The following is a 56841-nucleotide window of genomic DNA, read 5'->3' as shown; positions in this document are numbered from 1 at the left end:
GCGCGCGGCGCGCTCGGCGGCGGCCTTGCGGGCGGCCTCCTCGGCCTTCCTCTTCTCCTCGGCGGCCTTCTTCTTGGCCTCGGCGAGGTCCGCCTTGGCCTCCTTGGCGGCCTCGGCGGCGGCCGCGTCACGCTCGGCCTGCAGCTCGTAGTTCGCGGCGGCCAGCTCCGTGGCGGTCGCGGACTCGGCGACCTGAGCGGCCAGGTCGGCCGTCAGGGTGGGCAGTTCCAGGGTCTGCGTCACCGGTTCGGCGGCGTTGGCCGCCCCCGACGCACCCGCCACTGCCAGGGTGCTGAGGACGCCACCGGCAACTCCGGCGCGCATCGCGATCTTCGACGCGCTGCGGCGGGGCTTCCGGTGGCTGCGTATGTGAGCGGTGTGGGACATGGGAACAACCGGTACCAGGGGCTCCTTCATATCTTCAAGAAACGTGTGCTGCGCCACAGTTGTTCAATCGGCACCCCGAATCCCGGGCGTGTCGTTCTTTATTGACGCCGTAACGGACAATTTGGACGTGGCGTAACCCCCCTGTGATCACGGACTTTCATCATTACGCCCGAATTGCCCCGCGCTTACCACTTGTTGGGGCAGTTGGCCAACCCCCCTTCTCGGGCGCCTCTCATCGATGTGGCGGAGGTCACGGAACGGCCGCCGCTGCCGCCGCGTCCCCGGCGCGGATCACGGCGGGGTCGCGGAGGGCGCGAAGATCGTGAAAGCGCGCACGCGTCCACATTCCGCCCCGGGGTCCGTCCGGGGTGTGAACGCGGCCCACTATCAAGAGATCCGTCTCAGCGCGAATTTGCATGCGCGGGAACTCTCTTGATAGTGAGGCGGCCCTTCCGACCTGCTGCGACGAGCCGAAATGTCACCTGTCGTGATCAGTCGGACGCTTCGCGTGTGAAGATCACCGCTCATACGACTTCATGATCCTTCGTCAGGTGGTGGAGATCACAAAGATCGTGGAATACCCCGTGTCGCAGATCACAGAGCGACAGGCATAAGATGCACGCGGTTGGGCTTGTGACCTGCTTCACATGTTCCCGATCTTCGCCGGGGCGTGCGGGGTTCGCGGGACTGATGGGGCGGCTGTGAGTCCAACGCCAACCGCCAGCAGTCAGTGCCGACTGAGAGGAGCGAGGAGCGGTGAACGCGTATGCGCCCATCCTCGTACTGGGAGCCCTCGGGGCAGGCTTTGCGATCTTCTCCGTGGTCATGGCCACGCTGATCGGTCCGAAGCGGTACAACCGCGCCAAGCTCGAGGCCTACGAGTGCGGTATCGAGCCGACCCCCACGCCGGCCGGCGGCGGGCGCTTCCCCATCAAGTACTACCTGACGGCGATGCTCTTCATCGTCTTCGACATCGAGATCGTCTTCCTCTACCCCTGGGCCGTCACCTTCGACGCCCTGGGGCTTTTCGGGCTCGTGGAGATGCTGCTCTTCGTGCTCACCGTCTTCGTCGCCTACGCGTACGTCTGGCGGCGCGGCGGCCTGGAATGGGACTGAGGGGCCTTTAGTCATGGGACTCGAAGAAAAGCTGCCGAGCGGCTTCCTGCTGACCACCGTCGAGCAGGCCGCGGGCTGGGTGCGCAAGGCGTCGGTCTTCCCCGCCACCTTCGGCCTCGCCTGCTGCGCCATCGAGATGATGACCACCGGCGCCGGCCGCTACGACCTGGCGCGCTTCGGCATGGAGGTCTTCCGCGGCTCGCCGCGCCAGGCGGACCTGATGATCGTGGCCGGCCGGGTGAGCCAGAAGATGGCGCCGGTGCTGCGGCAGGTCTACGACCAGATGCCGAACCCCAAGTGGGTGATCTCCATGGGGGTCTGCGCCTCCTCCGGCGGCATGTTCAACAACTACGCCATCGTCCAGGGCGTCGACCACATCGTGCCGGTCGACATCTACCTCCCCGGCTGCCCGCCGCGGCCCGAGATGCTGATGGACGCCATCCTCAAGCTCCACCACAAGATCCAGAACTCCAAGCTCGGCGTGAACGCCGAGGAGGCGGCCCGCGAGGCGGAGGAGGCGGCGCTCAAGGCCCTGCCCACCATCGAGATGAAGGGGCTGCTGCGGTGAGCGACGCGAACGGCAACGGGACCAACCCCGAGAAGGACCTCAGCGCGTCCAACCTCCCGGGCCAGCGCGGCCAGGGCGGCGAGGAGATCCGCGTCCAGCGCGGCATGTTCGGCGCGAACAACGGCGGCGACACCTCCGGCTACGGCGGCCTGGTCCGCTCGGTCCGGCTCCCGGGACCGGCGAGCCGCCCCTACGGCGGCTGGTTCGACGAGGTCGCCGACGAACTGGAAGGCGCGCTGGAGGAACAGGGCCTGCTGCCCGGGAACGCCATCGAGAAGACGGTCGTCGACCGCGGCGAGCTCACCTTCCACATCGAGCGCGAGCACCTGGTCCGCGTCGCCCGCACCCTGCGCGACGACCCGGCGCTGCGCTTCGAGCTGTGCACCGGCGTCAGCGGCGTCCACTACCCCGGCGACAAGGGCCGCGAGCTGCACGCCGTCTACCACCTGCGCTCGATCACCCACAACCGGCTGATCCGCCTGGAGGTCAGCTGCCCCGACGGCGACCCGCACATCCCGTCGCTGGTCTCCGTCTACCCGACCAACGACTGGCACGAGCGCGAGGCGTACGACTTCTTCGGCATCGTCTTCGACGGTCACCCGGCCCTGACGCGGATCATGATGCCGGACGACTGGCAGGGCCACCCGCAGCGCAAGGACTACCCCCTCGGCGGCATCCCCGTCGAGTACAAGGGCGCCCAGATCCCGGCTCCGGACCAGCGGAGGTCGTACTCATGAGCACGCAGTCCCCCTCGTCCGCCTCCGCCCGCGAGACCACCGAAGGCACCGTCTACACCGTCACCGGCGGCGACTGGGACGAGGTCGTCCAGTCCGCGGCCCGCGCCGACGACGAGCGCATCGTCGTCAACATGGGGCCGCAGCACCCGTCCACGCACGGCGTGCTCCGCCTGATCCTGGAGATCGAGGGCGAGACGGTCACCGAGGCCCGCTGCGGCATCGGCTACCTGCACACCGGCATCGAGAAGAACCTCGAGTACCGCACGTGGACGCAGGGCACCACGTTCGTGACGCGCATGGACTACCTGACGCCGTTCTTCAACGAGACGGCGTACTGCCTCGGCGTCGAGAAGCTCCTCGGCATCGAGGACGACATCCCGGACCGCGCCTCGATCATCCGCGTGCTCCTGATGGAGCTCAACCGGCTCTCCTCCCACCTGGTGTGCATCGCCACCGGCGGCATGGAGCTCGGCGCCACCACGATCATGATCTACGGCTTCCGTGATCGTGAACTCATTCTCGACATCTACGAGCTGATCACCGGCCTGCGGATGAACCACGCGTACATCCGCCCCGGCGGACTCGCCCAGGACCTGCCGCCCGGCGCGGTGGACCAGATCCGCGAGTTCGTGAAGAAGATGAAGAAGAACCTCCCGGAGTACGACAAGCTCGCCACCGGGAACCCCATCTTCAAGGCCCGTATGCAGGACATCGGCTACCTCGACCTGGCCGGCTGCATGGCCCTCGGCGCCACCGGCCCGATCCTGCGCTCCACGGGCCTGCCGCACGACCTGCGCAAGGCCCAGCCCTACTGCGGCTACGAGACCTACGACTTCGACGTCCCGACCGCCGACACCTGCGACGCCTACGGCCGCTTCCTCATCCGCCTGGAGGAGATGCGCCAGTCGCTGCGGATCGTCGAGCAGTGCCTGGACCGGCTCCAGCCCGGCCCGGTCATGGTCGCCGACAAGAAGATCGCCTGGCCCGCCCAGCTCGCCCTGGGACCGGACGGGCTCGGCAACTCCCTCGACCACATCAAGAAGATCATGGGCACCTCCATGGAGGCCCTGATCCACCACTTCAAGCTGGTCACCGAGGGCTTCCGCGTCCCGCCGGGACAGGCGTACGCGGCGGTCGAGTCGCCCAAGGGCGAACTCGGGGTGCACGTCGTGTCCGACGGCGGCACCCGCCCCTTCCGGGTCCACTTCCGCGACCCGTCCTTCACCAACCTGCAGGCCATGGCGGCGATGTGCGAAGGCGGCCAGGTCGCCGACGTCATCGTCGCCGTCGCGTCCATCGACCCCGTGATGGGAGGCGTCGACCGGTGACCACCTCTTCCGAGCGGGGCGTCAGCCTGGGCATGCCCGAACTGCCCGCCCCCGCCTACCCGGACGACGTCCGCGCCCGTCTGGAGACGGACGCGCGCGAGATCATCGCCCGCTACCCGGACTCCCGGTCCGCCCTGCTGCCGCTGCTGCACCTCGTGCAGTCCGAGGAGGGGCACGTCACGCGCACCGGGATGCGGTTCTGCGCGGACGTGCTCGGCCTGACCACGGCCGAGGTCACCGCCGTCGCCACCTTCTACACGATGTACCGGCGCAAGCCCTCCGGCGACTACCAGGTGGGCGTCTGCACCAACACGCTGTGCGCCGTCATGGGCGGCGACGCGATCTTCGAGGAGCTCCAGGAGCACCTGGGCGTCGGCAACGGCGAGACCACCGGCGACGGCAAGGTCACCCTGGAGCACATCGAGTGCAACGCGGCCTGCGACTACGCCCCGGTCGTGATGGTGAACTGGGAGTTCTTCGACAACCAGACCCCGGCGAGCGCCAAGCGCCTCGTCGACGACCTGCGCGCGGGACGGCCGGTGAGCCCCACGCGCGGCGCGCCGCTGTGCACCTTCAAGGAGACCGCCCGGATCCTGGCGGGCTTCCCCGACGCGCGCGACGGGGCCGTCGAGGCGGGGGGAAGCGCGGGACACGCCTCCCTGGTGGGCCTCAAGCTCGCCAAGGGGGAGACCGCCCCCGCGCGCGTGGTCCACCCGCGCGGCGCGGCACCCGAGGACGAGGCGCCGCACGACCCGTCCCCGACGGAACACCTGAGCTCGCACGACGCGCCGCGGGACACGTCGGCCTCCGACCCCGCCAACCCGGCCGGGCCCGTCGCGAAGGAGGGGGAGTGATGACCTTGGCAGCCGAACTCAAGGACATGAGCCCGGAGAAGCTGCTCGCACCGGTGCTGTCGGCCTTCTGGGACGAGGACAGGTCCTGGACGCTGGACGTGTACCGCAGGCACGACGGGTACGAGGGGCTCCGCAAGGCGCTGGCCATGTCACCGGACGACGTCATCGCGTACGTCAAGGACTCCGGTCTGCGCGGCCGCGGCGGCGCCGGGTTCCCCACGGGGATGAAGTGGCAGTTCATCCCCCAGGGAGACGGCAAGCCCCACTACCTCGTCGTCAACGCCGACGAGTCGGAGCCCGGGACGTGCAAGGACATCCCGCTCCTCTTCGCGAACCCGCACAGCCTCATCGAGGGCATCGTCATCGCGTGCTACGCCATCAGGTCGTCGCACGCCTTCGTCTACCTGCGGGGAGAGGTCGTCCCCGTGCTGCGGCGGCTGCACGAGGCCGTCCGCGAGGCCTACGCGGCCGGCTTCCTCGGCAAGGACATCCTGGGCAGCGGTCTCGACCTGGAACTCACCGTGCACGCGGGCGCGGGCGCGTACATCTGCGGCGAGGAGACCGCGCTGCTGGACTCCCTCGAAGGCCGCCGCGGCCAGCCGCGGCTGCGTCCCCCCTTCCCCGCCGTCGCGGGCCTCTACGCGTGCCCCACCGTGGTGAACAACGTCGAGTCGATCGCGTCGGTTCCCGCGATCATGCACCGGGGCAAGGAGTGGTTCCGGTCGATGGGGAGCGAGAAGTCCCCGGGCTTCACGCTCTACTCCCTGTCCGGCCACGTCGCCAGCCCCGGCCAGTACGAGGCACCGCTCGGGATCACCCTGCGCCAGCTCCTCGACATGAGCGGCGGGATGCGCCCCGGACACCGCCTCAAGTTCTGGACGCCGGGCGGCTCCTCGACCCCGATGTTCACCGACGAGCACCTCGACGTCCCCCTGGACTACGAAGGAGTGGGGGCCGCGGGTTCCATGCTCGGCACGAAAGCCCTCCAGTGCTTCGACGAGACGACCTGCGTCGTGCGTGCCGTCACCCGCTGGACCGAGTTCTACGCCCACGAGTCCTGCGGCAAGTGCACGCCCTGCCGCGAGGGCACGTACTGGCTGGTGCAGCTGCTGCGCGACATCGAGGCCGGCAAGGGCAAGGCCTTCGACCTCGACAAGCTCGCCGACATCGCCGACAACATCAACGGCAAGTCCTTCTGCGCCCTCGGCGACGGCGCCGCCTCGCCGATCTTCTCCTCGCTCAAGTACTTCCGCGAGGAGTACGAGCAGCACATCACGGGCCGGGGCTGCCCCTTCGACCCGGCCAAGTCGACGGCCTGGGCCGACCGCACGGAGGTGAACGCATGACCGTGACCACCAGCGCTCCCTCCGGCGGGGGAGAGGCGGCGGTTCCGCCGGAGGATCTCGTCACGCTGACGATCGACGGCATCGAGATCAGCGTGCCCAAGGGCACCCTGGTCATCCGGGCCGCCGAACAGCTCGGCATCGAGATCCCCCGGTTCTGCGACCACCCCCTCCTCGACCCGGCCGGCGCCTGCCGGCAGTGCATCGTCGAGGTCGAGGGCCAGCGCAAGCCCATGGCGTCGTGCACCATCACCTGCACCGACGGGATGGTGGTGAAGACCCACCTGACCTCGCCGGTCGCGGAGAAGGCCCAGAAGGGCGTGATGGAGCTCCTGCTCATCAACCACCCGCTGGACTGCCCGGTCTGCGACAAGGGCGGCGAGTGCCCGCTGCAGAACCAGGCGATGTCGCACGGCAACGCCGACTCCCGCTTCGAGGGCAAGAAGCGCACGTACGCCAAGCCCGTGCCGATCTCCACGCAGGTGCTGCTGGACCGGGAGCGGTGCGTGCTGTGCGCCCGCTGCACCCGGTTCTCCAACCAGGTCGCGGGCGACCCGATGATCGAGCTGGTGGAGCGGGGCGCGCTCCAGCAGGTCGGCACCGGCGAGGGCGACCCCTTCGAGTCGTACTTCTCCGGCAACACCATCCAGATCTGCCCCGTCGGCGCGCTGACCTCGGCGGCGTACCGGTTCCGCTCCCGGCCCTTCGACCTGGTCTCCTCGCCGTCCGTGTGCGAGCACTGCTCCGGCGGCTGCGCCACGCGCACCGACCACCGGCGCGGCAAGGTCATGCGGCGCCTCGCGGCCCTCGACCCCGAGGTCAACGAGGAGTGGATCTGCGACAAGGGACGGTTCGCGTTCCGGTATGCGCAGCAGCGCGACCGGCTGCAGACGCCCCTGGTGCGCAACGCCGAGGGCGAACTGGAGCCGGCCTCCTGGCCGGAGGCCCTGCAGATCGCCGCCCAGGGGCTGCTCGCCTCCCGGGGCCGCACCGGTGTCCTGACCGGCGGCCGCCTCACCGTCGAGGACGCCTACGCGTACAGCAAGTTCGCGCGCGTGGCGCTCGACACCAACGACATCGACTTCCGCGCGCGCGTGCACAGCGGCGAGGAGGCCGACTTCCTGGCCGCCCGGGTCGCGGGCCGGGGACGCGACCTCGACGGCACGGGCGTCACGTACGCCTCCCTGGAGAAGGCGCCCGCCGTCCTGCTGGTCGGGTTCGAGGCCGAGGAGGAGGCGCCCGGCGTCTTCCTGCGGCTGCGCAAGGCCTGGCGCCGGCACGGGCAGAGGGTGTTCGCCCTGGCCACGCACGCCACGCGCGGACTGGACAAGGCCGGTGGCACGCTGCTGCCGGCCGCGCCCGGCACCGAGACCGAGTGGCTGGACGCGCTCGCGAGCGGCGTCGGCCTGGCGGGCGACGGGGCGGCGGCCGCCGAGGCGCTGCGCACCGAGGGAGCGGTGATCGTCGTCGGCGAGCGGCTGGCCGGGGTGGCCGGCGGTCTCACCGCCGCCGTGCGGACCGCCTCCGCGACCGGTGCCCGGCTGGCGTGGATCCCGCGCCGGGCCGGGGAACGCGGAGCGATCGAGGCGGGCGCGCTGCCGTCGCTGCTGCCGGGCGGCCGTCCGGCGACCGACCCGCGGGCGCGGGACGAGGTCGCCGCCGTCTGGGGCGTCGCCGGCCTCCCGCACCGCTACGGCCGCGACACGAGCCAGATCGTCGAGGCCGCCGCGACCGGCGAACTCCAGGCGCTGCTGGTGGCGGGCGTGGAGATCGCCGACCTGCCCGACCCGGCACGCGCGCGTGCGGCGCTCGACGAGGTGGGCTTCCTGGTGGCGCTGGAGCTGCGGCCCAGCGAGATCACCGAGAAGGCCGACGTGGTCCTGCCGGTCGCGGCGGTCGCCGAGAAGGCCGGCACCTTCCTCAACTGGGAGGGCCGGGTCCGCTTCTTCGAGGCCGCGCTCAAGCCCGACCAGATGACCCGCCGGGTCGCGCCCACCGACGGGCGCGTGCTGCAGATGCTGGCGGACGCCATGGACGTCCACCTGGGCCTGCCGGATCTGCGCACCACGCGCGCGGAGCTGGACCGGCTCGGCGCCTGGGACGGCCCGCGGGCCACCGAACCCCTGGAGACGGCGGGCGCGCTGCCGCGGCCCGCCGCCGGGGAGGCCGTGCTCGCCGGGCACCGGCTGCTGCTCGACCAGGGCCTCCTCCAGGAGGGCGACGAGGCGCTCGCCGGCACCCGGCACGCGGCCCACGCGCGCCTGTCGGCCGCCACGGCCGCCGAGGCGGGCGTCGAGGAAGGCGACCTGCTCGCCGTGACCGGGCCCGCCGGAGTCGTCGCCCTTCCGCTCCAGGTCACCGAGATGCCCGACCGGGTGGTCTGGCTCCCGCTGAACTCCGCCGGCCGGGGCGTCGCCTCCGACGCCGGGGTGCTGCCCGGCTCCCTCGTCCGCATCGGCCCGGCGACGCCCGCCGGCGGCGCCCCCCAGGAGGTGGAGGCATGAGCCCGTACCTCGCCGCTGAAGACCTCTCGATGTTCGGCCGCGACCCCTGGTGGCTGGTCGTCGTCAAGGCGGTGTTCTGCTTCGCCTTCCTGATGGTGACCGTGCTGATCTCCATCGTCATGGAGCGCAAGGTCGTCGCCTGGATGCAGCTGCGCGTCGGCCCCAACCGGCACGGCCCCTGGGGCATGCTCCAGTCGCTCGCCGACGGCATCAAGCTGATGCTGAAGGAGGACATCGTCGTCAAGCGCGCGGACAAGGCGGTGTACGTCCTCGCGCCGATCGTCGCGGCCGTCCCGGCCTTCATGGCGATCGCGGTGATCCCCTTCGGCCCGGCCGGCAACGAGATCTCGATCTTCGGCCAGCGCACCACGATGCAGCTCACCGACCTGCCGATCGCGATGCTCTACATCCTCGCGGTCGCCTCGGTCGGCATCTACGGCATCGTGCTCGCGGGCTGGAGCTCCGGCTCGACCTATCCGCTGCTGGGCGGCCTGCGGTCCTGCGCGCAGATGATCTCGTACGAGATCGCCATGGGCGCCGCCTTCGCCTCGGTGTTCCTCTACTCGGGGTCGATGTCGACGTCGACGATCGTCGAGCAGCAGACGGACCGCTGGTACATCCTGCTGCTGCCGGTCTCCTTCATCCTCTACATCGTCACCATGGTCGGCGAGACCAACCGCGCCCCCTTCGACATGCCGGAGTCCGAGGGCGACCTGGTGGGCGGCTTCAACACCGAGTACTCGTCGATCAAGTTCGCGATGTTCATGCTCGCCGAGTACGTCAACATGGTCACCGTCTCGGCCGTCGCCACCACGCTGTTCCTGGGCGGCTGGCGGGCCCCGTGGCCGATCAGCACCTTCTGGGAGGGCGCGAACCACGGCTGGTGGCCGCTGCTCTGGTTCACCGTCAAGGTCCAGCTGCTGCTGTTCTTCTTCGTCTGGCTGCGCGGCACGCTCCCGCGGGTCCGCTACGACCAGCTGATGAAGCTCGGCTGGAAGGTCCTCATCCCGGTCTCGCTGGTGTGGCTGATGCTCGTCGCCTCCGTGCGCGCGCTGCGCAACGAGAACTACGACTTCGCCGACATCGCCCTCTACATCGGCGGCGGCGTCCTCGCCCTGCTGCTGCTCTCCTTCGTCGCCGACCTGTTCCGCGACAAGGCCAAGGAGGCCGAGCCGCCCGCCGGGAAGCCGGCCGCGTTCGACCCGATGGCGGGCGGGTTCCCCGTACCGCCGCTGCCCGGGCAGGAGGCGCCCGCGGTGCCGCGGCGCCGTCCGCGCCGCGAGCGCGAGCTGATTGTCAGTGGTGGGCCCGATACTCAGAGTGACGGACCTCTGGGCGGATCTACGGAGGGAAAGGAGGCGTCCGATGGCTGAGGAGCCCAAGGAGACCAAGCCCGGTTTCCAGAACCCGGTGGCCGGCTTCGGCGTGACGTTCAAGGCCATGTTCAAGAAGCGGCTCACCGAGCAGTACCCGGAGCAGCAGAAGACCACGGCTCCGCGCTTCCACGGACGGCACCAGCTCAACCGCCATCCGGACGGCCTGGAGAAGTGCGTCGGCTGCGAACTGTGCGCCTGGGCGTGCCCCGCCGACGCGATCTACGTGGAGGGCGCGGACAACACCGACGAGGAGCGCTACTCGCCGGGCGAGCGGTACGGCCGCGTCTACCAGATCAACTACGCCCGCTGCATCCTGTGCGGCCTGTGCATCGAGGCGTGCCCCACGCGCGCGCTGACGATGACCAACGAGTTCGAGCTGGCCGACTCCAGCCGCGCGAACCTCATCTACACCAAGGAGCAGCTGCTCGCCGGCCTGGACGAGGGCATGGTCGAGGCGCCGCACGCGATGTACCCGGGGACGGACGAACAGGACTACTACCGGGGTCTGGTGACCGAGGCCGCGCCCGGCACCACGCGGCAGACCGCCCACTCCGAGGGCCAGGTCGTCCAGGAGGCCGACTCGACGTCCGGCGGGACCGAACCGGCGTCGGAGGAGGTGATCGGCCGATGAGCGCCCAGCTCGCCGCCTACACCACCTCCACCGGAGAGGCCGTCCAGTTCTGGATCCTCGGCACGGTCGCCGTGGTCGGCGCCCTGTGCACCGTCTTCATGAAGAGGGCCGTGCACAGCGCGCTCTGCCTGGCCGGGACCATGATCGTCCTGGCGGTGTTCTACCTCGCCAACGGCGCCTACTTCCTGGGCGTCGTCCAGATCGTCGTCTACACCGGCGCGATCATGATGCTGTTCCTGTTCGTGGTGATGCTCGTCGGCGTCACCGCGGCGGACTCCCTGAAGGAGACCATCAAGGGCCAGCGCTGGCTGGCCCTGCTGTGCGGGCTGGGCTTCGGCGTCCTGCTGGTCGCGGGCATCGGCCACGCCTCCCTGCGGGAGTTCGACGGCGTCGGCCAGGCCAACGCGGGCGGCAACGTGGAGGGCATCGCGTCCCTCATCTTCACCCAGTACGTCTTCGCGTTCGAGATCACCGGCGCCCTGCTCATCACGGCCGCGGTCGGCGCCATGGTGCTCACCCACCGGGAGCGCACCGAGCGCGCCAGGACCCAGCGCGAGCTGGCCGAACAGCGCGTCCGGGAGGGCCGGCACCTCCCGCCGCTGCCCGCGCCCGGGGTGTACGCCCGGCACAACGCCGTGGACATCGCGGGCCTGCTGCCCGACGGCACCGCCTCCGACCTCACCGTCAGCAAGACGCTGCGCGAGCGCGGCCAGGTCCGTGACGTGTCGCAGGAGGCGCTCAACGACCTGCGGGCGCTGGAGCAGCGCGCCGAGGAGCGCCTGGAGCGCCGGGCCGTCGAACCGGCGACGTTCAAGCGGCCCGAGGAGGCGTCGAAGTGAGCCCCGTCAACTACCTCTATCTCGCGGCCCTGCTCTTCACGATCGGCGCCACCGGCGTGCTGATCCGGCGCAACGCGATCGTGGTCTTCATGTGCGTCGAGCTCATGCTCAACGCCTGCAACCTCGCGTTCGTCGCCTTCTCCCGGATGCACGGCAATCTCGACGGCCAGATCATCGCGTTCTTCACGATGGTCGTCGCCGCCGCGGAGGTCGTGGTCGGGCTCGCGATCATCGTGTCCCTGTTCCGTACCCGCCACTCGGCCTCGGTCGACGACGCCAGCCTGATGAAGCTGTGAGGGGTCGCTGAATCGTGGAGAACCTGATTGCGCTGCTGGTGGCGGCGCCTCTGCTCGGAGCGGTGGTCCTGCTGTGCGGCGGCCGCCGGCTGGACGCCGTCGGCCACTGGATCGGCACGCTGCTGGCGGGCGCGTCCTTCGTGCTCGGCCTGGTGCTCTTCACCGACCTGCTGGGCAGGGGGGCCGGAGAACGCACCGTCACGCAGCACCTGTTCAGCTGGATCCCGGTGGAGGGCTTCCAGGCCGACGTCGCCTTCCGGCTCGACCAGCTGTCGATGACGTTCGTGCTGCTGATCACGGGCGTCGGCTCGCTGATCCACCTGTACTCCGTCGGCTACATGGAGCACGACGAGCGCCGCCGCCGCTTCTTCGGCTACCTGAACCTGTTCCTCGCGGCGATGCTGATCCTCGTCCTCGCCGACAACTACCTGCTGCTGTACGTCGGATGGGAGGGCGTCGGTCTCGCCTCCTACCTGCTGATCGGCTTCTGGCAGCACAAGCCCAGCGCCGCCACGGCCGCGAAGAAGGCCTTCCTGGTCAACCGGGTCGGCGACATGGGCCTGTCGATCGCGATCATGATGATGTTCCTGTGGTTCGGCACCTTCGCCTTCGGGCCGGTGCTCGGCACCCTGGAGGAGCCCGGACTCGCCGGTGAGGCCGGCGAGGGCAAGCTCACCGCGATCGCCCTGATGCTGCTGCTCGCCGCCTGCGGCAAGTCCGCCCAGGTGCCGCTGCAGTCCTGGCTCGGGGACGCGATGGAGGGCCCGACCCCGGTCTCGGCCCTGATCCACGCGGCGACCATGGTGACGGCGGGCGTGTACCTGATCGTCCGCTCCGGCGCGATCTTCAACGGCGCCCCGGACGCGCAGCTGGTCGTCACGATCGTCGGTGCGGTCACGCTCCTGTTCGGTGCGATCGTCGGGTGCGCGAAGGACGACATCAAGAAGGCGCTGGCCGGTTCGACCATGTCGCAGATCGGCTACATGGTGCTGGCCGCGGGCCTCGGCCCCATCGGCTACGTCTTCGCGATCATGCACCTGGTGACGCACGGCTTCTTCAAGGCCGGGCTGTTCCTCGGCGCCGGTTCGGTCATGCACGGCATGAACGACGAGGTGGACATGCGGAGGTACGGCGGCCTGAGGAAGTACATGCCGGTCACCTTCGTCACCTTCGGCCTCGGCTACCTGGCGATCATCGGTTTCCCGGGCCTGTCCGGCTTCTTCTCCAAGGACAAGATCATCGAGTCGGCGTTCGCGAAGGGCGGCACCGAGGGCTGGATCCTCGGCGGCGTGGCCCTGCTCGGCGCGGCCGTCACCGCCTTCTACATGACGCGCGTGATGCTGATGACGTTCTTCGGCGAGGAGCGCTGGCGGCACGCGCCGACGCCGTCCCCGGCCGAGCCCGACGTGGAGCCCGCCGCCCAGACGCGCGGCGCGTACACGCCGCCGCACCCGCACGAGTCGCCGAAGATCATGACGGTGCCGATGATCGTGCTGGCCGTCGGGTCGGTGGCGGGCGGCGCCTTCTTCAGCCTCGGCGACCGCTTCCTGCACTGGCTGGAGCCGGTCACCGGCCACGACCACGGGCACGCCCCGATCGGCGCCCTGACGGTCACGCTGGCCACGGTCGCCGTGATGGTCCTCGGCGTCGCCCTCGCCTGGGCGCAGTACGGGCGCCGCCCGGTGCCGGCCGTCGCCCCGCGCGGGTCGCTGCTCACCCGGGCCGCCCGGCGCGACCTGCTCCAGGACGACTTCAACCACGTCGTCCTGGTGCGCGGCGGCGAGCACCTCACGCGGTCCCTGGTGTACGTCGACCACACCCTGGTGGACGGCGTCGTCAACGGCACGGCGGCCTCGGTCGGCGGCCTGTCCGGGCGGATGCGCAGGCTGCAGAACGGCTTCGCCCGCTCCTACGCGGTCTCGATGTTCGGCGGCGCGGCGGTCCTGGTCGCCGCGACCCTGCTGATGAGGGCGGTCTGATACCGATGTCCTTTCCCCTGCTGACAGCGACGGCGGCCCTCCCGGCCGTCGGCGCGATCGCCACGGCCGCGGTACCGGCCGCGAAGCGCACCGCCGCCAAGTGGCTGGCGCTGCTCTTCTCGCTCGCCACGCTCGCGCTGGCGGTCGCCGTCCTGGTGCGCTTCGACCCGGACGGCGACCGCTACCAGCTCACCGAGTCCCACTCCTGGATCGCGGACTTCGGGGTCCGCTACGAGCTGGGGGTGGACGGCATCGCGGTGGCGCTGATCGCGCTCACGGCGGTCCTCGTCCCGTTCATCCTCCTGGCGGGCTGGCACGACGCCGACCCGCTGGAGACGGGCAGCAAGCGGTGGCGGCCGACGCAGGGCTTCTTCGCCCTGATCCTGGCCGTCGAGGCGATGGTGATCCTCTCCTTCGAGGCCACCGACGTCTTCCTCTTCTACATCTTCTTCGAAGCCATGCTGATCCCGATGTACTTCCTCATCGGCGGCTTCGGGGACCGTGCCCACGAGCACGGCGAGGGCGCGGCCGCCACGCAGCGGTCGTACGCCGCGGTGAAGTTCCTGCTCTACAACCTGGCCGGCGGCCTGATCATGCTGGCCGCGGTGATCGGCCTGTACGTGGTCGCCGGGAACTTCTCGCTCACCGAGATCGCCGAGGCCCGCGCCAACGGCTCGCTCGACATGGCGACCAGCACGGAGCGCTGGCTGTTCCTCGGGTTCTTCTTCGCCTTCGCGGTGAAGGCGCCGCTGTGGCCGCTGCACACCTGGCTGCCGAACGCGATGGGGGAGGCCACCGCTCCGGTCGCCGTGCTCATCACCGCGGTGGTCGACAAGGTGGGCACCTTCGCGATGCTGCGCTTCTGCCTCCAGCTGTTCCCGGAGGCCAGCACGTGGGCGACGCCCGCGATCCTGGTGCTGGCGCTGATCAGCATCATCTACGGGGCGCTGCTCGCGGTCGGCCAGCGGGACATCAAGCGGCTGGTGGCGTACGCGTCGATCTCGCACTTCGGCTTCATCATCATGGGCATCTTCGCGATGACCAGCCAGGGCCAGTCCGGCGCGACGCTCTACATGGTCAACCACGGGATCTCGACCGCCGCGCTGATGCTGGTCGCGGGCTTCCTGATCTCGCGGCGCGGCTCGCGGCTCATCGCCGACTACGGCGGTGTCCAGAAGGTCGCCCCGGTGCTCGCCGGCACCTTCCTGATCGGCGGCCTGGCGACGCTGTCGCTGCCGGGGCTCGCGCCGTTCGTCAGCGAGTTCCTCGTCCTGGTCGGCACGTTCACGCGGTACCCGGTGGTCGGCGTCATCGCCACCTTCGGCATCGTGCTCGCCGCGCTCTACACCCTCGTCCTCTACCAGCGGACGATGACGGGCCCGGTGAAGCCCGAGGTGGCCGCGATGCCGGACCTGCGGGTGCGCGAGCTGGTGGTCGTCGCCCCGCTGGTCGTACTGCTGATCTTCCTGGGCGTCTACCCGAAGCCCGTCACGGACATCGTCAACCCCGCGGTCGAGCAGACCATGTCCGACGTACAGAAGAAGGACCCCCAGCCCGAGGTGGAGGCGGCCAAGTGAGCGCATCAGCCGTCCACAGCCTGTGGACAACCGCGGCCGACCCGATCACCAAGATCGACGCGCCGAAGTTCGAGTACGGGCAGCTGTCGCCCACGCTCATCGTCGTCGGCGCGGCGATCGTCGGCGTGCTGGTCGAGGCGTTCGTGCCGCGCAAGGCCCGTTACCTCGCGCAGCTGTTCGTGTCCGTCGTCGCGCTCGTCGCCGCGTTCGCCGCGGTCGTCGCGCTCGCGGCGGACGGGTACGGCACCACCAAGGCCCGCATCGCGGCCATGGGCGCGATCGCCGTCGACGGACCGGCGCTCTTCCTGCAGGGCACCATCCTGCTGGCGGCCCTGGTCGGCCTGTTCACCTTCGCCGAGCGGCGGCTCGACCCGGTGACGCACGGCAACCGCGTCGACTCCTTCGCCGCGCAGGCCGCCTCCGTGCCGGGCAGCGAGAGCGAGAAGGCGGCGGTCAGGGCCGGCTTCACCACCACCGAGGTGTTCCCGCTGCTGCTCTTCGCGGTCGCCGGAATGCTGATCTTCCCGGCGGCCAACGACCTGCTGACGCTGTTCGTGGCGCTGGAGGTCTTCTCGCTGCCGCTGTACCTGCTGTGCGCGGTGGCCCGCCGCAAGCGGCTGATGTCGCAGGAGGCCGCGGTCAAGTACTTCCTGCTCGGCGCGTTCGCGTCCGCGTTCACGCTGTTCGGCATCGCCCTGCTGTACGGCTACGCGGGCTCCATGTCGTACGCGACGATCGCGCAGGTCGTCGACGGCACGGTCGCCGAGGTCACCCCGGCGCTCGCGGACACCATGGGCAACGACGCGCTGCTGCTCATCGGCGCCGGGCTGCTCGTGATGGGCCTGCTGTTCAAGGTGGGCGCCGTGCCGTTCCACATGTGGGCGCCGGACGTGTACCAGGGCGCGCCGACGCCGGTGACCGGTTTCATGGCGGCGGCGACCAAGGTGGCGGCCTTCGGCGCGCTCCTGCGGATCCTGTACGTGGTGCTGCCCGGGCTGCGCTGGGACTGGCGGCCGGTGATGTGGGGCGTGGCCGTCGTCACCATGCTGGGCGGCGCGATCATCGCGATCACGCAGACCGACATCAAGCGGCTCCTGGCGTACTCGTCGATCGCGCACGCGGGCTTCATCCTCGCGGGTGTCATCGCGACCACGCCCGACGGCGTCTCGTCGGTCCTCTTCTACCTGGCCGCGTACTCCTTCGTGACGATCGGCGCCTTCGCCGTGGTCACGCTGGTGCGGGACGCGGGCGGCGAGGCGACGCACCTGTCCAAGTGGGCCGGTCTGGGACGCCGGTCGCCGCTGGTGGCGGCCGTCTTCGCGGTGTTCCTGCTGGCCTTCGCGGGCATCCCGCTCACCTCCGGCTTCGCCGGGAAGTTCGCCGTCTTCAAGGCGGCGGCGGAGGGCGGCGCGGCACCGCTCGTCGTGGTCGGTGTGATCTCGTCGGCGATCGCGGCGTTCTTCTACATCCGCGTCATCGTCCTGATGTTCTTCAGCGAGCCGCGGCCGGAGGGGCCGACGGTCGCCGTGCCGTCGCCGCTCACCATGACGGCGATCGGCGTCGGCGTCGCGGTGACCCTGGTGCTGGGCGTGGCGCCGCAGTACTTCCTGGACCTGGCGGGGCAGGCGGGCGTGTTCGTGCGCTGACGCCGCGCGTGAGGGAAGCGGACGGCCCGGCACCTCGGGAGGGGTGCCGGGCCGTTCCGTGTCCGCGCCGTCGTGTCCGCGCCGTCGTGTCCGCCCCGTCGCGTCCGCGCCGTCGTGTCCGCCTCCGTCCGTTCCCGACCGGGAGCGGCCGGCGGCCGTGCGGGCCTGTGGATAACTGCCGGTGCTGTCGGCGGCGCCCCCTATCGTGGACGCAGTGGTCGAGGGACGACGTACGGGGAGCACGACGATGGGTGGGACGGGCGGTGTCGCCGAGATGCCAGTGACACAGAGCGAGGCGCTGGCCACGCTGCAGCGGGTCTTCGGGTACGAGGCCTTCCGGGGTGAGCAGGAAGCGGTCGTCGACCATGTGGTGGCGGGCGGGGACGCCGTCGTCCTCATGCCGACCGGTGCCGGCAAGTCGCTGTGCTACCAGATCCCCTCCCTGGTCAGACCGGGCACGGGCGTCGTGGTGTCGCCGCTCATCGCGCTGATGCAGGACCAGGTGGACGCGCTGCGGGCCGCCGGTGTGCGCGCCGGGTTCGTGAACTCCACGCAGGACTTCGACGAGCGGCGGACGGTCGAGGCCGAGTTCCTGGCCGGGGAGCTGGACCTGCTGTACCTGGCGCCGGAGCGGCTGCGGCTGGACAGCACGCTCGACCTGCTCTCCCGCGGGAAGATCGCCGTCTTCGCGATCGACGAGGCGCACTGCGTCTCCCAGTGGGGCCACGACTTCCGGCCGGACTACCTGGCGCTGTCGCTGCTCGGCGAGCGCTGGCCGGACGTGCCCCGGATCGCGCTCACGGCGACGGCCACCCGCGCCACGCACCGGGAGATCACCGAGCGGCTGAACATGCCGGCGGCCCGGCACTTCGTGGCCAGCTTCGACCGGCCCAACATCCAGTACCGGATCGTGCCCAAGGCGGACCCCAAGAAGCAGCTGCTGAGCTTCCTGCGCGAGGAGCACGCGGGGGACGCCGGCATCGTCTACTGCCTCTCGCGCAACTCGGTCGAGAAGACCGCCGAGTTCCTGTCCCGCAACGGCATCGAGGCGGTGCCGTACCACGCGGGCCTGGACGCGGGGACGCGCGCGGCGCACCAGTCCCGCTTCCTGCGGGAGGACGGGCTGGTGGTGGTGGCGACCATCGCCTTCGGCATGGGCATCGACAAGCCGGACGTCAGGTTCGTCGCCCACCTGGACCTGCCGAAGTCGGTGGAGGGCTACTACCAGGAGACCGGTCGGGCCGGCCGGGACGGGCTGCCGTCGACGGCGTGGATGGCCTACGGACTCAACGACGTCATCCAGCAGCGCAAGCTGATCCAGTCCGGCGAGGGCGACGAGGCGTTCCGGCGCCGGGCCGCCGCCCACCTGGACGCGATGCTCGCGCTGTGCGAGACCGTCCAGTGCCGTCGCGGCCAGCTCCTCGCCTACTTCGGCCAGGCCCCGGACTCGGCGGGCTGCGGCAACTGCGACACCTGCCTGACCCCGCCGGAGACCTGGGACGGCACGGTCGCGGCCCAGAAGGTGCTCTCGACGGTGGTGCGGCTGCAGCGCGAGCGGGGCCAGAAGTTCGGCGCGGTGCAGATCGTCGACATCCTGCTCGGGAAGCGCACGGCGAAGGTGATCCAGTTCGACCACGACCAGCTGTCCGTGTTCGGCATCGGCGAGGAGCTGACCGAGGGCGAATGGCGGGGCGTCATCCGGCAGTTGCTCGCCCAGGGGCTGCTGGCGGTCGAGGGGGAGTACGGGACGCTGGTGCTGACCGAGGCCAGCGGGGCGGTGCTGCGGCGGGAACGGGAGGTGCCGCTGCGCAAGGAGCCCAAGAAGCCGGCCGCGTCCCGCGGGACGTCCTCGTCCTCCGGCCGGGGCGAGCGCAAACCGAAGGCCGCCGCGGCCGAGCTGCCCGAGGAACTGCTCCCCGCCTTCGAGGCACTGCGCGCCTGGCGTGCCGAACAGGCCCGTGAGCAGGGCGTTCCGGCGTACGTCATCTTCCACGACGCGACCCTCCGGGAGATCGTCACGGTGTGGCCGACATCGGTGGCCGAGCTCGGGAGCATCGGCGGCGTGGGCGAGAAGAAGCTGGCGACCTACGGGGAGGGGGTGCTGGCGGTGCTGGGGCCGCTGGACGGGCCGTCCGGTGGAGCCGCCCCGGCCCCGTCCCCCGCGCCGGCCCCCGGCTCGGGACACGGCGCCGAGCCGGGGCCGGACGACTGGCCCGAGACGGAGCCCGAGCCGGACGACTGGATATAGCCGCCTGGATCGAGCCGCCGGAGCGGGAGGCCTTCACCGGCGGGGCGGACGCTCCGGGCCACGGCAGCACGTCGGCGGGCTCACAGCGCCTTCGCCGCGTACGCCCTGACGTCCGCGTCCGAGTCCGTCGTGGCGGCGGCGAGCGCCGCGAGGGCGCCCTCCGCGTCGCGGTGGCGGGTGAGGGCCAGCACGGCGGCCTTGCGGACGTCGGCGTTGGGGTCCGCCAGGGCCTGGGCGAGGGCGGGGACGGCCCGGCCGGGACCGGTGACGGACAGGGCGGTGGCGGCTCCGGCCCGGACCTGCCAGGCGGGGTCGGACAGGGCGGCCACGGCGCGGACGGCCAGCGGCGCCGGGCAGCCCGTGGTGCCCAGGGCGGCGTAGGCGGCCCCGCGCACCAGGGCGTCCGGGTCGTCGAGGAGAGCGGTCAGGGCCGCGCGCACGGCACCGGTGCCGGGGCCGGCCGGGGCGTCCGGGCCGAGGCGTCCGGCGGCGACCGTGGCCAGGCCCTTGGCCAGCGCCACGCGGACCTCGCGGGAGGGGTCGGCGGCCGCCGCGCGGGCCAGCTCGTCGGCGGCGTCGACCGACACCAGGGCGCGCACCGCCTCGATGCGCACGCCGGTGTCGGAGTCGGCCAGGGCGGCGGCGAACAGGCCGGCGTCCCCGAGGCGCAGGGCGCGCAGCACGTCCAGCGCGGCGGCGCGGACGACCGGGTCGGACCCGGCCAGCGCGGCCCGCAGGCCGTCGCGCAGGGCGGGCTCCGGCGGCAGCGTCTCGACGAGTTCGCGCAGTGACGCGGCCGCGGCGGCCCGCACCTCGGCGGCGGGGTCGCGCAGTGCCTCGGCGAGGGCGGGGCCCGTGCCCGGCGGCAGCGTCTCGGTCAGGACGGTGACGGCCTCCCGCCGGACGGCGGACGACGGGTCCGCCAGATAGGGCCGCAGGGCGTCGAGTCCGGGTTCGTCCTCGGCGAGGGCGACGAGTTCGAGGAGGCGGGCCGAGGAGCGCCCGGCGGCCGGCCCGGGGAGCGGGGGCGGCGCCGCGGCGTCCGTCCGCTCCGGCCGCGCCGCGTCGGCCGGGGCCGTCCCGCTCCGGGCCGCCACCGGCGCCACGTCCCGCGACCCGGCCGTCGCCACGTCCTCGGCGTGGACCTCGCCGAGGTGACGGGACGGGCCGCCGACCGGGACCAGACCGTCGACCGGCACCAGATAGGGAGCCACGGGACGGGCCGTGAACTCCATCGCACCGGAGGGAGACTTGTGCAGATCGAGATGGTGGAACCAGGAGGCGTCGTCGCGGTGGGGGTGGTCGAGGCGGTCGTGGTAGAGGCCCCAGCGCGACTCCGTGCGGGCGAGGGAGGCGCGGGCGGCCATCTCCGCGCAGTCGCGGATGAAGGTGACCTCGGCGCACCGCATCAGCTCGTGCGGGGTGCGGGCGCCCATCGCGGCGACGTCGGCGCGCATCCGCTCGAACGCCTCCAGGGCCAGCGACAGCCGGGCCCCGGATTTAGGCGGGGCCACGTAGTCGTTCACGAAGCGGCGCAGCTTGTACTCGACCTGGGGCTGCGGCGGGCCGTCGGGGTGGCGCAGCGGGCGGTAGATCAGCTCGTGCGCCTCGCGGAGCTGGTCGCCCGGCAGCTCCCCGTCGTACGCCGTGTACCGGGACGCGTCCGCGCCCGCCAGGTCGCCGAAGACGAACGCGCCGATCATGTAGTTGTGCGGGACGCAGGCCAGGTCGCCGGCCGCGTACAGCCGGGGGACGGTGGTGCGGGCGTGGTCGTCGACCCGCACGCCCGAGGCCGAGTGGCCGCCGCACAGGCCGATCTCGGAGATGTGCATCTCGACGTCGTGCGTGCGGTAGTCGTGGCCGCGGCCGGAGTGGAAGGTGCCGCGGGTGGGGCGCTCGGTGGAGTGCAGGATCGACTCCAGGGCGGCGACCGACTCCTCGGGGAGGTGGCTGAGCTTCAGGTAGACCGGGCCGCGGTCGGAGGCGACCTCGGCGGCGAACTCCGCCATCATCTGGCCCGACCAGTAGTCGGAGTCGACGAAGCGCTCGCCGTGCCGGTTGACCTGGTAGCCGCCGAAGGGGTTGGCGACGTAGGCGCAGGCCGGGCCGTTGTAGTCCTTGATCAGCGGGTTGATCTGGAAGCACTCGATGCCGGTCAGGTCGGCGCCCGCGTGGTAGGCCATGGCGTAGCCGTCGCCGGCGTTGGTGGGGTTCTCGTAGGTGCCGTACAGGTAGCCGGAGGCGGGCAGGCCGAGGCGGCCGCAGGCGCCGGTCGCGAGGATCACCGCGCCCGCGCGGACGGTCACGAACCGCCCGGTGCGGGTGTGGAAGCCGGCCGCGCCCACCGCCCGGCCGCCGGCGGTGAGCACGCGCACGGGCATCACCCGGTTCTCGATGCGGATCCGCTCGCGCATCTCGCGCCGCCGCAGCTGCCGGTACAGGACCTTCTTGACGTCCTTGCCCTCCGGCATCGGCAGCACGTACGAGCCGGAGCGGTGCACCTGCCGGACCGCGTACGCGCCGTGCTCGTCCTTCTCGAACTTCACCCCGTACGACTCCAGCCGCTGCACCATGGCGAAGCCGCGGGTCGCCGTCTGGCGGACGGTCGACTGGTCGACGATGCCGTCGTTGGCGCGGGTGATCTCGGCGACGTAGTCGTCGGGTTCGGCGCGGCCGGGGACGACCGCGTTGTTGACGCCGTCCATGCCCATCGCGAGGGCGCCGGAGTGGCGGACGTGTGCCTTCTCCAGCAGCAGCACGTTCGCGCCGTGCTCGGCGGCGGTGAGGGCCGCCATGGTGCCGGCGGTGCCGCCGCCGACGACGAGGACGTCGCAGGAGAGCTCTTCCGCGTCCGTGAGGGCCGGGATCTCCAGAAGGGTGTCCACCGGGGTGCCTTTCAGGTGGTGAGCGAGGTCAGGACGTCGCGCCGCAGCGCCGCGCGCGCCGGGTCGTCGTGCGCCGCGCGGTCGCGGGGGCGCGGTACGTCCCGTACGGACAGGAGGCGGCCCGCGCCGAGCAGGGCGACGCGGTCGCCGAGGAACAGGGCCTCGTCCACGTCGTGGGTGACGAAGACGACGGTGGCGCCCGTGCCGCGCAACACCTCCACCAGCAGGTCCTGCATGCCGGCGCGGGTCTGGGCGTCGAGCGCGCCGAACGGTTCGTCCATCAGCACGGCGCGCGGCCGGGCGGCGAGGGCACGGGCCAGTTGGGCGCGCTGGCGCTGGCCGCCGGAGACGTGGTGCGGCAACTGCCGTGCCTGGGCCGCCAGTCCGACCCGGTCCAGCCAGGTGCGGGCCTGCTCCCCGCGGTCGCGGCGCGGCAGGCCCCGGATGGCGAGGGGGAGTTCGACGTTGGCGCGCAGGGTCCGCCAGGGCAGGAGGGCGTCCTCCTGGAAGACCAGGGCGCGGTCCGCCGCCGGGCCGTCGATGCGGTGGCCGTCCTGCTCGGCCGACCCGGCCAGGGGCGGCAGCAGGCCGGCCAGGGTGCGCAGCAGGGTCGACTTGCCGCAGCCGGAGGAGCCGACGACGGTGAGGATCTCGCCCGGGGCGACGTCCAGGTCGATACCGTGCAGGGCGGGCGAGCCGGGGCGGCCGAGATCGGCGCCGGTCAGGGAGAGCCGGGTGCCGCGCACCGGCGCACCGGCCTGCCCCGCCCGCCCGGCCGTCCCGGCGGTCCCGGTGCGGGTGGTGCGTTCGCTCCGCGCCGTCTCAGACGAGGTGCTCATCGCGGGTCTCCTCGGATGCGGGCCGGGTGCGGACGCCGGCGGGCACGGGCGGGGCGGGCGCCTGGGCCCGGGCGGGCCGGGGGCGGACGCCGGGGAGGTACGACGTGCGGGGCAGCCAGCGGGTCAGGCGGCGGCCGAGCAGTTCCACGGCCGTGGAGGTGAGCCAGCCCAGCACGCCGATGGTGACCATCCCGACGAAGACGCCCGGGTAGTCGACGACCGTGTAGTCCTGCCAGGTGCGGTAACCGACGCCGTACTGGCCGGAGATCATCTCGGCGGAGATCACGCAGATCCAGGAGACGCCGATGCCGACCGACAGGCCGCCGAAGACGCCGGGCAGGGCACCCGGCAGCACGACGGAGGCGAGGATCCGCCACCGGCCGCCGCCCATCGTGCGCACCGCCTCCTCCCACACGGGGGTCAGCGCGCGGACCGCGTGCCGGGTCGAGACGAGCACCGGGAAGAAGGCGGCGGTGAAGGTGATGAAGACGATGCCCTGTTCGTTGGAGGGGAACAGGAGGATCGCGACGGGGACGAGGGCGATCGCCGGGATCGGGCGGACCACTTCCAGCAGCGGTCCGAGCAGGTCCTCGGCGAGCCGCGAGCGCGCCACGAGCACGCCCGCGGCCACGCCCAGCACGGCGGCCAGCAGGAAACCGGTGAGGATCCGGGTGAGGCTGTCGGTGAGGTCCGTCCAGTAGTCGGGGCCGGACAGCCGGCCGGCGAAGGCGCCGGCCACGTCCGTGACCGTGGGGAACTGCGAGAAGCGCAGCCACAGGTCGACGTCCAGGCCGGTCAGCAGCTGCCACAGGCCCAGGGCGCCGGCCAGCGAGACCAGCCGCAGCGCGTACCGGGTCACGACGCCCGCTCCAGGGCGTCGGCGTACGTGACGACGCGCGCCCCGCCGTGGTCCGCGACGTACGCCTGGGCGGTCTCCGGGGCGACGAAGGGCAGCAGCTCGTCGCCGTCGGCCACCCACACCGCCTTGTCGGCGAACCACTGGGTGCCGGTGGTGGCGTCGGGGACGTAGGCGGCGCGGACCCCGTCGGGGTGCCGGGCCACGTGACGCAGCAGGAGGGAAGGGGAGGCGAAGGTGGTGGTCCTGTCGGCGCCCTCGGGCCAGACCTCGCTCCTGGCCGGTGCGGGCCGCGCGGCCAGGCGCTCGGCGTACGCCGCGGTGCCGAGGGCCTTCTTCACGTACCGGTCGTCGACGAAGGCGTCCACGTCCACGTCGCCGGTGAGCCCGGCGGACTTCAGGACGGCCACGTCCTGCTTCAGTGCGGAGACGAGCTGCGGCCGGATCGCCGGGTCGAAGGTGGCGATGCCGTGAGCGCCGTTGTAGAGGTAGACGACCTCCGCGGGCAGGCCCGTCGCGTCGGCGACCTTCTCGGCGGCGGCCACCGGATGGTCGTCGAGGTAGTCGGTCGCCTCCGCCTGGGCCTTGAGGAACGCCTCCAGCACGGCCGGGCGCCGGTCGGCGAAGTCCTCGCGGGCGGTGACGCCGTGGAAGGTGGGCAGGTTCAGCTGCGCGCCGTCGTACAGCGCCTTCGCCTTGCCCTGGTGGGCGAGCAGGCCGGGCCAGGCGACGAACTGCGACAGCGCGTCCGCGCTGCCCGCCGCCAGGGCGGACGCCCCCACCGCGGGCTGCTGGTTGAGCTTCTCGATGTCCCGGTCGGGGTCGAGGCCGGCGCGTTGCAGGGCGCGGACGAGCGTGCCGTCGGCGGCCGAGCCGACGCTCGTCGACACCTTCCGGCCCTTCAGGTCCTTCAGGGAGGCGAGCTCGGAACCGGGGGCGGTGACGACGGTGTTGAGGCCGCCGCGGAGGTTGTAGCCGGTGACGGAGACCAGGTGGGTGGGGCGGTCGAGCTGCTTGCCGCGGGCGGCGTTGATGAGCAGCGGGAAGTCGCCCATCGAGCCGATGTCGATCTTCCCGGCGGTCATCTGGGCGGTGATGGGGGCGCCGGTGGCGTAGTCCTGCCAGTTCACCTTGTAGGTGACGCCGTCGCCGAGGGCGCCGAGCTGCTTCTCGAAGAAGCCGAGGGAGCGCAGCAGGGTGCCCGCCGTGACGGTGTTGATGGTCTTGGACTGGTAACCGACGGTGACAGTGACCGTGGAGCCGTCACCGGCCTCGGCGCCGCCGCCGCAGGCCGTGAGCGGGGCGAGCAGGAGGACCGCCGCGGCGGCTGCTGTGTGCTTCATCGGGGTTGTGGCCTCTCACCGGAGCAGATAGGGCATGTTGACCGTGACGGCTCCGGTGGGACAGCGGGCCGCGCACGGGCCGCAGTACCAGCACTCGTCGACGTGCATGTAGGCCTTGCCGTTGGTCTCGTCGATGGCGAGGGAGTCCAGCGGGCACATGTCCACGCAGAGCGTGCAGCCGTCGATGCACTTCGACTCGTCGATGGTCACGGGCACGTCGGCCCGCTGGGGCGCCAAGGGCATGGCTGTCTCCAGGAAGGTCGTGCGGAGGGGGTGCGTCAGAGCGAGCGGTGCAGCAGGCCGCCCATCGTGATGCGGTCGCCGCGGAAGCGGATGAACTCCAGGTCGACCGGGCGGCCGTCCGACAGGTGCGTGAGCCGCTCCAGCATGAGGACGGCCGCGCCGCGCGGGGCCTGCAGGACGGCGGCGGAGTGGGCGTCCGCGTTGACCGCCTCCAGGGTGATCTCGGCGTGGCCGAGGCGCCGGCCGGTGGTGGCCTCCAGCAGGCGGAAGACGTCGGTGTTCTCCAGGTCGGCGCCGAGCAGGGCGCCGCCGATGTCGAGGGGGATGTAGGTGAGGTCGAGGGAGAGGGGCAGGCCGTTCAGGCGGCGCAGGCGTTCGATGTAGAGGACGTCCGTGCCGGGCGGGACGCGGAGGCGTTCGGCGACGGGCGCGGGTGCCGGGGCGGGGCCCATCGTGCGGACCTCGTTGGTGACCCGGCCGTGTTCGCGGAGGGTCTCCGCCAGGCCCATCAGGCGGTCCAGGCCGTGCGGGTACTTGCGGGCCACGACCACGGTGCCGACGCCGGGCTGGCGTTCGACCAGGCCCTCGGCGCGCAGCAGGTCAAGGGCCTCGCGGACGGTGTTGCGGGAGGCCCCGTAGTCGGCGGCGAGCGTGTTCTCGTGCGGGAGCGTGCCGTCGGGGAAGGCGTCGGTCAGCAGCTGGTGGCGGAGCAGGTCGGCGAGTTGCCGGGCCCGGTCGGCGCGCAGCCGGCGCCGCGCGCGGTGGGCGGCGACGGTGGTCGCGGCGCCCTGGCCGGCGTGGTCCCGGATGCGGTCGGTCGGTGGCATGACCGGAACCCTAGCCATCCGGTCGGAATAGTGGTGTTGCCGGAGTGTTGCGCCATGTGGGGGTGCGTCGGATGCCGCCGTGAGCTGGGCGTTCGTCCGGTCGCCGGGAAGATCTGCCACCCGCCCGCGCTCCCGGCCCGGTGCCGCGGGCGCCGCCTGCCCGCGCTCCCGGCCCGGTGCCGCGGGCGCCGCCCGCCCGGCCGCGGCGGCCGGCTGGACGTCCGGTCCGGCTGCTCCCGGCGCCCTCGCCGTCCACGCGCCCGGGGGTCAGCCCAGGGCCGTCAGCCCCGGCGCGAAGACGATCAGCAGGGGCAGCAGCGGGACCAGGGCCGCCACCGTCGTCGTCAGGGCGCGGTGCCTGCGGCCCAGCCGGGGCGGCGGCTCCAGGAGGCGGTCCACCCGCTCGCCCAGGAGGCGGTGGCTGGAGGCGCAGGACAGGACGCCGCGGTGCTGGTTGAGCTCGATCAGGGCCAGGGCGGTGGTGAGGTGGCCGCAGCGGCGGGAGGCGGTGTCGTCGGCGGCCAGTTCGACCAGGCGGTGGGTCTGGTCGCAGAAGTGGGCGAAGAGCGGGATGCGGGGGAAGCCGGTGGCCAGGGCGGTGGACAGGTGCAGCAGCCAGTCGTGGCGGGCGCGGGCGTGGCCGCGCTCGTGCGTGAGGACGGCGTCGAGCTGGTGGTCGGTGAGGCGGTGCAGCGCGCCGGTGGTGACGATCAGCTGCGGCGGGCTGCCGGGCATCCACCAGGCGTCCGGGTACTCGTCCTCCAGGACCAGCAGGGGCCCCCGGGCGGCGGGCAGGCCGACGGGCAGGTCGGGGGCGCGTTCGCGCAGGTGGGCCCGGGCCTGGGAGCGGCGGCGGCGGGCCTCGGCGAGCTCGCGGGCCAGCATCGCGGTCGTCCAGGCGGCGCCGCACGCCAGCAGCACGGTGAGGGCGGTCGCCCAGAACGGGGCGGAGGACAGGTCGTACGCCGCGGTCACCGCGGGCGGCGCCGGCGCGAAGAGCTGGGCGCGGACGGTGCCGAAGACGGCGGCGGCGCCCAGCGCGAGGGCCGTCACGCAGCACAGCAGCACGGTGGCGACCAGGCACTGCCACACCCACAGCCCGACCACCGGTTCCCGCTCGGGCCAGGCGGCCCGGGTCAGGGCGCGCGGGGCGGGGACGGCGGCCGTCACGGCGACAACGCTCAGCAGGAGCAGGCAGACGGTCATGCCACGGGCTCCGGTTCCTGGTCGGAAGAAGGGCGGCTTCGGGTCGTGCTGGGGCGGTGCGTCCCCGGTCCCACGGCCGTGTGCCCCGGGCCGTCGCGCGCGGCGGACGCGCGACGCGTGGTGCGTGCCGGGCACGGCACCGCCCGACGCCCAGTATGACGGCGACGGGCGGTGCGAGTCAGGGGTCGGCGCACATCGGACGCGGACACGGGGTGTTCGGGTACGGGGCTCGGGCCCGGCACTCCCCGCCGCGTCACCTCTGCGCGGGGCCTCGCCCCGACGCCGCCCGCCCTCTCACCCGGGCACGGGCCCTCGGCCCGCGATCCCGCCACCCCGTCACCTCACCCGGGTAAGGGCGTTCAGCCGGCACCCGCCCCGTCACCCGGGTACGGGTTATGAGCCCGGCACCACCCGCCCCGTCACCCGGGCACGGGCTACGAGCCCGGCACCACCCGCCCCGTCACCCGGGCACGGGTTATGAGCCCGGCACCACCCGCCCCGTCACCCGGGCACGGGCTACGAGCCCGGCACCACCCGCCCCGTCACCTCGCCCAGCCCCACCCGGAGCCCGCCCGGCCCCGGCGCCCAGGCCGTCAGGGTCACCACGTCGCCGTCCTCCAGGAACGTCCGCTTGCCGTCGGGGAGGTCGAGCGGGTCGCGGCCGTTCCAGGTGAGTTCCAGCAGGGAGCCGCGCTCGCGCTCGGCCGGGCCGCTCACCGTGCCCGAGCCGTACAGGTCGCCGGTGCGCAGCGAGGCGCCGTTGACGGTCATGTGGGCCAGCTGCTGGGCGGCCGTCCAGTACATGGTGGCGAAGGGGGGCTCGGAGACGACGTGGCCGTTGACGGCGACGGAGATGCGCAGGTCGTAGCCGGCCGGGTCCAGCGCGGCGTCGTCCAGGTAGGGCAGCAGCGGGTGGGTCCGCTCCGGCGGTGCCACCCGCGCCTCCTCCAGGGCGTCCAGCGGGGTGATCCACGCCGACACCGACGTGGCGAAGGACTTGCCGAGGAACGGGCCGAGGGGGACGTACTCCCAGGCCTGGAGGTCGCGCGCGGACCAGTCGTTGAGGAGGCAGAGGCCGAAGACGTGCTCGTGGAAGTCGGTCAGCGGCACCGGCCGGCCCAGCCGCGACGGGACGCCGACGACGAAGCCGACCTCCGCCTCGATGTCCAGGCGGACGGACGGCCCGAAGACGGGGGCCGCGTCGGCGGGTCCCTTGCGCTGGCCGGAGGGGCGCACGACGTCCGTGCCGGACACCACGACCGTGCCGGAACGGCCGTGGTAACCGATCGGCAGGTGCTTCCAGTTGGGGGTCAGGGAGTCGGCGGCGTCGGGGCGGAAGATCCGGCCGACGTTCCGGGCGTGGTTCTCGGAGGCGTAGAAGTCGACGTAGTCCGCGACCTCGAAGGGGAGGTGCAGGGTCACCGAGGACAGCGGGTGGAACAGGGGCGCGACGGTCTCCCGGTGCGCGGGCACCGTCACCCAGGCCGTCAGCGCGCGCCGGACGTCGGACCAGGCCGTGCGGCCCGCCGCCAGCAGGGGGTTCAGGGTCGGCCGGGCGAGCAGGGCGGCGTACGGGGAGCCGAGCGCACGGGCCGCGGCGCCCGCGTCGAGGACGTGGTCGCCGAGCCGGACGCCCACGGTCCGCTCCGACGAGCCGGGGAGCGAGAACACGCCGTACGGCAGGTTGTGCGGTCCGAAGGGGTCGCCCTCGGGGACATCGAAGGGGGGCATGGGGTGCTGCCTCGCTTTCGTGTGCGCCAGGTGCTCCACGTGTCCGTGGGTCGGCCCACACGTTACGTGTGGCACGCCTGTTCTGGGCAGATCCGCCGGGCGGTGATCAGGGGGGCTCCGGCGGCGCGGGGCCGGCGCATGGTGCTCCGCCGTCGCTCGCGCACCGGAAGTCGTCCACGGAACGGGAGGCAATCTTGACGGAGCGGTGCGAACGGGGCGACTCTGGGCGGGTGCCGGACGGCCTCGGGGAGGGGGCGGTCCAGGGCACACCAGGGGGGCGGATGGCCAGTGGGGAGGCCGGCCGTGGCTCGGCGCGCCCGGGCTCGCAGCCGAAACGGCTGGAAGAGACCATGCGCGGCCGGCTCGGCCGGGACTGTGTGTACGTACCGTCGTGCCGGTTCGGGTTGTACGTGGCGCTGCGCCACTGGTGCCCGCCCGGCGGGCGGGTGCTGATGGCGCCGGTCAACGACGACGTCATGTTCTTCGTGGTGCGCGCCGCCGGACTGCGGCCCGTGCAGGCGCCGTTGAACCCGCTCGACGCGTCCATCGACGTCGATGCCGTACCGGACAGGACGTGGGCGTCGCTGTCCGCCGTCCTGACCACGAACCTGTACGGGAATCCGGACCCGGCGCCCCGACTGCGGGCCGTGTGCGACCAGTTGGGCATCCCGCTCTTCGAGGACGCGGCGCACGCCATCGGCAGCGAGGTGGGGGGCCGGCCGGTCGGGGCGTGGGGGGACGCCGCCGCCTTCAGCCTGTCCAAGCACGTCGGCGCCCAGGCGGGCGGCTTCCTCGCCCTCGCCCGCCCGGGCCTGCGCGAGGCGGTGGAGCGGACCTGCGCGGACCTGCTCCTGCCGCGCCGGACGACGGCCGAACTCGCCTACGCGGTACGGCCGTACGCGGAGGCGGCGGTGCGCGGCCTGCGGCTGCGGCGCGCCGCCCGGGCCACCCTGCGGATGCTGCGCCGTACGGAGCGCGAGGAGATCCGGATGCCGCTGCGCCCGGCCGAGCTGGCCCGCGCCGCCGCGTCCGCACCCGGGCTGGACGGCCACGACCCGTGGGTGCGGGTCGACATGCACGACTACCGCGCCACCGCCGGCCGGCTGCGGCTGCGGCGCATCGCGCGCAGGCTCGACCGGCTGGACGAGGTGCTGGAGGCCTGCCGGGCGGGGACCGGACTGCTGCTGTCGACGCGGTGGGCGAAGCCGGCCGGGGAGGTGCAGCCGCTGTTCCGGGTGCCGCTGTTCGTGGCGGACCGGGACGCGGCGATCGCGGCGCTCGCCCGGCGGGGCATCACCGTCGGCTACCTCTACGACCCGCCGCTGGACGACTACGCGGGCCCCGACTTCACCGACCTCTCGCCCGCCCCCGGGGCGGCACGCTGGTTCGCGCGCCACGCGCTGCCCGTCGATCCGCTGCGGGCCCGGGACGTCGTGGAGGTGCTGGAGCGGTCCGGGGCACGCCCGGTCGAGGTCCCGGGAGGCCGGGCCCGGCCGGGCCCGGCGGCCGGAGGGCGGGGCCCGACCCGTGGCTGAGGCCCAGGTGCACGAACACGCCGCGGCGCGCCCCCACGACGAGCCGCGGCCCGCCGCGAGCGGGCACGGCTCGGACTCGCTGTTCAAGAACGCCTACTTCCTCATGCTCAGCACCGGCGTGTCCGCCGTGCTCGGCCTGGGCTTCTGGCTGGTGGCCGCCCGGTACTACGCGGAGGACGCGGTCGGCCAGGGCTCCGCCGCCATCGCCGCGATGCGGCTGCTCGCCAGCATCACGGCGACGACGATGATCGGTGCCGTGGTGCGGTTCGTGCCCCGCGCGGGCCGCCGGACCGGCCGGCTGGTGTGGGGGACGTACGCGGCGAGTTCGCTGGTCGTCGCCCTGGCGGCGGCCGTCTTCCTGCTCACGCTCGACCTGTGGGGCGCCTCCTACGCGCCGCTCGGCACGCCCCTGGCGGGCGCGGTGTTCGTCGCTGCGTGCGTGGCCTGGGCGCTGCTCACCCTCCAGGACGGTGTCCTGACCGGGCTGCGCAAGGCCGAGTGGGTGCCGGCCGGCAACGCGCTGTTCTCGGTGGGGAAGCTGGTCCTCCTCGTCGTGTTCGCCGGTGCCCTGCCGGTGCTCGGCATCTTCGTGTCCTGGGCCGTGGCGATCGCCTTCTCCACGCTGCCGCTGGGCTGGCTGATCTTCCGCAGGCTGATCCCGCGCCAGGCCGCCGCGGACCGCCACCTGGAGCCGCCCGCCGTCAAGGAGATGGGCCGCTTCCTGGCGGGCGACTCGCTCGGCGCGCTGTTCAGCCTGGCGATGATCAACCTGCTGCCGGTGATGGTCGCGGTCCGCTTCACCGCCGCCGAGAACGGCTACTTCTACGTGGCGTACACCGTCGGCGGCACGATGGAGTTCATGGCCATCAACATGGCCTCCTCGCTCACCGCGCACGCCTCGCACGATCCGCGCCGGCTCGCCGACGGCGTCCGGGGCGCGCTGCGCCGCATGACGCTGCTGCTGGTGCCGGTGGTGCTGGTGCTGGTGGTGTTCGCGCCGCAGATCCTCGCCCCCTTCAGCCCCGACTACGCCGAGCACGGCTCCACGGTGCTGCGGCTGCTGGCCCTCGGCGCGCTGCCGAGGGTGGTGGTGGAGCTGTACATCGGCGTGCTGCGCGTGCAGGGGCGCACCGGGGTGCTCGCCGCGCTCCAGGGCGCCATGTGCACGCTGGTGCTGGGCAGCGCGGCCGTGCTGTTCACCCCGGCGGGGATCGCGGGGGCGGGCTGGGCGGTGCTGATCAGCATGACGCTGATCGCCGGCGTCTCCGTCGTCGGGCTGCGCTCGGCGCTGCGCCGCGACCCGCCCGCGGGACGCGCCCCCGCCCCCTCCGACCCGGTCCCCTCCGACCCCGTTCCCTCCGCTCCCGCCGGCCCCGGTCACGCCACCCCCTCCTCCGGCATCCCCTCCTCCGCCGCCCTCTCCTCCGGCACCCCCGCCTACGGCACCCGCTGGGCCCGGCTGAACGCCACCGCCGGGTACGGCACGAGCTGGGCCCGCCGCGCCGCGCACGCGCACGAGGAGACCGACGAGGACACGGTCACGCTGTTCATCGGGCGCCCCGGCTACGAGCGCGAGGCGCTGCAGGCGGACACGCTGGCGGTGATCGTACGGCCGCATCCCCCCGGGTCCGGCCGGGAGACCGGCCGGGACGGGGGAGCCGGGGCCGCGGGAGCCGACGGCACGGCGGCGGCCGAAGCGGCCGAAGCGGCCGAAGCGGCCGGGGCGGGCGAGCCGGCCGGCGGGGGCGGGAGCGGCGAGGCCCCGGGCACCGCACCCGCACCGTCGAAGGAGGCCGGCGAGGCACCCGCGAGCCCGCCCCGCCCACCCCTCCCGCCCCCGCCCGACGCCACCTCGGAACGCCGTCTCGCGGGCGTCCTCTGGTCCGTGCTCGCCCTGGCCACCGTGGTGTTCTGGGGGACACTGGCCGGCCTGCCGCGGCCCGGCGACGGCGCGCCCACCGGCGAGTTGACGGGCCGTCGGCTGCTCACCGGCCTGCCGCTCGCCGCGCTGGCCGCGGGCGCCCTGCTGCTCGTCGTGTTCGCGGCCGCGGTGACGCTGCGCGCCCGGCGCGACCCCTGGCTGCCCGGGACGGCGCTGGGGGCCGCGCTGCTCGCGCTGTACGCCGCGCCCGTCGCGCTCGGGTGGGAACCCCCGCCGGTGGACGGAGCGTTGTACGCCCGGACGGCCGGTTCCCTCGCGGACGCGACGGGGCTCGCCGGGCCCGAGCCGCTGCTGCGGTGGGTGCCGCCGGCCTGCCAGCTGCTGTGCCTCGTGCCGCTGGGCTCGCTGCTCGCGCGTGCGGACGGACGGCTGACGTGGCCGGGGCGCTGGGGAGTTCTGTATCTCACCGCGGTGGGCTGCTGGGTGTGGCGGGAGGAGCTCGCGCCGGCCGCGCCGCCCCTGCTCGTCCTCCTCGCCGTCCTGGCCGTACTCCTCGCCGCCCTCGTTCCCGGGCCCGTCCCGCGGCGCCGCGCCGCACCGGCGCTCCGCAGACCACCGGACGGCCGATCCAGCGACTGACCGAGCTCCAGAGCCGACCAGGGCCGACAGGGCCCGACAGGGCCGAACCAGGGGGGAACCGCCGTGCGTCCGCCGACCACTCCACAGGAGAGAGCCACACCGGACCCCGTGCCCGCACCGGGGCCCTCCTCGTCGTCCTCGTCGTCCTCGTCGTCCTCGGAGGTCTCCAGCCCGGCCCCCCACCCCGTGACCGACCTCGCCGACCTGCCCCCCGTGTGGCAGGGACGCCCCGCGGCCCTTTGGCCCGGCGTGCCGCTGCTCGCCGCGCTCGCGCTGTGGACGTACGCCGTGCGCCACACCGATGTCTCCCGGCTCGACGACTTCGGGCTGGTCACGGCGCTGCACCCGGCGTTCTGGGCGGGGCTCGCGGTGCTCACCGCCGGTTTCTGGTTCACGGTCCGCGACCCGCGCCGGCCGCAGGCCTGGGCGGCGGCGTACGTCCTCGGCCTGCTGGTGATGGAGCGGGCCACCCAGGCCGTGCTCTACCCGACCCCGCTGTACGCCTGGGCGTGGAAGCACGACGCGGTCGTCGACCACCTGCTGACGGCCGGCGGGCTCCAGACCGCGGACCAGATCGGCGACATGGCCGTCTACGACCAGTGGCCCGGCTTCTTCGCCGCCCAGGCCGCGCTGGTGCGGCTGCTGGGTGTCGACGGCGCGGCGATGTACATGGCCTGGTGGCCGCTGGTCTCCAGCCTGCTGCTGCTGCTCCCGCTGCTGCTGGTCTACCGCACCTTCACCGAGGACCGGCGGCTGGTCTGGACGGCGGTCTGGCTCTTCTACGTCGCCAACTGGGTGGGCCAGGACTACTTCTCGCCGCAGTCCGTGGCCTTCGCCCTGCACCTCGGCATCCTGGCCGTGGTGCTGCGCCGGTTCGCGCGGACCGGCGGGGACGGCGGCCGGCAGCGGCAGGCCGTGTGGACGGCCGTCATCACGGTGATGGTCGTGGCGATCACCATCTCGCACCAGCTCACCCCGGGCATGCTGGCCGCCTCGCTGCTCGCGCTGTGCCTCGCCCGCCGGTACCGCGACTGGGTCCCGGCGGCCACCACGGTCGTGATCTTCCTGGCGTGGTGCACGACGGCCGCGCTGCCCTTCCTGTCCGCGGCGATGCCCGACATGATCCGCTCCGTCGGCGACGTCGGCGGCAACGTGTCCACGGGGTACGGCGCCACCCCCACCGGCACCGGGGCGGTGGCGACCTCGTGGGCGGCCCGGCTGCTGTCGGGTTCGGTCATGCTGTTCGCGGCGGTCGGCGTGGTGCGCCGGCGGGAGCTGCGCCACCGGGCGCTGCCGCTGCTGCTGATCGCCGCGGCCCCGCTGCCCATGCTCGGCGCGAGCAGCTACGGCAGCGAGATGATCTTCCGGGTGCTGATGTTCATGCTGCCCGGCGCGGCCTTCTTCGCCGCCGCCGCGCTGCTGCCCGCGGTGCGCACCCCGGCCGCCGAGGCCACCGCGCGCGAGACCGGCCCGGAGCGCGAGACCGGCCCCGCGCCCCGGGCCGGCACCGGGCGCCCGGCGCGGACGCGCCGGCCGCGCGCCGCACGCCACGGCACCTGGGTGCCGCTGCTCGCGCTGCTCGGCGGGACCCTGGCGTTCGTGCCGAGCTACGCGGGCAAGGACCGCATCAACTACTTCCCGCCGCAGGAGGTGGCCCTGGTGCGGCAGCTCTTCGACCGGGCCGCCGAGGGCGATCTCGTCGTCGCCGCCAACCGCAACTACCCGCTGGCGTACGAGTCCTACGGGAGCGTCGGCCACTACTGGTTCCTCGACGACGACCGGCGGCACGTCGACCGGATCGTCGCGCACCCGGCCGCCACCCTCGCCGACGACATGGCCGGGGTGGAGCACCCGCGCCGCGCCTACCTGCTGTTCAGCCGGGGGCAGTCGGCCAACTCCGAGATGAACGGCCAGCTCACCAGGGCCCAGCTGGACCGCATCCGCAGATCCGTCGCCGCGTCGCCGCGCTTCGAGCTTGTGGCGGAGAACGGCGCCGGGGCGGTCTACGTCCTGAAGCGGACCGGTGCGGCGGAGGGAGCGACGCGATGACACCGCAGGACCTGGTGGTGCGGATGCTGCCGCCGTTCGGGGGCTGGCTGGCGCTGGCCGCGCTCGCCCTGCCCGGCGGATCGCCGCTGCGCGGCGCGGCCGTCGCCGTCTTCCTGGCGGCCGGCCCGGGCGCGGCCGCGGTCAGAGTGTGCGAACCCGCGCTGCGGGCGCGGCCCGCCGAGCGCCGGGACCCGGACTTCGAGCGCCACTCCGACCTGCTGGAGCGGCTGATGCTGGCCGTCCTCCTGAGCGTCGGCGCCGTGATGACCGTCGCGACGGTGCTGATCGCCACGCACGCCTTCAGCGGGCAGCGCGTGCTGCTGACGCTGACCCTGCTGACCACGCTCGCCGCGTTCTGCCCGCAGCTGCGCGCCCCGGCGCCGCGGCGGACGCCGCCGAGCCCACGGAAGGGTTCCGTCCAGTGAGGTTCGCCCGTCCCCTTCGCCGTGTCGCGGACGCCCTGCGGCACCTTCCCGGCCGGGTCCGGGGCACGTCCGGCCCGGCCGGACGGCACCGCACTCCCCGGCCGCGGCCGCGCACGGGCCAGGCCGCCCCGGCAGCCGCTCGGCCCGTCACCCGGCCCGCCGCCCGCGCCCGGCGCCGGCTGCTGGTCACCGGTGCCGCCGCGGCCTGCGCGGTGCTGGTGGCCGTGCTCGTCCTGCGGGACGCCTCCCGGCCGGAGGAGCGGGGCACCGGGGGGCCGGTGCCCTCCGGGCAGGACGCCGGCTGCCGCCCCACGGCCCTGCTCGAACCGCCCTGCGGCGCCTGGTTCGGCGCCTTCGTGCCCCACGAGCGGGACGACCTGGGGGAGAAGGTGCGCGCCTACGAGGACCGGGTGGGCCGCAAGCTCGACATCGTGTACACGTACCACGACATGTCCCGGGTCGAGGGCGCCCGCCGGGAGGGCCAGCTGCTCACCCCCGAGGAGCGGCGCGTCGGCGAGGACCACCTGCTGCTGCTGTCCTGGGAGAGCAAGTGGTGGGGCGGCACGCAGGAGCAGCAGCCGACCTGGAGGCAGATCGCCGACGGCGACCTCGACGCCTCGGTGATCGACGTGCAGGCCCGGCGCATCAAGGACTACGGCAAGAAGGTCTTCCTCTCCTTCGACCTGGAGATGGACACCCGCACCCCGGACAACGGCACCCCGGCCGACTTCGTCCGCGCCCACCGGCACATCCACGACCGGTTCCGCGCGCTGGGCGTCGACAACGTCGTGTGGACGTGGATCATCACCGGCTACCTGGAGCACGGCGAGCTGTTCGAGGCGATGTACCCGGGCGACGCGTACGTCGACTGGATCGGCTACAACCAGTACAACTACTACCGCTGCCACGACACGGACTGGCTGACCTTCGCCCAGACCCAGACGGCCACCCACGCCTGGATCCGCGAGCACCTCTCCGACGACAAGCCGCTGATGCTCTCGGAGTTCGGCACCGCCGTGGACACGGCCCGGCCCGAGCGGCAGGCCCAGTGGTACGCGGAGGTGCCCCGGGTGCTGAAGCGGCTGGAGGGCGTCAAGGCCGCGCTCCAGTGGAACTTCCGCGACCCGGGGCCGCACTGCGACCTGGCACTGGCCGGCGACGCGGCCTGGGACAGCCTGCGCGAGGCGGTCGCCGACCCGTACCTGAACCAGCCGCTGGAGTAGCGGACGGGGCCGCCGGAGCAGCGGACGGGGCCGCCGGAGCAGCGGACGGGCCCCGGGCGTCAGCCCGCGAAGACCGGTCCGCGCACCGCCGCGCGCGCCCTGCGGTACCAGCGCCACGCGACCGTCCGCGGCCCGTCGCGGTACGGGGCGACGCGCGCCCCGCACCCCGTCAGCCAGCCCTCCACGTCGGCGACCGTGTGGCCGCGCCGCACGATCAGCCGGGCGATGCGGTAGCGCTCGTCGCGGTCCGAGCTGAGCGCGTGCCGCACGGCGGTCGCCGTCTCGTAGCCGGCGCGGGCGGCCATGGCGCGCACCCGGGGGCTGTTGTAGCCGTGCGGGTAGGCGAGGTGGCGGACCGGATGGCCGAGGACGTCCTCCAGCACGGCCTTGGAGACCCGCAGTTCGTACGCCAGGTCCCGGGCGGGCAGGGTGTCGAGCTGGGCGTGCGTGACGGTGTGGCTGCCGACCTCCATGCCGTGACGTTCCAGCTCCGCCGCCCGGCGCAGGGCCATCATCGGCGCGGGCGGCAGCAGGCAGCGGCCGCCCGGGGCGAGGGCCCCGGTGGTGAGGTAGGCGGTGGCCGGCAGCCCCCGCTCCGCCAGTGCCTCGGCGGTGGGCCCGGCCAGGTCGGCGAAGCCGTCGTCGAAGGTGAGCAGCACCGGCCGGGGCGGCAGCGGGCCGCGCCCGGCGAGGTGCGCGGCGACCGCGCTGATCGTGACGGGCGTACGCCCGCTGGCGACCACGGCGTCCAGGTGCGCCGCGAACTGCCTCGGCGTGACGGTGAACTCGGCGATCCACGCGGGCGGGTCGTCCATCACGGCGTGGTACAGGAAGACGGGAATGGCGGGGGTGCCCGGGGCGGCGGGGCCACCGGGGCGCGCTCCGGACGAGCATCCGCCCGCCGCCCCGGAGCCCCCTGCCACTCCTGTGCCGTCCTCGTCCCCTCTCCCGCCCGTCACCCTCCCGCCGGTGGCTCTTCCGCCCGCGGCCCTCCCACGGCTGCCGCGCCCCCTGGCCGACGCCTTCATCTCGGCCCCCTTGCGCTCGTCGCGGTCGTCCCGCTCGCCGCGCGCAGGGCCCGGCGGGCGCGCAGGTAGCCGACCGGGCCGTACAGCATCCCCCTGCGCTGGAGGCGCGACAGGCGCCGCGGCCACGGGTGCGTGCGCGTGTCGTGGGCGCCCGGCGCGCCGCCCCCGTCCGTGTCCCGCGCGGCGGTCAGCGCACGGGCGTGGGCGAGGCCGCGGGGCAGCCGGGCGAGGAACGCCGGCAGCAGGCCGGGGCGGTCGACCAGGATCGCGGTGAGGTAGGCGGTCAGGCCCGCGCCGTAGCCGTACGCCTGGGTCTCCAGGTCCCGCCAGGTCTCCCGGTGGTGGTGCCACACCAGCGCCGACGGCGTGTAGCGCAGCCGGTGGCCCTCGGCGAGGACCCGGACGAAGCCGTAGAGGTCGTCACCGCCCCGGGCGGCCGTGCCGGCGCCGGTGGCCGGGTCGAAGCCGCCGACGCCCCGCAGCACCTCCGTGCGGAACGCCATGTTGGCGCCGGAGCCGAAGCGGCCCGCCGTGAACGGGAACAGCGGCTCGTCGGGCGGCGGGTCCGCCGGGTCGTACGTCCGCGGGACGAACCCCTTGGCGAAGCCGCCGTGGCTCTCCAGCAGCACCTGGGCGGGGGTGCGCAGCCGCGCGGGCAGGATCAGCCCGGTGGCGCAGCCGAGGGCCGGGTCGGCCGCGAAGGGCGCGGTCAGCTCGGTGAGCCAGCGCGGGTCGGCGACGACGTCGTCGTCGGTGAAGGCGACCACCTCGCCGCGGACCGCGGCGAGCCCGGCGTTGTGCGCGACGGCGAGACCGGGCACCGGCTCGCACACGTACCGCACCCGCTCGCCGTACTTGCGCTCGACCAGCTCCCGCGTCCCGCCGGTCACGGGCGCGTTGTCGACGACGACGATCTCGAAGCGCGGGTGGTCCTGCGCGAGCAGCGAGTCCAGCGCGCGGGCGAGCTGGTCCGTGCGTTCCCGGGTGGCGATCACGACCGTGGTGCGGGGCGGCGGGACGGCCGCGTCGGCCTCCGGCCCGGCACCGGCCGGCGGGCCGCCCCCCTCCCGGGCCAGCGCCGTCAGGACCTCCTCCGGAGCGGCTCCCTCCGGGACCCGTCCGAGCAGGGTGCCGACCGGCCGGCCGCCCTTCCTGACCAGCACGAACACCTCGCCGTGGGTCACCGGCGGGCTGCCCGGGCCGGGTCTGAGGCCACCGTCGTCCAGTTCCAGCTCGGCCACCTGGACGGGGCCGATGGCCAGGAACCGCCGTATCTCCTCCTGCACCCGCGTGGTGCGGGACATGGCACCCCTCCCCTTGTCTGCCCTTGTCTCCCCTTGGTCAGGACCGGCGCAGCCGTGCCGCGCCCCTCAGGCTCCGGGCCGCCAGCGACGCGAGCCGCGGCCGGCCGCGGACGAAGCCGTGGGCGCGGCGCGCGGGTTCGCGGCTCAGCCAGTGCAGCGCGGCACCCGCCCCCAAACGCGTCGCCGCTCCCTCGTGGACGGGCCGTTCGCCGGTCTTCAGCGCGTCCTTGTATTCGGCCGCGCCCCGCCCGAGGTCGAGCAGGGCGATCCCCCGGCCGGCCGCCGCCTGAGCCATCCGCAGGTGCAGCACGAGCCCCGGCGAGTACTTCGAGAAGCCCGGGTCGTACGCCGGGAACCAGCAGGCCAGCACCGAGGCCGAGCGCAGCCCGAAGTGCGCGGCGACCGGACGGCCGGCGGCGTACAGCACGGACAGCGTGCCCGTGCACTCCGGTGTCCGGGTCGCGGCGAGCCGGGACACCAGCCGGGCGATCCACTCCTGCGCGAACCGGTCCCGGCGGCCCGTGCGGCGGTACTGCGCCGACTTCCACTGCACGAGCGTGCGCAGCGCGGCCGGGTCGCGCTCGTCGAACACGAACCGCACCTCGCCGACCTGCCGGTCCATCCGGCGCTCCTTGGCGAGGGTGGTCTTCAGGAACTTCGGCGACCGGGCGCGCAGCACCGACTCGTACGTCTCGTAGCCCTTCTCCACGTCGACGACGTACGTGGCGTGCTCCTCGGCGGCGTACGGGACGAACAGGTCCTGCCCGGCCTCCAGGTTGTCGAAGGCGTAGCTCGACAGCCCGCAGGCCCGCAGCAGTTCCCCGGTCTCCAGGCGCAGGCCCGGCCGCAGCACGGCGCCCTGGCTGTCCGACACCCCGAGCCCGATCGCCCGGCCCTGCCCCAACGGGCCCCGCTCGTACGGCAGGAAGCCGGCCGGCTCCAGCCCCTCGTACACCACCGCCACCCGCGCACCCGGCCGCACGCCGCCCACGGCGTCGGTGAACTCCGGTTCCATGAACGGGTTGCGCGGCACCCCCGCGTCGGCGCGCAGCTTGCGCCAGCGCTCCCTGTCCCCCTCGCCGAGCTCCCCGGGCTCCAGCACGCGCACGCGTGCGCCACGTCCCCTGCTCAACCTGACCCCCCGATCAAGTCCCCCCTGGACACTTGGAAGGTACCGCCCGGGACCGGCCCGACGGTAGGGAGCGGAGCAAGTTGCCGCCAAGTGGTGCAGAGGCCTTCAACCGGTCGTACCCGGCCGATGCGGATGCCCCGCCGGCGCCTCCGCCGACGCCCCGGGGATGATCGCGGCGATCACGGTGATCAGGGATGATCACCCTGTTCACGGCGATCACGGTGATCGTGGTGATCACAATGATCGCGGTGAATCGGAGGGTCCCGGTATCCGTATTCTCTGATCATGGCCGCTCCCACCGCGTACTCACTCATCGCCACCGACCTGGACGGATCGCTGCTGCGCGGCGACGACACCCTCTCCGACCGGTCCCTCGCCGCGCTCGCGCGGGTGGCGCGGGCCGGTGCCCACCACCTCGTGGTGACCGGCCGGCCGGCACCCAGGGTGCGGCCGCTCCTCGACGACCTCGGGTGCCGGGGGCTCGCGGTGTGCGGGCAGGGCGCGCAGCTGTACGACGCCGGCGCGCACCGTCTGCTGTGGTCGGTCACCCTGGACCGGGAGCTGGCCGAGACCGCGCTCGAGAAGATCGAGGCGGAGGTGGGGGAGGTGTACGCGGCGGTCGACCAGGACGGGACCGACGGGCTCACGCTCATCGAACCCGGCTACCTGATGCCCCACCCCACCCTGCCCGCGCTGCGCGTCGGGCGGCGCGAGGACCTGTGGTGCGCCCCCATCAGCAAGGTGCTGCTGCGCCACCCGCACCTGTCGGACGACGAGTTGGCGGCGACCGCGCGCTCGGTGGTCGGCGGCCTGGCGACGGTCACCATGTCGGGGCCCGGGACGGTGGAACTCCAGCCGTGCGGCGTCACCAAGGCGACCGGCCTGGCGCTGGCCGCCGACCACCTGGGGCTGAGCGCGGAGCGGACCATCGCCTTCGGCGACATGCCCAACGACATCCCCATGTTCGACTGGGCGGCCCGCGGCGTCGCCATGGCCAACGCCCATCCCGAGCTCAAGGCCGTCGCCGACGAGATCACGGCATCGAACGAGGACGACGGCATCGCCGTCGTCCTCGAACGGCTCTTCGGCGGCGTCCCGGCGGTCCTCTAGGCGGAAGCCCCGGGCGCCGGGACTCAGTACGCGCCGAAGACGTTGTCGATCGAGCCGTACCGCTGGGCCGCGTAGTTGCAGGCCGCGGTGATGTTGGCGACCGGGTCGTACGGGTCCCAGGACGTGCCGGGCACGTGGTAGGCCTGGAAGGTCGGGTCGATCACCTGGAGCAGGCCCTTGGAGGGGGTGCCGGCGGCGGCGTTGGAGTCCCAGTTGTTGATGGCCAGCGGGTTGCCGGAGGACTCGCGCATGACGTTGCGGTGGATGCCCTCGTACGTGCCGGGGATCCCGTTGCGCGCCATGACGTCCAGCGACTCGCGGATCCAGCCGTCGAGGTCGTCGGAGTACGTGGTGGCCGCGGCGGGGGCGGCCTCGGCGGCGGGCTCGGTGGCCGCGGCGGGTACGGCCTCGGCGGCGGGCGCGGCGGCGGGCGCGGCCGGCTCGGCGGCCACGGCGGGCTCGGTGCTCCGCGCGGACGAGGGGGTCGCCGTGCCGCCCTGCGCGGCGGCCCCGGAGGCGCCGGAGTCCCCGGCGTCCGCCTGCGACGCCGCGACCTTCAGCTCCAGGCCGGGGTGGATCAGCCGGGGGTTGTCGCCGACGGCGGCGCGGTTGTCCCGGTAGAGCGTGCGCCAGCCGCCGGACACGTCGTGCCGCTCGGCGATCCGGTACAGGGTGTCGCCCTTGACCACGGTGTACGTCAGGGACGGGGACGCCTGGTCGGCCCCGGCCGTCCGCGACACGGCGGCGGCGGGCGCGGACGGGGACGGCTCGGCGGCGTGCGCGGCGGCCGCTCCCAGGAGGGGGAGCGAGAGCGCGGCGGTGCCGGTGCCGGCGGCGACGACGCCGCGGGTGAACGGGTTGCGGCCGGGACGGCGGTGCTTGCCTCGTGCGGGCATGGCGATGTTCCTCTCCGACGCCTGCGAGGTGAGCTGTCGGGTTCGGGCGGGGAGGTGCCCGGCCGCGTGGTGGCGGCTTCACCCCGAGCCGTTCCGGTGCGATGCCCGGTCCGGCGGCTTACCTGGGTCCCCCGCTCCTGCCGTGCGTGAGTGAAGTGGTCGATAGGGGGCACGGGCGGTGGCAGGATTCGGCGTCCGCCCGGCAGGCCCGGAACGTATGCGAGAGCACATGTCGGGAACAAGCGGCGACATCACAGAAGTCGCCGTTTGATCTTTCGATGGGGTTTATGGGGTGCTTGATCCTTTGCTCTCGCGACGCTCAACTGGCGTTTCGGGCAAGGCGGAAAGGCACCTTGTGTCCGACTGGGGCGAATGGTGCCCGAGTGACTCACTTCACTGATCACAAAAGTGATGGGCATTTCCCCTCTAGGGGAATTCATTTGCCATTTGCGGCAAATCGGACAGGGTGCCGGGATACCCGTCCGCGGTGGTGTTCCGGCGAACCGATCGAAAACATTCCGGACGTGATCCGACACGGTCCGGCCCGGCGTGGACGTCTCCCGGTCGATCGACGTCGAGACTGGGGACGTGGGCGCTGGCGGTGATCGAAACGTGACCGGATACGCTGACTTGAGTGAGGGCAGCGACCTATCGACAAACCGCGTAATCGCCAGTAGACACCAGCAGACAGGAGACCCCTCGTGACCGTCGTCGGGCCGTTCGGGCTGAGCGTGCGGGACCAGGCTCTGGAAGCCGATGTCCAGGCCGGGTTGACGGCTGTCGAGGAAGGGCTGCTCGAGGCCACCAAGAGCGAGGTGCCCTTCATCACGGAGGCCGCCCAGCACCTGGTGCGCGCCGGCGGCAAGCGGTTCCGGCCGCTGCTCGTGATGCTCTCCGCGCAGTTCGGCGACCGGCACGCGCCGGGGATCGTGCCGTCGGCCGTGGTGGTGGAACTGACCCACCTCGCGACGCTGTACCACGACGACGTGATGGACGAGGCCGCGGTACGGCGCGGCGTGCCCAGCGCGAACACCCGCTGGGGCAACTCCGTCGCGGTCCTCACCGGCGACTTCCTCTTCGCGCGCGCCTCGCAGATCCTGGCCGACCTGGGACCGGAGGCCGTACGCGTCCAGGCCCTGGCGTTCGAGCGGCTGGTCACCGGGCAGATCCTGGAGACGGCGGGGCCGCAGGACGGGCGGGACCCGGTCGACCACTACCTCGACGTGCTGGGCGGCAAGACCGGGTCGCTGGTGGCGGTGTCCTGCCGGTTCGGCGCGATGATGTCCGGCGCCGACGAGCGGGTCGTGGACGTGCTCACCCAGTACGGCGAGCGGCTCGGCGTCGCCTTCCAGCTCGCGGACGACGTCCTGGACATCGCCTCCGACTCCCACGAGTCCGGCAAGACGCCGGGCACGGACCTGCGCGAGGGCATCCCCACGCTGCCGGTGCTGCGGCTGCGGGAGCGCGCGGCCCGGCTGGGACTGGCCGAGGACGTCGCCCTGTGCGCGCTGCTGGACTCCGACCTGACCGACGACGCCCGCCACGGCGAGGCCCTGCGCCTGCTGCGCGCCCACCCCGCCCTGGAGCAGGCGCGCCGCGACACCGTCCGCTACGCGCAGGAGGCGCGGGCCGCGCTGGCCCCGCTGCCGGAGTGCGCGGCGAAGGCGGCCCTGCTGGAGCTGTGCGACGCGGTGGTGCACCGGGCCGGCTAGGGGCTCTCGTTCGGATCACGCCGCGGACGCGGCGCCGACGACCTGCGGCCGATTCCCCGCGACCTGATCCGGACGGCAGCCCCTGGCCCGGCGGAGCGGTGCGCGTCACGGCGACGGGCGGCGTCACCCCGTACGACCCCTACGGGTCGGGGGGAGGCGCCGCCCCCGTGTGTCATACCGCAGCAGTACGCGGAGTTGCGTCCGGGGGCTGACGTATCCGCGCGGCCGATTTGGTCAGATGGTCACGACGGACATCACCACAACTCACCGATTCGGGTGAGAATGGCGGCTCGACGGTGAACCGGTGCGAGGACACGACACGCGAGGAATCGAGACCGGCGGCCGCCGCCGACGACGGAGGTAGGGCACACATGGCACCGTACGCATCCGACGACCACACGACCGCCGGCGAGGCGGACGAGCCGCGCGCCGGGCGCCGCAAGGCCGCACGGTACGTGGTCCCGGTCGCGGTCATGGGGGTGGCGGCCGCGACCATCGGGCTCGTCCCCGCGATCGCCGACTCGGGCGACCCCGACCTTCCGGAGATCACCGCCCAGCAGCTCGTCCAGAAGATCGCCGAGTCGGACGTCCAGCGGCTGTCCGGCACGGTGAAGATCACCACGGACCTCGGCCTGCCGGACCTCGGCGGTCTGGAGAGCAGCCTGCTGTCCGGCGCCGGACGCGCGGACGACGGCGGCTCCTCCGCCGACCCGTCGGCCAGGCTCACCGAACTGGTCTCCGGCACGCACACGCTGCGCGTCGCCGCCGACGGCCCCGACCGGCAGAAGCTGTCCCTGCTGGAGGACGCGGCCGAGTACAGCCTGATCCGCGACGGCAAGGACGTCTGGGGCTACGACAGCGCGTCCAACGAGGTCTACCACGGCACCGCCGAGGAGGGCGCAGCCCGCGGGGAGCACCGGCCCCCGGCCACGCCGAAGGACTTCGCCGAGCAGGCCCTGAAGGCCGTCGACGGCACGACGTCGGTGACCGTGGACGGCACCGCGCAGGTCGCCGGCCGCGACGCCTACAAGCTGCTGGTCGAGCCCCGGCAGGAGGGCTCCACGGTCGGGGCGGTCAGCGTGGCCGTGGACGCCGAGACCGGCCTGCCGCTGAAGTTCACGCTGACCCCGGCGAGCGGCGGCGCCGCCGTCGTGGACGTCGGCTTCACCCAGGTCAGCTTCGCCCGCCCGGCCGCGTCGACCTTCGACTTCACCCCGCCGAAGGGCGCCGAGGTCACGGAGGACGACGAGCTCGGCCGCGCGGCGGAGGACGCGGAGCGGCACGGGGAGTCCGGGCGCGGCCTCGCCGAGGAGCTCGGCGGCCTCGGCGGCGCCCGGGGCCAGGACGGCGTGAGGACGATCGGCGAGGGCTGGAGCACCATAGCCGCCTTCGACACGGGCGGCGAGGGCCTGCCCGCGGCCGGGTCCGGCGGCGACGCCGGCGGCTTCCTGGACTCGCTGGGCGACAAGGCCACCGGCAAGTTCGGGTCCGGCACGGTCTTCAGCACCCGTCTGGTCAACGCCCTGATCACCGAGGACGGCAAGGTCTACGTGGGCGCCGTCACCAAGGACGCGCTCGTGAAGGCGGCCGACGCGGGGAAGTAGGGACCGGGCCGCCAGGTCCCCGGCGCATCCGCCGCGGGCACGACGAATCGAGGGAGCCGATGGGCGAGCCGTCCGCCACGGAGCCGGACACGGGAGCCGCCGGGGGCGCCGCCATCGCCACCCGCGGGCTCACCAAGCGCTACCGCGGCGGACAGCGCGCCGTCGACGGCCTGGACCTGACCGTCCCGGCGGGCAGCGTCTTCGGCTTCCTCGGTCCCAACGGCTCGGGCAAGACCACCACCATCCGCATGCTGCTGGGCCTGATCGAACCGACCTCGGGCACCGCCCACGTCCTCGGCCGGCCCATGCCGCGCTCCGCCCGCACCGTGCTGCCCCGGGTCGGCGCCCTCATCGAGGGCCCGGCCCCGTACGGCTTCCTCTCCGGCCGCGACAACCTCCTGCGGTACGACGCCGCCGACCCGACCGCCGACCCCCGCACCCGGCGGACCCGGGTGGACGCCGCGCTGGACCGGGTGGGCCTGACGGCCGCCGCGGGCAAGAAGGCCCGGGCGTACTCGCTGGGCATGAAGCAGCGCCTCGGCCTCGCGGCCGCGCTGCTCCGGCCGCGCCGGCTGCTGGTCCTCGACGAGCCGACCAACGGCCTCGACCCGCAGGGCATGCGCGAGATCCGCACCCTGGTGCGGGAACTCGCCTCGGACGGCACGACCGTCTTCCTCTCCTCGCACCTGCTCGACGAGATCGAGCAGGTGTGCACCCACGCGGCGGTGATGGCGCGGGGCCGGCTGATCACCCAGGGCCCGGTCGCCGGCCTGGCCGCGCAAGCGCGCGGCCGGCTCGCGGTGACCACGCCGGACCCGGCGGACGCGGCCCGGGTGCTGAAGGAGCAGGGCGCCGGCGACGTCGTCGTCACCGACGACCGGGTGACCTGCGAACCGCCGGGCCGCGATCTCGCCGAGGTGAACGCCGCGCTGGTCGCGGCGGGCGTCCGCGTACGCGGTTTCACGGTCGAACGGGCCTCGCTGGAGGACGCGTTCGTGGCGCTGACGGGGGAGGGGTTCGATGTCGCGGGCTGACACCGGCGGGAGGGCCGCGGGCGCCGGGAGCGCCCCGGGCGCGGTGCGCGCCCCGAGTCCGCTGTGGGCCCTCGGCCTGCTGCGCAGCGAGCTGCTGACCACCTTCCGGCGCTGGCGCACCCTCGCGCTCCTGGGGGTGCTGGCCGCCGTGCCGGTCCTCGTCGGGATCGCCGTGAAGATCGAGACGGGCGACGGTCCGTCGGGCGGCGGGGGCGGCGCGGGCGGTCCGGCGTTCATCTCGCAGGTCACCAACAACGGCCTGTTCCTGGTCTTCACCGCGCTGGCCGCGACGCTGCCGTTCTTCCTGCCCATGGCGATCGGGGTGGTGGCGGGCGACGCGATCGCCGGCGAGGCGGGCGCCGGCACGCTCCGCTACCTGCTGGTCGCGCCCGCCGGCCGCACCCGCCTGCTGCTCGTCAAGTACGCGGCCGTCGTCGCCTTCTGCCTGGTGGCCACCCTCGTGGTCGCCGTCTCGGCGCTCACCGTCGGGGCGCTGCTCTTCCCGCTCGGCGACCTGACGACGCTCTCCGGCACGCGGATCGGCTTCGCCGAGGGCCTGGGCCGCGCGCTGCTGATCGCCCTGGTCGTCGCCGCGTCACTGGTCGGCGTCGCGGCGCTCGGCCTGTTCGTCTCCACGCTGACCGGCAGCGGCGTCGCGGCGATGGCGACGACCGTCGGACTGCTGATCACCGTGCAGATCCTCGACCAGATCCCCCAACTGGACGCCCTCCAGCCGTACTTCTTCTCCCACTACTGGCTGTCCTTCGCCGACCTGATGCGCGAGCCGGTCCACTGGGACGGCCTGGTGAGGAACCTCGGCCTGCAGGCGCTGTACGCGGCGGTGTTCGGCTCGGCGGCCTGGGCGCGCTTCACGGCGAAGGACATCACCGCGTAGCCGCCCGGCCCCGGACCTCACCGCGCGCGGCTCACGGCGTCTCGTACGGGAAGCGCGCGAAGGGCGCCTCGCGGGCGAAGAACGTCTTGGCGCGGGTCAGCGCCTCCTCGTCCTTCAGCACGTCACCGGGCTTGCTGCCGTTGCCGAGCAGCACCCCGCCGAACCGCATCCCCAGGTAGGCGGCCGAGTGGTTCAGCGTGCCGGCCAGCGGGTCGGCCACCTCCCCCTCCTCGTGCGCGAGCGCGGTGACGCCCCACAGGGTGCGGCCGGCCATCGTCGCCTTGAAGTCCACACCGGGGGTGCGCAGCCAGGCCGACCAGTGGTCGAGGTACCGCTTGGTGGAGCTGGAGACCGAGTACCAGTACAGCGGCGAGGCGATCACCAGGTCCGTCGCCGCGAGCGTGGCGTCGAGCAGCAGGGCCAGGCTGCCCTCCGTGGGCCGCACGTGGTCGCTGTCGTGGCGCAGGTCCTCGAAGTCGGGCAGCGGATGGTCGGCGAGGTGGATCCACTGCTGCTCCACGTCCGCCGGCAGCTGCTCGGCGGCCCGGCGGGCCAGCAGTTCGGTGTTGCCCTCGGGCCGGGCGCTGCCCAGCACGAACAGGAAGCGGCGGGTCGTCATGGCGGTCCCCCAGAAAGTCGGCGTACGGCAATAGTGCGCACGTGCATCATATGCGTATGCATGCAAGGCGCCAAGGGGTGCCGCCCGCCGCGGCGGCCCGGGGCCCGCGTCAGCGCACGGCCCCCGTCAGGCGGGCCAGCGCCTCCGTCTCGCGGGGCGGGCGCCCGCCCAGGTCACCGAGGCGCCAGGCCGCCACCCACGGCACGCGGTACACGTCGACGGCCGACTCCAGGGGCGGGATGCGCTGGGCGAGCGGCCGCGGCAGCCGCCCCGGCGCGTCCGCCACCAGGACCACGGCGTCCAGGTCCAGCCCCGGCGGGACCGGCCCGCGCCGGAACGCCTCCACGGCCCGGGCGGCGGCCTCCAGCCCGGCCGCGTGCGTCCGGGCGACCAGCAGCACCGAGTGCGGACCGGCCGGACCCGGCCAGGCGCGTCCGCAGTCCCGGCCGCCGAAGACGGCGGCGAGCGTGGAGACCCCGGCGCCGCCGTGCGTGCCGACCCAGGCGAAACGCCGTGCCGCCGCCGGGACCCGGGCGGGCTCCGGCGGCACCGCCTCGGACGCGGCCACCGGCCCGCGGATCCAGATCTCCGGTCCTCGTTCCATCGCTGTCCGCATGCCCCTCTCCTGCTCGTCGGCACGATCTTCATGCCGTCCGCCGCCGCCCGCGCCCGGCCCCGCGGCCCTTGGGACGAGCCTGTGACACCGCGGTGACGTGAGAACGGCGGGCGAACGGACAGACTCGACGGTAGGTGTACGACGCCGAATGAGGGGACGATGGCTCGACTCAGCCGCGAGAAGAAGCGGGAACAGAAGCAGGCCGCGCACGCGGCGACCCCTGCGGCGACGCCGATCGAGGTCCGGGTCCACGGGTCGGGGACCGGCCCGCGGGGCGCCTTCGACGGGATGCCGGCCGGGGCGTCGGTCGGCGGCGTGCCGGTGGCCGCGGAGCCCGGCCAGGAGATCCAGCAGGCCGTCCTGAACCGCCTCCACCGCATCGCCCTCGCCGGCGGCCACCCCGTCCACGCCACGGTCCACGACGAGCGCATCGGCTACGTCGTCCCGCTCCGGGTCGACACGGACGGCTCCAGCCACTTCACCGCCGAGCCGGTCCGCACGGGCTCCCCGCGGGACACCGCCCCCACGGCCCCGGCGCCTTCCGCGCCCCCGGCTCCCGTTCCCCCGGCCTCCGCCCCTGCCGCCTCCGCGCCTTCCGCGCCCGCGGCTCCGGTGCGTCCGGCCCCCGCACCCGCGGCCCCCGAGCCGTCCGCGCCCCCGGTACCCGCGCCCGCCGCCCCGGCCTCCGCACCTGCGGCTCCCGCCGCCCCGGCCTCCGCTGCGGAAGCCCCCGCGCCCGGACGGGACAAGCCCACCCACATCCTGCGTCCGGCGGATGAGGAAACGCGGGACAGCGCGCCCACGTTCCGCCTGCGGGCGGTGCCCGAGTCCCCGGCGTCCGGCGCGGAACCCGTGCCGACGTTCGCGCTGCGGGCCGTTCCCGAGCCGGCCGGGGCCACGCCTCCCGGCACGGTCCTGCCGCCGACCGGCGAGTTCGGCCCGCCTCCCGCCATGGACACCGTGCCGGCGGACGCCCGGCCCGCGCCCGTGCGCGGTGGGCAGGTCTCCGACGCCGTGCCCGAGCCGCGGCCGGAGTCACAGCCGCAGCCCCTGCCGCCGGACGCGTCCGGCCCCTCCGGCGCCCCGTCGCGCCCGGCCCGCCGGACGCCGGAGCCCGTCCACGACCTCGGGCCCGAACCCGATCCCAAGCCCACCCCGGCCCGCGGCTTCGACGCCGTCGCCGAGGCCGTGCTCGGCGACGGACCGCCCACCGCCGGCGGCGCGGCGCCCGCCCTCCTCGCGGAGCCGGTCGGCCGGATCAACGAGGCCGTGAAGGCCGGGCGCATCGACACGGCGGCCCGGCTGGCGGAGGACACCGTGGCGCAGGCGTCGGAAACGCTCGGGCCGGAGCACCCGGAGGTGCTCCGGCTGCGCGAACTGAGCGCCTACATCGCCTACTTGGCGGGTGACCCGGTCCGGGCCTTCCGTCTCTCCCTCGACCTGGCCGGGATCCACCGCCGCGCGGGCGACGCGGAGGCCGCGTACGGCAACGTGCAGAGCGCGGCCACCGCCTGGCGCGCGGTGCGCGACCCGCTGCTGGGGCTGGAACTGGGCGGTGAGCTCATCGGCCTGTGGACCGGGCTGACCGCCGAGGACGGCCCGGCCGCCGACGACATCGAGCAACTGGAGTCCGCCCGGGCCCGCATGGGCCGCCTGACCGCCCGCGCGGGCCGCTAGGGGCGCCGCTCACCGGCGGCCCGGTCCGGAGCGGGCCCCGGCGGCTACTGCGACAGCTCCCACACCGCGTACGCGAGGGCGTCGCTGTTGCGGTTCAGCGCCGTGTCGTTGATGTTGGCGGTCGTGTCGCAGGAGGAGTGGTAGCAGCGGTCGAAGGCCTGGCCCGCCGTGCCGCCCCACTTGGCGGCCTGCGCCGCGGTCTTCGTCCGGCTCGCCCCGGTGAACAGGCCGCCGACCGGCACGCCCGCGCTCTTGAACGGCGCGTGGTCGGAGCGGCCGTCGCCCTCGGTCTCGATCTCCGTGGGCACGCCGATGCCGGTGAAGTAGTCCTTGAAGGTCTTCTCGATGGCCGGGTCGTCGTCGTAGACGAAGTAGCCGGGGTTGGGCGAGCCGATCATGTCGAAGTTCAGGTAGCCGCTGATCCGCGCCCGGTTGGCGGACGACAGGCTGTTGACGTAGTGGCGGGAGCCGACCAGGCCCAGCTCCTCCGCGCCCCACCAGGCGAACCGCAGGTGCTTGGTGGGCTGGTACTGGGTGCGCGCCACGGCCAGCGCGGTCTCCAGGACGGCCGCCGAGCCGGACCCGTTGTCGTTGATGCCGGCCCCGGAGGAGACGCTGTCGAGGTGGGAGCCCGCCATCACGACCTGATTGGTGTCGCCGCCGGGCCAGTCGGCGATCAGGTTGTAGCCGGTGCGGCCGGAGGCGGTGAACTGCTGGATGGTGGTGGTGTACCCGGCCGCGTCCAGCTTGGCCTTCACGTAGTCGAGGGAGGCGCGGTAGCCGGTCCGGCCGTGCGCGCGGTTGCCGCCGTTGGCGGTGGCGATGGACTGGAGCTGGGTCAGGTGGGCCTTGACGCCGGTCAGGGGTATGTCGGGCGCGGCGGCCGCCTGCCGGGGCGCGGGTGACGCGCCGGCCACGGTTCCACCGGTGACCAGCGTGACGACGGCGACGGCACAGGCCGCCGCCGCGCGCCCGGAAACGGAGAGCTTCATGTGGGGGCTCCGAATTCCAGAAGAGTCCCCGTGGGGTGGCCACGGGGACTCCGGAGTGAATGGGGTCCCTGGATGGTGAAGCTGAGGCTGACTCTCCGTCAAGAGTGTTATCAGGACAGCCGGTTGGGGCACCGGAGGCCCCTGTGCGGCCGCCCTAGTGCACGCAGAACTCGTTGCCCTCCGGGTCGGCCATCACGACCCACTCCCCGCCGGGCTCCCGCACCTGCCGCAGCACGCCCGCCCCCAGCCTCTCCAGCCGCGCGACCTCCTCCTCGCGCCGGCCCGCGGCCGCGTGCACGTCGACGTGCAGCCGGTTCTTCACCGTCCTGGCCTCCGGTACGCGCTGGAAGAGCAGCCGCCGCCCCAGCCCGGTGCCGCTCTCCTCCTGGACCGGGTCGCCGGGATGCCGTACGGCGGCCAGGTCCCGCCAGGCGGGCCGGCCGTGGAACTCGACCACGAGGTCCGCCGGTACGGCGCCCAGGCCGAGCAGCTTCTCGATGAGCGCGCTGTTGTCCTCGACCTCGTAGTGCAGCGCGGCGGCCCAGAAGTCGGCCTGGGCGTGCGGGTCGCCGGCGTCGATGACGAGCTTCCAGTGCAGGGGTGCGGGTGTCTCGGTCATGGGACCACTTATAGTGCCGCGCCCGCCGCCCCCGGTGGACCGCCGGCGGGTGGGCCGCCGACCGGGTGGGCCGCCCACGGGGCGCGGGGCCGCGGGGCACGGGACACCGGGGTGCCTGCGGGGCCCTGCGGCCGGTCGTCGGCGCGGGCCCTGTGGCTGGTCGCCCGTGTGAGGCCCGCGGCCGGACGCCCGCGCGGGCCTTGTGGCTGGTCGCCCGTGTGAGGCCCGCGGCCGGTCGTCGGCCGCGAGCGCTACGGCCGTGCGGCCGGCGTCTCCGCCGCGGCCCGCCCGGGCCCCGAGGGAACGCCCTCCGGCTCCCGTGCGGCGGCCACCGGGCCCCGCGCCACCGCGGTGCCCGGCGCGCCGGTCCCGCGGGCGAGGGCGCGGGCGGTCCGGCGCGCGGTGCGCAGCGCGTCCCAGGTGAGCAGGATCAGCGCCAGCCACACCAGGGCGAAGCCGGCCCAGCGCTCGGGCGGCATGGCCTCGCCGAAGTAGAGGACGCCGAGCAGGAACTGGAAGACCGGGGCCAGGTACTGCAGCAGCCCCAGCGTGGACAGCGGCACGCGGATCGCGGCCGCGCCGAAGCAGACCAGCGGGACCGCGGTGACGACGCCGGTCGCGGCGAGCAGCGCCGCGTGTCCCGGCCCCTCGGTGGTGAAGGTGGCCCGGCCCTGGGCGCCCAGCCACAGCAGGTAGCCGAGCGCGGGCAGGAACTGGACCGCGGTCTCGGCGGCCAGCGACTCGACCCCGCCGAGGTTGACCTTCTTCTTCACCAGCCCGTACGTGGCGAAGGAGAAGGCCAGGCAGAGCGAGATCCACGGCGGACGGCCGTAGCCGACGGTCAGCACGACGACGGCCGCGAGACCGATGCCGACCGCCGCCCACTGCACGGGCCGCAGCCGCTCCTTGAGCAGCAGGACGCCCATGGCGATGGTGACCAGCGGATTGATGAAGTAGCCGAGCGAGGCCTCGACGACGTGTCCGGCGTTCACGGCCCAGATGTACACGCCCCAGTTGACGGTGATGACCGCGGCGGCGACCGTGACGAGCCCCAGCTTGCGCGGCTGCCGCAGCAGCTCCCCGGCCCACGCCCAGCGCCGCAGGACGACCAGGGCCACGCCGACGAAGGCCAGGGACCACACCATCCGGTGGGCCAGGATCTCCACCGCCCCCGCGGGCTTGAGCAGCGGCCAGAACAGGGGCACCAGGCCCCACATCCCGTAGGCCGCGAAGCCGTTCAGCAGTCCTATGTGCCGCTCACCCTTCGGCTTCCCGGTCACGGGTCCCTCCTTCGCGCACGTCGTTCGGGCACGACGGTAACGCCGGGGACCCCCGCCTGTCATGTCCGTATCGCCATACGGTCATGACAGTGGAACGGGGTGCGCGGGCCCGCCGGGGTCAGTCCTGGAGGGCGGCGGCGACGGCCTCGGACAGCGGGGTGGTCGGACGGCCGATCAGGCGGGACAGGTCACCGCCGGGGACGACCAGCTCGCCCTTCTCGATGGAGGTGTCCACCCCGGCGAGGACCGCGGCCAGCGGCCCGGGCAGGCCGGCGCCGGTCAGGATGCCGGTGAGCTCCTCGGTCGTGACCGCCCGGTAGCCGATCTCCCGGCCGGTCTGCCGGCTCAGCTCGGCCGCGTACTCGGCGAAGCTCCACGCCTCGTCGCCGCCCAGCTCGTAGGTCGTGTTCTCGTGGCCCTCGCCGGTGAGCACGGCGACGGCGGCCGCGGCGTAGTCGGCGCGGGAGGCGGAGGAGACCCGGCCCTCGCCGGCGGCGGCGACGACCGTGTCGTGCGCCAGCACGGGGGCGAGGTTCTCGGTGTAGTTCTCGTGGTACCAGCCGTTGCGCAGCAGCACGTACGGCAGGCCGGAGGCGAGCAGCGCCTCCTCGGTGCCCCGGTGGTCGTCGGCGAGCGCGGCGGTCAGGCTGCCGGGGGCGCTGGTGTAGGCGAGCAGGGCGGCGCCGGCGGCCCGCGCGGCCTCGATGACCACCCGGTGCTGCCGCACCCGGCCCTTGTCGAACTCGTTCCCGGAGATCAGCAGCACCTTGTCGCCGGCCGCGAACAGGCCGTCGAAGGTCTCGGGGGCGTTGTAGTCGGCGACCGCGATCCGCACCCCCCGGGCCGCGAGGCCGGCGGCCTTCTCCGGGGTGCGGACGACGGCGGTGATCCGCTCGGCCGGGACCTTCTCCAGCAACTGCTCCACGACGTGGCGGCCGAGCTGTCCGGTGGCGCCGGTGACGACGATGCTCATGGTGAGGACTCTCCTTGTGGGGGTGCTTCTTCACTAACCCTACGAGAGGCGCTAACTCTTGGAAAGTACCCACTTCGAAGTAAGGTACTGGCATGGCAGTAAGTGACCCGAGCAGGGACGCCGAGGCGATGTGCCCCCACCGGCTCGTCCTGGAGCACGTGACCAGCCGCTGGGGCGTGCTGGTGCTGATCGCCCTCCTGGAGCGGCCGCACCGCTTCAGTGAGCTGCGCCGCGAGATCGGCGCGCGGGGCAGGACGGTCAGCGAGAAGATGCTCACCCAGACGCTCCAGACCTTGGAGCGGGACGGCCTGGTGCACCGCGAGGCGCACCCCGTGATCCCGCCGCGCGTCGACTACTCCCTCACCGGGCTGGGCCGCGAGGCCGCCGAGCAGGTGCGCGCGCTGGCGGAGTGGACCGCGCGCCGGACGGCCGCCGTCGAGCGGGCCCGCCAGGCATACGACGAGGCCCGGGCCGCAGCGGCCCGGGCCTCGTGAACCTCCGGCGGCGTCAGCCGACGACGGTCCAGGTGTCGCCGCCGGCGAGCAGCGCGGCCAGGTCGCCCTTGCCGTGCCGCTCGACCGCGGTGTCGAGCTGGTCGGTCATCTGCGCGTCGTAGACGGGCCGGTCGACGGAGCGCAGGACGCCGATCGGGGTGTGGTGCAGGGTGTCGGGGTCGGCGAGCCGGGACAGCGCGAAGGCGGTGGTGGGGGACGCGGCGTGCGCGTCGTGGACCAGGACCTGGTCCTGGTTCTCCGGTGTCACGGTGACCACCCGCAGGTCGCCGGTGAGGCGGTCCCGGACGACGCCCTTGGCGAGGCCGGCGCCGAAGCGGATCGGCCGGCCGTGCTCCAGGCGGATGACGGCCTCCTCGGCGCGCTGCTTGTCCTTCAGGGCGTCGAAGGCGCCGTCGTTGAAGATGTTGCAGTTCTGGTAGATCTCGATCAGGGCGGTGCCCGGGTGGGCGGCGGCCTGCCGCAGCACCTCGGTGAGGTGTTTGCGGTCGGAGTCGAGGGTGCGGGCCACGAACGACGCCTCCGCGCCCAGGGCAAGGGAGACCGGGTTGAAGGGCGCGTCCAGCGAGCCCATCGGCGTCGACTTGGTGATCTTGCCGACCTCGGAGGTGGGGGAGTACTGGCCCTTGGTCAGCCCGTAGATCCGGTTGTTGAACAGCAGGATCTTGAGGTTGACGTTGCGGCGCAGGGCGTGGATCAGGTGGTTGCCGCCGATGGACAGCGCATCACCGTCACCGGTCACCACCCACACCGACAGGTCGCGGCGCGAGGCGGCCAGCCCCGTCGCGATGGCGGGGGCGCGGCCATGGATGGAGTGCATCCCGTAGGTGTTCATGTAGTACGGGAACCGCGAGGAGCAGCCGATGCCCGAGACGAAGACGATGTTCTCCCGGGCCAGCCCCAGCTCCGGCATGAAGCCCTGCACCGCCGCCAGGATCGCGTAGTCCCCGCAGCCCGGGCACCAGCGCACCTCCTGGTCGGACTTGAAGTCCTTCATGGACTGCCGGCCCTCGGCCTTCGGGACGAGGGAGAGCGCCTCGATCGTGCCCGTGCCTTCCGTGACCGTCTCAGCCATCGATGGCCTCCTTGAGCGCCGTGGCGAGCTGTTCCGCCTTGAACGGCATGCCGTTGACCTGGGTGTACGAGTGGGCGTCGACCAGGTACTTCGCCCGGATGAGGGTGGCGAGCTGGCCGAGGTTCATCTCCGGGACCACCACCCGCTCGTACCGCCGCAGCACCTCGCCGAGGTTTCGCGGGAAGGGGTTGACGTGCCGCAGGTGCGCCTGCGCGATCGATTCCCCGGCCGCGCGCAGCCGCCGCACCGCGGCGGTGATCGGCCCGTAGGTCGAGCCCCAGCCCAGTACCAGGGTCCTGGCGCCGTCCGGGTCGTCGACCTGCAGGTCCGCGACCTCGATGCCGTCGACCTTGGCCTGCCGGACGCGGACCATGAAGTCGTGGTTGGCCGGGTCGTAGGAGATGTTGCCGGTGCCGTCCTGCTTCTCGATGCCGCCGATGCGGTGCTCCAGCCCCGGCGTGCCCGGCACCGCCCACGGCCGGGCCAGGGTGCGCGGATCACGCTTGTAGGGCCAGAACACCTCGGTGCCGTCCTCCAGCGTGTGGTTGGACCCCTGCGCGAACCGCACGGTGAGGTCCGGGAGTTCGTCCGGTTCCGGGATGCGCCAGGGTTCGGAGCCGTTGGCCAGGTAGCCGTCCGACAGCAGGAACA

General features: G+C 73.5%; 47 protein-coding genes, 1 pseudogene and 1 riboswitch (1 of these 49 only partly in view). Of the genes and pseudogenes, 27 read left to right on the top strand and 21 right to left on the bottom strand.

Features of this window, described 5'->3' with window-relative positions:
* Nucleotides 1-387, bottom strand: the 5' end (the start) of a protein-coding gene (locus ACIF8T_RS30190; protein ID WP_400039293.1) for a C40 family peptidase. It extends 435 nt beyond the left edge of the window; the window shows 387 of its 822 coding nt (coding positions 1-387); the start codon lies at nt 385-387; its stop codon lies off the left edge, out of view.
* 756 nt (nt 388-1143) lie between these two features.
* Between ACIF8T_RS30190 and ACIF8T_RS30185 the strand changes: the two genes are divergently transcribed.
* The 15 genes from ACIF8T_RS30185 (at nt 1144) to recQ (ending at nt 19429) form a co-directional block, all read left to right on the top strand.
* On the top strand, nt 1144-1503 hold the full coding sequence (locus ACIF8T_RS30185) for an NADH-quinone oxidoreductase subunit A (RefSeq protein ID WP_030494815.1): 360 nt from the start codon (nt 1144-1146) through the stop codon (nt 1501-1503).
* A gap of 13 nt (nt 1504-1516) precedes the next feature.
* Nucleotides 1517-2071 (top strand): NADH-quinone oxidoreductase subunit B family protein, encoded by a 555-nt coding sequence (locus ACIF8T_RS30180; RefSeq protein ID WP_055635348.1) that lies wholly within the window; start codon nt 1517-1519, stop codon nt 2069-2071.
* Nucleotides 2068-2808, top strand: coding sequence for an NADH-quinone oxidoreductase subunit C (locus ACIF8T_RS30175; protein WP_400039291.1), 741 nt, complete (start codon nt 2068-2070; stop codon nt 2806-2808). The genes ACIF8T_RS30180 and ACIF8T_RS30175 overlap by 4 nt, the downstream gene beginning before the upstream one ends.
* Nucleotides 2805-4136, top strand: a complete 1332-nt coding sequence (locus tag ACIF8T_RS30170) for an NADH-quinone oxidoreductase subunit D (RefSeq protein ID WP_400039290.1) — start codon at nt 2805-2807, stop codon at nt 4134-4136. The genes ACIF8T_RS30175 and ACIF8T_RS30170 overlap by 4 nt, the downstream gene beginning before the upstream one ends.
* A 32-nt stretch (nt 4137-4168) precedes the next feature.
* Nucleotides 4169-4990 (top strand): NADH-quinone oxidoreductase subunit NuoE, encoded by an 822-nt coding sequence (gene nuoE, locus ACIF8T_RS30165; RefSeq protein WP_400039441.1) that lies wholly within the window; start codon nt 4169-4171, stop codon nt 4988-4990.
* Nucleotides 4987-6336: an NADH-quinone oxidoreductase subunit NuoF gene (gene nuoF, locus ACIF8T_RS30160; RefSeq protein ID WP_400039288.1), complete on the top strand. Its 1350-nt coding sequence runs from the start codon at nt 4987-4989 to the stop codon at nt 6334-6336. Before nuoE ends, nuoF begins: the two co-directional genes overlap by 4 nt.
* On the top strand, nt 6333-8837 hold the full coding sequence (locus ACIF8T_RS30155; RefSeq protein ID WP_400039286.1) for an NADH-quinone oxidoreductase subunit G: 2505 nt from the start codon (nt 6333-6335) through the stop codon (nt 8835-8837). Before nuoF ends, ACIF8T_RS30155 begins: the two co-directional genes overlap by 4 nt.
* Nucleotides 8834-10210, top strand: a complete 1377-nt coding sequence (gene nuoH, locus ACIF8T_RS30150) for an NADH-quinone oxidoreductase subunit NuoH (protein ID WP_400039284.1) — start codon at nt 8834-8836, stop codon at nt 10208-10210. Before ACIF8T_RS30155 ends, nuoH begins: the two co-directional genes overlap by 4 nt.
* Nucleotides 10203-10844 carry an NADH-quinone oxidoreductase subunit NuoI gene (nuoI, locus tag ACIF8T_RS30145; protein ID WP_400039282.1) on the top strand — a complete coding sequence of 214 codons (642 nt, stop codon included), beginning with the start codon at nt 10203-10205 and terminating at the stop codon, nt 10842-10844. Before nuoH ends, nuoI begins: the two co-directional genes overlap by 8 nt.
* On the top strand, nt 10841-11683 hold the full coding sequence (locus ACIF8T_RS30140; protein WP_400039280.1) for an NADH-quinone oxidoreductase subunit J: 843 nt from the start codon (nt 10841-10843) through the stop codon (nt 11681-11683). Before nuoI ends, ACIF8T_RS30140 begins: the two co-directional genes overlap by 4 nt.
* Nucleotides 11680-11979 (top strand): NADH-quinone oxidoreductase subunit NuoK, encoded by a 300-nt coding sequence (gene nuoK, locus ACIF8T_RS30135; RefSeq protein WP_400039278.1) that lies wholly within the window; start codon nt 11680-11682, stop codon nt 11977-11979. The genes ACIF8T_RS30140 and nuoK overlap by 4 nt, the downstream gene beginning before the upstream one ends.
* 14 nt (nt 11980-11993) lie before the next feature.
* Nucleotides 11994-13958 carry an NADH-quinone oxidoreductase subunit L gene (nuoL, locus tag ACIF8T_RS30130; protein WP_400039277.1) on the top strand — a complete coding sequence of 655 codons (1965 nt, stop codon included), beginning with the start codon at nt 11994-11996 and terminating at the stop codon, nt 13956-13958.
* A 5-nt stretch (nt 13959-13963) separates the two neighbouring features.
* A complete protein-coding gene (locus tag ACIF8T_RS30125) occupies nt 13964-15535 on the top strand; it encodes an NADH-quinone oxidoreductase subunit M (protein ID WP_400039275.1) in 1572 nt (523 codons plus the stop codon).
* Nucleotides 15532-17181, top strand: a complete 1650-nt coding sequence (gene nuoN / locus ACIF8T_RS30120) for an NADH-quinone oxidoreductase subunit NuoN (protein ID WP_400039274.1) — start codon at nt 15532-15534, stop codon at nt 17179-17181. The genes ACIF8T_RS30125 and nuoN overlap by 4 nt, the downstream gene beginning before the upstream one ends.
* A 247-nt stretch (nt 17182-17428) precedes the next feature.
* Entirely contained in the window at nt 17429-19429 is a 2001-nt protein-coding gene (gene recQ / locus ACIF8T_RS30115) for a DNA helicase RecQ (protein ID WP_400039272.1), read from the top strand.
* An 80-nt stretch (nt 19430-19509) separates the two neighbouring features.
* Here recQ and ACIF8T_RS30110 read toward each other — a convergent pair whose 3' ends face one another.
* The 8 genes from ACIF8T_RS30110 to fahA all read right to left on the bottom strand — a co-directional run bounded on the left by ACIF8T_RS30110 (nt 19510) and on the right by fahA (nt 29359).
* A complete protein-coding gene (locus ACIF8T_RS30110) occupies nt 19510-22314 on the bottom strand; it encodes a fumarate reductase/succinate dehydrogenase flavoprotein subunit (protein WP_400039270.1) in 2805 nt (934 codons plus the stop codon).
* A gap of 11 nt (nt 22315-22325) precedes the next feature.
* Nucleotides 22326-23153: an ABC transporter ATP-binding protein gene (locus ACIF8T_RS30105; protein WP_400039269.1), complete on the bottom strand. Its 828-nt coding sequence runs from the start codon at nt 23151-23153 to the stop codon at nt 22326-22328.
* Nucleotides 23137-24012: an ABC transporter permease gene (locus ACIF8T_RS30100; RefSeq protein ID WP_400039268.1), complete on the bottom strand. Its 876-nt coding sequence runs from the start codon at nt 24010-24012 to the stop codon at nt 23137-23139. The genes ACIF8T_RS30105 and ACIF8T_RS30100 overlap by 17 nt, the downstream gene beginning before the upstream one ends.
* Nucleotides 24009-25352: an ABC transporter substrate-binding protein gene (locus tag ACIF8T_RS30095; protein ID WP_400039267.1), complete on the bottom strand. Its 1344-nt coding sequence runs from the start codon at nt 25350-25352 to the stop codon at nt 24009-24011. The genes ACIF8T_RS30100 and ACIF8T_RS30095 overlap by 4 nt, the downstream gene beginning before the upstream one ends.
* Before the next feature lie 15 nt (nt 25353-25367).
* Nucleotides 25368-25595, bottom strand: coding sequence for a ferredoxin family protein (locus ACIF8T_RS30090; protein ID WP_031166915.1), 228 nt, complete (start codon nt 25593-25595; stop codon nt 25368-25370).
* A gap of 35 nt (nt 25596-25630) precedes the next feature.
* A complete protein-coding gene (locus tag ACIF8T_RS30085; RefSeq protein ID WP_400039266.1) occupies nt 25631-26422 on the bottom strand; it encodes a GntR family transcriptional regulator in 792 nt (263 codons plus the stop codon).
* Between the two features lie 267 nt (nt 26423-26689).
* Entirely contained in the window at nt 26690-27628 is a 939-nt protein-coding gene (locus ACIF8T_RS30080; RefSeq protein ID WP_400039265.1) for a M56 family metallopeptidase, read from the bottom strand.
* A gap of 516 nt (nt 27629-28144) precedes the next feature.
* Complete coding sequence (gene fahA / locus ACIF8T_RS30075; RefSeq protein ID WP_400039264.1) at nt 28145-29359, bottom strand: fumarylacetoacetase; 1215 nt, start codon at nt 29357-29359, stop codon at nt 28145-28147.
* Nucleotides 29360-29640: 281 nt separating this feature from the next.
* Here fahA and ACIF8T_RS30070 point away from each other — a divergent pair, with 281 nt between their 5' ends.
* From ACIF8T_RS30070 to ACIF8T_RS30050, 5 genes are all read left to right on the top strand, one after another.
* The gene (locus ACIF8T_RS30070; RefSeq protein WP_400039263.1) at nt 29641-30894 is read left to right on the top strand and encodes a DegT/DnrJ/EryC1/StrS family aminotransferase; all 1254 of its coding nucleotides are present in this window, start codon (nt 29641-29643) and stop codon (nt 30892-30894) included.
* A complete protein-coding gene (locus tag ACIF8T_RS30065) occupies nt 30887-33415 on the top strand; it encodes a lipopolysaccharide biosynthesis protein (RefSeq protein ID WP_400039262.1) in 2529 nt (842 codons plus the stop codon). Before ACIF8T_RS30070 ends, ACIF8T_RS30065 begins: the two co-directional genes overlap by 8 nt.
* A gap of 186 nt (nt 33416-33601) precedes the next feature.
* The gene (locus ACIF8T_RS30060) at nt 33602-35464 is read left to right on the top strand and encodes a glycosyltransferase (protein WP_400039439.1); all 1863 of its coding nucleotides are present in this window, start codon (nt 33602-33604) and stop codon (nt 35462-35464) included.
* Nucleotides 35461-35889, top strand: coding sequence for a hypothetical protein (locus ACIF8T_RS30055; protein WP_400039261.1), 429 nt, complete (start codon nt 35461-35463; stop codon nt 35887-35889). The genes ACIF8T_RS30060 and ACIF8T_RS30055 overlap by 4 nt, the downstream gene beginning before the upstream one ends.
* Complete coding sequence (locus tag ACIF8T_RS30050; RefSeq protein ID WP_400039260.1) at nt 35886-37112, top strand: glycosyl hydrolase; 1227 nt, start codon at nt 35886-35888, stop codon at nt 37110-37112. Before ACIF8T_RS30055 ends, ACIF8T_RS30050 begins: the two co-directional genes overlap by 4 nt.
* 59 nt (nt 37113-37171) lie before the next feature.
* Here ACIF8T_RS30050 and ACIF8T_RS30045 read toward each other — a convergent pair whose 3' ends face one another.
* The 3 genes from ACIF8T_RS30045 to ACIF8T_RS30035 all read right to left on the bottom strand — a co-directional run bounded on the left by ACIF8T_RS30045 (nt 37172) and on the right by ACIF8T_RS30035 (nt 40546).
* Nucleotides 37172-37927: a polysaccharide deacetylase family protein gene (locus ACIF8T_RS30045; protein ID WP_400039259.1), complete on the bottom strand. Its 756-nt coding sequence runs from the start codon at nt 37925-37927 to the stop codon at nt 37172-37174.
* A 209-nt stretch (nt 37928-38136) separates the two neighbouring features.
* Nucleotides 38137-39444, bottom strand: coding sequence for a glycosyltransferase family 2 protein (locus ACIF8T_RS30040; protein WP_400039258.1), 1308 nt, complete (start codon nt 39442-39444; stop codon nt 38137-38139).
* A 37-nt stretch (nt 39445-39481) separates the two neighbouring features.
* A complete protein-coding gene (locus ACIF8T_RS30035; protein ID WP_400039437.1) occupies nt 39482-40546 on the bottom strand; it encodes a GNAT family N-acetyltransferase in 1065 nt (354 codons plus the stop codon).
* A gap of 315 nt (nt 40547-40861) precedes the next feature.
* On the opposite strand from ACIF8T_RS30035, the gene ACIF8T_RS30030 reads away from it, so the two are divergent.
* Entirely contained in the window at nt 40862-41686 is an 825-nt protein-coding gene (locus ACIF8T_RS30030; RefSeq protein WP_400039257.1) for an HAD family hydrolase, read from the top strand.
* Nucleotides 41687-41709: 23 nt separating this feature from the next.
* On the opposite strand, the gene ACIF8T_RS30025 is transcribed toward ACIF8T_RS30030, so the two are convergent.
* Nucleotides 41710-42582 carry a transglycosylase SLT domain-containing protein gene (locus tag ACIF8T_RS30025; protein WP_400039256.1) on the bottom strand — a complete coding sequence of 291 codons (873 nt, stop codon included), beginning with the start codon at nt 42580-42582 and terminating at the stop codon, nt 41710-41712.
* A gap of 3 nt (nt 42583-42585) precedes the next feature.
* Nucleotides 42586-42754: riboswitch (cyclic di-AMP (ydaO/yuaA leader) on the bottom strand.
* A gap of 529 nt (nt 42755-43283) precedes the next feature.
* On the opposite strand from ACIF8T_RS30025, the gene ACIF8T_RS30020 reads away from it, so the two are divergent.
* From ACIF8T_RS30020 to ACIF8T_RS30005, 4 genes are all read left to right on the top strand, one after another.
* Nucleotides 43284-44294 carry a polyprenyl synthetase family protein gene (locus tag ACIF8T_RS30020; RefSeq protein WP_400039255.1) on the top strand — a complete coding sequence of 337 codons (1011 nt, stop codon included), beginning with the start codon at nt 43284-43286 and terminating at the stop codon, nt 44292-44294.
* 371 nt (nt 44295-44665) lie between these two features.
* Nucleotides 44666-45898: an outer membrane lipoprotein carrier protein LolA gene (locus ACIF8T_RS30015; RefSeq protein ID WP_400039254.1), complete on the top strand. Its 1233-nt coding sequence runs from the start codon at nt 44666-44668 to the stop codon at nt 45896-45898.
* Between the two features lie 59 nt (nt 45899-45957).
* Nucleotides 45958-46932 carry an ATP-binding cassette domain-containing protein gene (locus ACIF8T_RS30010; protein ID WP_400039253.1) on the top strand — a complete coding sequence of 325 codons (975 nt, stop codon included), beginning with the start codon at nt 45958-45960 and terminating at the stop codon, nt 46930-46932.
* Nucleotides 46919-47827 carry an ABC transporter permease gene (locus ACIF8T_RS30005; protein WP_400039252.1) on the top strand — a complete coding sequence of 303 codons (909 nt, stop codon included), beginning with the start codon at nt 46919-46921 and terminating at the stop codon, nt 47825-47827. The genes ACIF8T_RS30010 and ACIF8T_RS30005 overlap by 14 nt, the downstream gene beginning before the upstream one ends.
* Before the next feature lie 31 nt (nt 47828-47858).
* Here the strand turns inward: ACIF8T_RS30005 and ACIF8T_RS30000 are convergent, their stop codons facing one another.
* Nucleotides 47859-48446, bottom strand: coding sequence for a flavodoxin family protein (locus ACIF8T_RS30000; protein WP_400039251.1), 588 nt, complete (start codon nt 48444-48446; stop codon nt 47859-47861).
* A 109-nt stretch (nt 48447-48555) separates the two neighbouring features.
* Nucleotides 48556-49062 carry a DUF6668 family protein gene (locus ACIF8T_RS29995; RefSeq protein WP_400039250.1) on the bottom strand — a complete coding sequence of 169 codons (507 nt, stop codon included), beginning with the start codon at nt 49060-49062 and terminating at the stop codon, nt 48556-48558.
* Between the two features lie 159 nt (nt 49063-49221).
* Between ACIF8T_RS29995 and ACIF8T_RS29990 the strand changes: the two genes are divergently transcribed.
* Entirely contained in the window at nt 49222-50739 is a 1518-nt protein-coding gene (locus ACIF8T_RS29990) for a tetratricopeptide repeat protein (RefSeq protein WP_400039249.1), read from the top strand.
* Between the two features lie 44 nt (nt 50740-50783).
* Here the strand turns inward: ACIF8T_RS29990 and ACIF8T_RS29985 are convergent, their stop codons facing one another.
* From ACIF8T_RS29985 to ACIF8T_RS29970, 4 genes are all read right to left on the bottom strand, one after another.
* Nucleotides 50784-51731 (bottom strand): M28 family metallopeptidase, encoded by a 948-nt coding sequence (locus tag ACIF8T_RS29985; RefSeq protein ID WP_400039248.1) that lies wholly within the window; start codon nt 51729-51731, stop codon nt 50784-50786.
* 154 nt (nt 51732-51885) lie between these two features.
* Nucleotides 51886-52350 (bottom strand): VOC family protein, encoded by a 465-nt coding sequence (locus tag ACIF8T_RS29980; protein WP_400039247.1) that lies wholly within the window; start codon nt 52348-52350, stop codon nt 51886-51888.
* Between the two features lie 251 nt (nt 52351-52601).
* Nucleotides 52602-53630, bottom strand: coding sequence for an EamA family transporter RarD (gene rarD, locus ACIF8T_RS29975; RefSeq protein ID WP_400039246.1), 1029 nt, complete (start codon nt 53628-53630; stop codon nt 52602-52604).
* 118 nt (nt 53631-53748) lie between these two features.
* Entirely contained in the window at nt 53749-54603 is an 855-nt protein-coding gene (locus tag ACIF8T_RS29970; protein WP_400039245.1) for an NAD(P)H-binding protein, read from the bottom strand.
* 92 nt (nt 54604-54695) lie between these two features.
* On the opposite strand from ACIF8T_RS29970, the gene ACIF8T_RS29965 reads away from it, so the two are divergent.
* Nucleotides 54696-55097, top strand: coding sequence for a winged helix-turn-helix transcriptional regulator (locus ACIF8T_RS29965; RefSeq protein WP_400039244.1), 402 nt, complete (start codon nt 54696-54698; stop codon nt 55095-55097).
* Nucleotides 55098-55110: 13 nt separating this feature from the next.
* On the opposite strand, the gene ACIF8T_RS29960 is transcribed toward ACIF8T_RS29965, so the two are convergent.
* Both ACIF8T_RS29960 and ACIF8T_RS29955 read right to left on the bottom strand, forming a co-directional pair.
* A complete protein-coding gene (locus tag ACIF8T_RS29960; RefSeq protein WP_400039243.1) occupies nt 55111-56190 on the bottom strand; it encodes a 2-oxoacid:ferredoxin oxidoreductase subunit beta in 1080 nt (359 codons plus the stop codon).
* Nucleotides 56183-56841: pseudogene (locus ACIF8T_RS29955) on the bottom strand (2-oxoglutarate ferredoxin oxidoreductase subunit alpha); the annotation flags it as partial. The gene ACIF8T_RS29960 and the pseudogene ACIF8T_RS29955, both read right to left, overlap by 8 nt.

This window comes from Streptomyces sp. NPDC085946, from assembly GCF_044540485.1.
In the GTDB taxonomy this organism is placed as follows: domain Bacteria; phylum Actinomycetota; class Actinomycetes; order Streptomycetales; family Streptomycetaceae; genus Streptomyces.
Note: the sequence above shows the minus strand (reverse complement) of the source record. Positions and strands in the feature narration are given on the sequence as shown.

What these genes read in the sequence shown, in the direction of transcription:
- ACIF8T_RS30080 (WP_400039265.1), bottom strand. Translation starts at nt 27,628, where the DNA reads ATGACCGTCTGCCTGCTCCTGCTGAGCGTTGTCGCCGTGACGGCCGCC.
- nuoE (WP_400039441.1), top strand. Translation starts at nt 4,169, where the DNA reads ATGCCCGAACTGCCCGCCCCCGCCTACCCGGACGACGTCCGCGCCCGT.
- ACIF8T_RS30040 (WP_400039258.1), bottom strand. Translation starts at nt 39,444, where the DNA reads ATGTCCCGCACCACGCGGGTGCAGGAGGAGATACGGCGGTTCCTGGCC.
- ACIF8T_RS30030 (WP_400039257.1), top strand. Translation starts at nt 40,862, where the DNA reads ATGGCCGCTCCCACCGCGTACTCACTCATCGCCACCGACCTGGACGGA.
- ACIF8T_RS30125 (WP_400039275.1), top strand. Translation starts at nt 13,964, where the DNA reads ATGTCCTTTCCCCTGCTGACAGCGACGGCGGCCCTCCCGGCCGTCGGC.
- ACIF8T_RS30140 (WP_400039280.1), top strand. Translation starts at nt 10,841, where the DNA reads ATGAGCGCCCAGCTCGCCGCCTACACCACCTCCACCGGAGAGGCCGTC.
- ACIF8T_RS30015 (WP_400039254.1), top strand. Translation starts at nt 44,666, where the DNA reads ATGGCACCGTACGCATCCGACGACCACACGACCGCCGGCGAGGCGGAC.
- ACIF8T_RS30070 (WP_400039263.1), top strand. Translation starts at nt 29,641, where the DNA reads ATGGCCAGTGGGGAGGCCGGCCGTGGCTCGGCGCGCCCGGGCTCGCAG.
- ACIF8T_RS29965 (WP_400039244.1), top strand. Translation starts at nt 54,696, where the DNA reads ATGGCAGTAAGTGACCCGAGCAGGGACGCCGAGGCGATGTGCCCCCAC.
- ACIF8T_RS29990 (WP_400039249.1), top strand. Translation starts at nt 49,222, where the DNA reads ATGGCTCGACTCAGCCGCGAGAAGAAGCGGGAACAGAAGCAGGCCGCG.
- ACIF8T_RS30055 (WP_400039261.1), top strand. Translation starts at nt 35,461, where the DNA reads ATGACACCGCAGGACCTGGTGGTGCGGATGCTGCCGCCGTTCGGGGGC.
- ACIF8T_RS30085 (WP_400039266.1), bottom strand. Translation starts at nt 26,422, where the DNA reads ATGCCACCGACCGACCGCATCCGGGACCACGCCGGCCAGGGCGCCGCG.
- ACIF8T_RS30025 (WP_400039256.1), bottom strand. Translation starts at nt 42,582, where the DNA reads ATGCCCGCACGAGGCAAGCACCGCCGTCCCGGCCGCAACCCGTTCACC.
- recQ (WP_400039272.1), top strand. Translation starts at nt 17,429, where the DNA reads ATGGGTGGGACGGGCGGTGTCGCCGAGATGCCAGTGACACAGAGCGAG.
- ACIF8T_RS30095 (WP_400039267.1), bottom strand. Translation starts at nt 25,352, where the DNA reads ATGAAGCACACAGCAGCCGCCGCGGCGGTCCTCCTGCTCGCCCCGCTC.
- ACIF8T_RS30105 (WP_400039269.1), bottom strand. Translation starts at nt 23,153, where the DNA reads ATGAGCACCTCGTCTGAGACGGCGCGGAGCGAACGCACCACCCGCACC.
- ACIF8T_RS30180 (WP_055635348.1), top strand. Translation starts at nt 1,517, where the DNA reads ATGGGACTCGAAGAAAAGCTGCCGAGCGGCTTCCTGCTGACCACCGTC.
- ACIF8T_RS30010 (WP_400039253.1), top strand. Translation starts at nt 45,958, where the DNA reads ATGGGCGAGCCGTCCGCCACGGAGCCGGACACGGGAGCCGCCGGGGGC.
- ACIF8T_RS30090 (WP_031166915.1), bottom strand. Translation starts at nt 25,595, where the DNA reads ATGCCCTTGGCGCCCCAGCGGGCCGACGTGCCCGTGACCATCGACGAG.
- ACIF8T_RS29960 (WP_400039243.1), bottom strand. Translation starts at nt 56,190, where the DNA reads ATGGCTGAGACGGTCACGGAAGGCACGGGCACGATCGAGGCGCTCTCC.
- ACIF8T_RS29980 (WP_400039247.1), bottom strand. Translation starts at nt 52,350, where the DNA reads ATGACCGAGACACCCGCACCCCTGCACTGGAAGCTCGTCATCGACGCC.
- ACIF8T_RS30005 (WP_400039252.1), top strand. Translation starts at nt 46,919, where the DNA reads ATGTCGCGGGCTGACACCGGCGGGAGGGCCGCGGGCGCCGGGAGCGCC.
- ACIF8T_RS30170 (WP_400039290.1), top strand. Translation starts at nt 2,805, where the DNA reads ATGAGCACGCAGTCCCCCTCGTCCGCCTCCGCCCGCGAGACCACCGAA.
- nuoI (WP_400039282.1), top strand. Translation starts at nt 10,203, where the DNA reads ATGGCTGAGGAGCCCAAGGAGACCAAGCCCGGTTTCCAGAACCCGGTG.
- nuoH (WP_400039284.1), top strand. Translation starts at nt 8,834, where the DNA reads ATGAGCCCGTACCTCGCCGCTGAAGACCTCTCGATGTTCGGCCGCGAC.
- ACIF8T_RS29995 (WP_400039250.1), bottom strand. Translation starts at nt 49,062, where the DNA reads ATGCGGACAGCGATGGAACGAGGACCGGAGATCTGGATCCGCGGGCCG.
- ACIF8T_RS30155 (WP_400039286.1), top strand. Translation starts at nt 6,333, where the DNA reads ATGACCGTGACCACCAGCGCTCCCTCCGGCGGGGGAGAGGCGGCGGTT.
- ACIF8T_RS29970 (WP_400039245.1), bottom strand. Translation starts at nt 54,603, where the DNA reads ATGAGCATCGTCGTCACCGGCGCCACCGGACAGCTCGGCCGCCACGTC.
- fahA (WP_400039264.1), bottom strand. Translation starts at nt 29,359, where the DNA reads ATGCCCCCCTTCGATGTCCCCGAGGGCGACCCCTTCGGACCGCACAAC.
- ACIF8T_RS30000 (WP_400039251.1), bottom strand. Translation starts at nt 48,446, where the DNA reads ATGACGACCCGCCGCTTCCTGTTCGTGCTGGGCAGCGCCCGGCCCGAG.
- ACIF8T_RS29985 (WP_400039248.1), bottom strand. Translation starts at nt 51,731, where the DNA reads ATGAAGCTCTCCGTTTCCGGGCGCGCGGCGGCGGCCTGTGCCGTCGCC.
- ACIF8T_RS30045 (WP_400039259.1), bottom strand. Translation starts at nt 37,927, where the DNA reads ATGGACGACCCGCCCGCGTGGATCGCCGAGTTCACCGTCACGCCGAGG.